This window comes from Sphingomonas sp. SDUR79 (assembly GCF_056821745.1).
In genome coordinates, this window is record NZ_JBPDIN010000001.1 from 1,244,709 (window position 1) to 1,300,145 (window position 55,437).

The 55,437-nt window shown below is 65.3% G+C and carries 60 protein-coding genes and 1 tRNA gene (2 of these 61 running past the window's edge); 28 read left to right on the forward strand and 33 right to left on the reverse strand.

Annotated elements, in window-relative coordinates:
* Together clpX and clpP are read right to left on the reverse strand one after the other, a co-directional pair.
* Positions 1-374: the beginning of an ATP-dependent Clp protease ATP-binding subunit ClpX gene (clpX, locus tag ACRYLO_RS05980; protein WP_482659323.1), read on the reverse strand. 895 nt of this gene lie to the left of the window's left edge; only the first 374 of its 1,269 coding nucleotides appear in the window; its start codon is at positions 372-374; the stop codon falls past the left edge of the window.
* 107 nt (positions 375-481) lie between these two features.
* Positions 482-1,153: an ATP-dependent Clp endopeptidase proteolytic subunit ClpP gene (gene clpP, locus ACRYLO_RS05985; RefSeq protein ID WP_482659324.1), complete on the reverse strand. Its 672-nt coding sequence runs from the start codon at positions 1,151-1,153 to the stop codon at positions 482-484.
* A 195-nt stretch (positions 1,154-1,348) separates the two neighbouring features.
* Between clpP and ACRYLO_RS05990 the strand changes: the two genes are divergently transcribed.
* On the forward strand, positions 1,349-1,897 hold the full coding sequence (locus ACRYLO_RS05990; protein WP_482659325.1) for a hypothetical protein: 549 nt from the start codon (positions 1,349-1,351) through the stop codon (positions 1,895-1,897).
* A gap of 20 nt (positions 1,898-1,917) precedes the next feature.
* On the opposite strand, the gene ACRYLO_RS05995 is transcribed toward ACRYLO_RS05990, so the two are convergent.
* The 6 genes from ACRYLO_RS05995 to ACRYLO_RS06020 form a co-directional block, all read right to left on the reverse strand.
* Positions 1,918-2,847 carry a glycosyltransferase family 2 protein gene (locus ACRYLO_RS05995; protein WP_482659326.1) on the reverse strand — a complete coding sequence of 310 codons (930 nt, stop codon included), beginning with the start codon at positions 2,845-2,847 and terminating at the stop codon, positions 1,918-1,920.
* Between the two features lie 151 nt (positions 2,848-2,998).
* A complete protein-coding gene (tig, locus tag ACRYLO_RS06000; RefSeq protein WP_482659327.1) occupies positions 2,999-4,612 on the reverse strand; it encodes a trigger factor in 1,614 nt (537 codons plus the stop codon).
* A 68-nt stretch (positions 4,613-4,680) separates the two neighbouring features.
* A tRNA-Leu gene (locus tag ACRYLO_RS06005) sits at positions 4,681-4,765 on the reverse strand.
* Positions 4,766-4,887: 122 nt separating this feature from the next.
* The gene (locus ACRYLO_RS06010) at positions 4,888-5,280 is read right to left on the reverse strand and encodes a response regulator transcription factor (protein ID WP_294016649.1); all 393 of its coding nucleotides are present in this window, start codon (positions 5,278-5,280) and stop codon (positions 4,888-4,890) included.
* Between the two features lie 50 nt (positions 5,281-5,330).
* Complete coding sequence (gene fixJ, locus ACRYLO_RS06015; protein ID WP_482659328.1) at positions 5,331-5,951, reverse strand: response regulator FixJ; 621 nt, start codon at positions 5,949-5,951, stop codon at positions 5,331-5,333.
* Complete coding sequence (locus tag ACRYLO_RS06020) at positions 5,948-7,444, reverse strand: PAS domain-containing sensor histidine kinase (protein ID WP_482659329.1); 1,497 nt, start codon at positions 7,442-7,444, stop codon at positions 5,948-5,950. The genes fixJ and ACRYLO_RS06020 overlap by 4 nt, the downstream gene beginning before the upstream one ends.
* Positions 7,445-7,574: 130 nt before the next feature.
* Here ACRYLO_RS06020 and ACRYLO_RS06025 point away from each other — a divergent pair, with 130 nt between their 5' ends.
* Positions 7,575-8,228 (forward strand): OmpW/AlkL family protein, encoded by a 654-nt coding sequence (locus ACRYLO_RS06025; protein ID WP_482659330.1) that lies wholly within the window; start codon positions 7,575-7,577, stop codon positions 8,226-8,228.
* Positions 8,229-8,288: 60 nt separating this feature from the next.
* Here the strand turns inward: ACRYLO_RS06025 and ACRYLO_RS06030 are convergent, their stop codons facing one another.
* From ACRYLO_RS06030 to ACRYLO_RS06055, 6 genes are all read right to left on the reverse strand, one after another.
* A complete protein-coding gene (locus ACRYLO_RS06030) occupies positions 8,289-8,954 on the reverse strand; it encodes an NAD(P)H-dependent oxidoreductase (RefSeq protein WP_482659331.1) in 666 nt (221 codons plus the stop codon).
* Positions 8,955-8,967: 13 nt separating this feature from the next.
* Complete coding sequence (locus ACRYLO_RS06035) at positions 8,968-9,771, reverse strand: universal stress protein (protein WP_482659332.1); 804 nt, start codon at positions 9,769-9,771, stop codon at positions 8,968-8,970.
* A gap of 76 nt (positions 9,772-9,847) precedes the next feature.
* Positions 9,848-11,194: an oxygen-independent coproporphyrinogen III oxidase gene (hemN, locus tag ACRYLO_RS06040; protein WP_482659333.1), complete on the reverse strand. Its 1,347-nt coding sequence runs from the start codon at positions 11,192-11,194 to the stop codon at positions 9,848-9,850.
* Positions 11,195-11,200: 6 nt separating this feature from the next.
* Positions 11,201-11,317 carry a cytochrome bd-I oxidase subunit CydX gene (gene cydX / locus ACRYLO_RS06045; RefSeq protein ID WP_224920034.1) on the reverse strand — a complete coding sequence of 39 codons (117 nt, stop codon included), beginning with the start codon at positions 11,315-11,317 and terminating at the stop codon, positions 11,201-11,203.
* Positions 11,318-11,333: 16 nt separating this feature from the next.
* A complete protein-coding gene (cydB, locus tag ACRYLO_RS06050) occupies positions 11,334-12,482 on the reverse strand; it encodes a cytochrome d ubiquinol oxidase subunit II (protein ID WP_482659334.1) in 1,149 nt (382 codons plus the stop codon).
* 25 nt (positions 12,483-12,507) lie between these two features.
* Positions 12,508-14,088 (reverse strand): cytochrome ubiquinol oxidase subunit I, encoded by a 1,581-nt coding sequence (locus ACRYLO_RS06055; protein WP_482661687.1) that lies wholly within the window; start codon positions 14,086-14,088, stop codon positions 12,508-12,510.
* A 120-nt stretch (positions 14,089-14,208) separates the two neighbouring features.
* Between ACRYLO_RS06055 and ACRYLO_RS06060 the strand changes: the two genes are divergently transcribed.
* From ACRYLO_RS06060 to ACRYLO_RS06070, 3 genes are all read left to right on the forward strand, one after another.
* A complete protein-coding gene (locus tag ACRYLO_RS06060; protein ID WP_482659335.1) occupies positions 14,209-15,741 on the forward strand; it encodes an ABC transporter ATP-binding protein/permease in 1,533 nt (510 codons plus the stop codon).
* A 5-nt stretch (positions 15,742-15,746) separates the two neighbouring features.
* Positions 15,747-17,318, forward strand: coding sequence for an ATP-binding cassette domain-containing protein (locus tag ACRYLO_RS06065; RefSeq protein ID WP_482659336.1), 1,572 nt, complete (start codon positions 15,747-15,749; stop codon positions 17,316-17,318).
* Positions 17,319-17,425: 107 nt separating this feature from the next.
* Positions 17,426-17,605 carry a hypothetical protein gene (locus ACRYLO_RS06070; RefSeq protein ID WP_482659337.1) on the forward strand — a complete coding sequence of 60 codons (180 nt, stop codon included), beginning with the start codon at positions 17,426-17,428 and terminating at the stop codon, positions 17,603-17,605.
* Between the two features lie 89 nt (positions 17,606-17,694).
* Here the strand turns inward: ACRYLO_RS06070 and ACRYLO_RS06075 are convergent, their stop codons facing one another.
* The 3 genes from ACRYLO_RS06075 to ACRYLO_RS06085 all read right to left on the reverse strand — a co-directional run bounded on the left by ACRYLO_RS06075 (position 17,695) and on the right by ACRYLO_RS06085 (position 19,898).
* The gene (locus ACRYLO_RS06075) at positions 17,695-19,047 is read right to left on the reverse strand and encodes a DNA recombination protein RmuC (RefSeq protein WP_482661688.1); all 1,353 of its coding nucleotides are present in this window, start codon (positions 19,045-19,047) and stop codon (positions 17,695-17,697) included.
* 92 nt (positions 19,048-19,139) lie between these two features.
* Positions 19,140-19,628 carry a DUF1465 family protein gene (locus ACRYLO_RS06080; RefSeq protein ID WP_482659338.1) on the reverse strand — a complete coding sequence of 163 codons (489 nt, stop codon included), beginning with the start codon at positions 19,626-19,628 and terminating at the stop codon, positions 19,140-19,142.
* 72 nt (positions 19,629-19,700) lie between these two features.
* Positions 19,701-19,898 carry a YdcH family protein gene (locus ACRYLO_RS06085; protein WP_294016956.1) on the reverse strand — a complete coding sequence of 66 codons (198 nt, stop codon included), beginning with the start codon at positions 19,896-19,898 and terminating at the stop codon, positions 19,701-19,703.
* Between the two features lie 134 nt (positions 19,899-20,032).
* On the opposite strand from ACRYLO_RS06085, the gene ACRYLO_RS06090 reads away from it, so the two are divergent.
* A complete protein-coding gene (locus ACRYLO_RS06090; RefSeq protein WP_294016630.1) occupies positions 20,033-20,188 on the forward strand; it encodes a YdcH family protein in 156 nt (51 codons plus the stop codon).
* Positions 20,189-20,308: 120 nt separating this feature from the next.
* Here ACRYLO_RS06090 and ACRYLO_RS06095 read toward each other — a convergent pair whose 3' ends face one another.
* From ACRYLO_RS06095 to ACRYLO_RS06115, 5 genes are all read right to left on the reverse strand, one after another.
* Entirely contained in the window at positions 20,309-20,680 is a 372-nt protein-coding gene (locus tag ACRYLO_RS06095; RefSeq protein WP_482659339.1) for a PilZ domain-containing protein, read from the reverse strand.
* An 85-nt stretch (positions 20,681-20,765) separates the two neighbouring features.
* Positions 20,766-21,227, reverse strand: a complete 462-nt coding sequence (dksA, locus tag ACRYLO_RS06100) for an RNA polymerase-binding protein DksA (protein WP_294016626.1) — start codon at positions 21,225-21,227, stop codon at positions 20,766-20,768.
* A gap of 516 nt (positions 21,228-21,743) precedes the next feature.
* Positions 21,744-21,875, reverse strand: coding sequence for a hypothetical protein (locus ACRYLO_RS06105; protein ID WP_294016625.1), 132 nt, complete (start codon positions 21,873-21,875; stop codon positions 21,744-21,746).
* A gap of 36 nt (positions 21,876-21,911) precedes the next feature.
* Positions 21,912-22,778 (reverse strand): hypothetical protein, encoded by an 867-nt coding sequence (locus ACRYLO_RS06110; RefSeq protein WP_482659340.1) that lies wholly within the window; start codon positions 22,776-22,778, stop codon positions 21,912-21,914.
* Between the two features lie 68 nt (positions 22,779-22,846).
* Positions 22,847-23,290 carry a host attachment family protein gene (locus ACRYLO_RS06115; RefSeq protein ID WP_482659341.1) on the reverse strand — a complete coding sequence of 148 codons (444 nt, stop codon included), beginning with the start codon at positions 23,288-23,290 and terminating at the stop codon, positions 22,847-22,849.
* Positions 23,291-23,381: 91 nt separating this feature from the next.
* Here ACRYLO_RS06115 and serS point away from each other — a divergent pair, with 91 nt between their 5' ends.
* The 4 genes from serS to ACRYLO_RS06135 are packed head-to-tail and all read left to right on the forward strand — an operon-like array spanning position 23,382 to position 27,525.
* A complete protein-coding gene (gene serS, locus ACRYLO_RS06120; protein ID WP_482659342.1) occupies positions 23,382-24,659 on the forward strand; it encodes a serine--tRNA ligase in 1,278 nt (425 codons plus the stop codon).
* On the forward strand, positions 24,656-25,420 hold the full coding sequence (surE, locus tag ACRYLO_RS06125; protein WP_482659343.1) for a 5'/3'-nucleotidase SurE: 765 nt from the start codon (positions 24,656-24,658) through the stop codon (positions 25,418-25,420). The genes serS and surE overlap by 4 nt, the downstream gene beginning before the upstream one ends.
* 12 nt (positions 25,421-25,432) lie before the next feature.
* Positions 25,433-26,497, forward strand: a complete 1,065-nt coding sequence (locus ACRYLO_RS06130; RefSeq protein ID WP_482659344.1) for a peptidoglycan DD-metalloendopeptidase family protein — start codon at positions 25,433-25,435, stop codon at positions 26,495-26,497.
* Positions 26,494-27,525 (forward strand): potassium channel family protein, encoded by a 1,032-nt coding sequence (locus tag ACRYLO_RS06135; RefSeq protein ID WP_482659345.1) that lies wholly within the window; start codon positions 26,494-26,496, stop codon positions 27,523-27,525. The genes ACRYLO_RS06130 and ACRYLO_RS06135 overlap by 4 nt, the downstream gene beginning before the upstream one ends.
* Before the next feature lie 8 nt (positions 27,526-27,533).
* Here ACRYLO_RS06135 and ACRYLO_RS06140 read toward each other — a convergent pair whose 3' ends face one another.
* Complete coding sequence (locus ACRYLO_RS06140) at positions 27,534-29,045, reverse strand: ATP-binding protein (RefSeq protein ID WP_482659346.1); 1,512 nt, start codon at positions 29,043-29,045, stop codon at positions 27,534-27,536.
* A 261-nt stretch (positions 29,046-29,306) separates the two neighbouring features.
* Positions 29,307-30,707 carry a tetratricopeptide repeat protein gene (locus ACRYLO_RS06145; protein WP_482659347.1) on the reverse strand — a complete coding sequence of 467 codons (1,401 nt, stop codon included), beginning with the start codon at positions 30,705-30,707 and terminating at the stop codon, positions 29,307-29,309.
* Between the two features lie 182 nt (positions 30,708-30,889).
* Between ACRYLO_RS06145 and rimO the strand changes: the two genes are divergently transcribed.
* Positions 30,890-32,218, forward strand: a complete 1,329-nt coding sequence (gene rimO / locus ACRYLO_RS06150; protein WP_482659348.1) for a 30S ribosomal protein S12 methylthiotransferase RimO — start codon at positions 30,890-30,892, stop codon at positions 32,216-32,218.
* Here the strand turns inward: rimO and ACRYLO_RS06155 are convergent.
* Positions 32,197-33,255 (reverse strand): hypothetical protein, encoded by a 1,059-nt coding sequence (locus ACRYLO_RS06155; protein WP_482659349.1) that lies wholly within the window; start codon positions 33,253-33,255, stop codon positions 32,197-32,199. The two genes, rimO and ACRYLO_RS06155, sit on opposite strands and share 22 nt — an antisense overlap.
* A gap of 59 nt (positions 33,256-33,314) precedes the next feature.
* Here ACRYLO_RS06155 and ACRYLO_RS06160 point away from each other — a divergent pair, with 59 nt between their 5' ends.
* Genes ACRYLO_RS06160 through ACRYLO_RS06170 form a run of 3 tightly spaced genes read left to right on the forward strand, consistent with a single transcriptional unit; the run spans position 33,315 to position 37,312 of the window.
* Positions 33,315-34,241: a hypothetical protein gene (locus tag ACRYLO_RS06160; protein ID WP_482659350.1), complete on the forward strand. Its 927-nt coding sequence runs from the start codon at positions 33,315-33,317 to the stop codon at positions 34,239-34,241.
* A 36-nt stretch (positions 34,242-34,277) separates the two neighbouring features.
* Positions 34,278-35,663, forward strand: coding sequence for a leucyl aminopeptidase family protein (locus ACRYLO_RS06165; protein ID WP_482659351.1), 1,386 nt, complete (start codon positions 34,278-34,280; stop codon positions 35,661-35,663).
* On the forward strand, positions 35,660-37,312 hold the full coding sequence (locus tag ACRYLO_RS06170; protein WP_482659352.1) for a thiamine pyrophosphate-binding protein: 1,653 nt from the start codon (positions 35,660-35,662) through the stop codon (positions 37,310-37,312). Before ACRYLO_RS06165 ends, ACRYLO_RS06170 begins: the two co-directional genes overlap by 4 nt.
* A gap of 3 nt (positions 37,313-37,315) precedes the next feature.
* On the opposite strand, the gene ACRYLO_RS06175 is transcribed toward ACRYLO_RS06170, so the two are convergent.
* Together ACRYLO_RS06175 and ACRYLO_RS06180 are read right to left on the reverse strand one after the other, a co-directional pair.
* Positions 37,316-37,624, reverse strand: a complete 309-nt coding sequence (locus ACRYLO_RS06175) for a helix-turn-helix domain-containing protein (RefSeq protein ID WP_482659353.1) — start codon at positions 37,622-37,624, stop codon at positions 37,316-37,318.
* A 171-nt stretch (positions 37,625-37,795) separates the two neighbouring features.
* Positions 37,796-37,966: a CsbD family protein gene (locus tag ACRYLO_RS06180; protein ID WP_482659354.1), complete on the reverse strand. Its 171-nt coding sequence runs from the start codon at positions 37,964-37,966 to the stop codon at positions 37,796-37,798.
* Between the two features lie 92 nt (positions 37,967-38,058).
* Between ACRYLO_RS06180 and ACRYLO_RS06185 the strand changes: the two genes are divergently transcribed.
* Positions 38,059-38,655 (forward strand): class I SAM-dependent DNA methyltransferase, encoded by a 597-nt coding sequence (locus ACRYLO_RS06185; RefSeq protein WP_482659355.1) that lies wholly within the window; start codon positions 38,059-38,061, stop codon positions 38,653-38,655.
* Positions 38,655-39,263 carry a hypothetical protein gene (locus ACRYLO_RS06190; protein ID WP_482659356.1) on the forward strand — a complete coding sequence of 203 codons (609 nt, stop codon included), beginning with the start codon at positions 38,655-38,657 and terminating at the stop codon, positions 39,261-39,263. Before ACRYLO_RS06185 ends, ACRYLO_RS06190 begins: the two co-directional genes overlap by 1 nt.
* Here ACRYLO_RS06190 and thiS read toward each other — a convergent pair.
* Positions 39,260-40,261: a sulfur carrier protein ThiS gene (gene thiS, locus ACRYLO_RS06195; RefSeq protein ID WP_482659357.1), complete on the reverse strand. Its 1,002-nt coding sequence runs from the start codon at positions 40,259-40,261 to the stop codon at positions 39,260-39,262. The genes ACRYLO_RS06190 and thiS overlap by 4 nt on opposite strands.
* Positions 40,262-40,349: 88 nt before the next feature.
* On the opposite strand from thiS, the gene ACRYLO_RS06200 reads away from it, so the two are divergent.
* The 5 genes from ACRYLO_RS06200 (at position 40,350) to arsC (ending at position 44,585) form a co-directional block, all read left to right on the forward strand.
* On the forward strand, positions 40,350-41,717 hold the full coding sequence (locus ACRYLO_RS06200) for a CHAT domain-containing protein (protein WP_482659358.1): 1,368 nt from the start codon (positions 40,350-40,352) through the stop codon (positions 41,715-41,717).
* Positions 41,718-41,779: 62 nt separating this feature from the next.
* A complete protein-coding gene (gene aroQ / locus ACRYLO_RS06205) occupies positions 41,780-42,214 on the forward strand; it encodes a type II 3-dehydroquinate dehydratase (protein WP_482659359.1) in 435 nt (144 codons plus the stop codon).
* Between the two features lie 101 nt (positions 42,215-42,315).
* Positions 42,316-42,789, forward strand: coding sequence for an acetyl-CoA carboxylase biotin carboxyl carrier protein (gene accB / locus ACRYLO_RS06210; RefSeq protein ID WP_294016588.1), 474 nt, complete (start codon positions 42,316-42,318; stop codon positions 42,787-42,789).
* Positions 42,790-42,793: 4 nt separating this feature from the next.
* On the forward strand, positions 42,794-44,161 hold the full coding sequence (gene accC, locus ACRYLO_RS06215) for an acetyl-CoA carboxylase biotin carboxylase subunit (protein WP_482659360.1): 1,368 nt from the start codon (positions 42,794-42,796) through the stop codon (positions 44,159-44,161).
* 88 nt (positions 44,162-44,249) lie between these two features.
* Positions 44,250-44,585, forward strand: a complete 336-nt coding sequence (gene arsC, locus ACRYLO_RS06220; protein WP_482659361.1) for an arsenate reductase (glutaredoxin) — start codon at positions 44,250-44,252, stop codon at positions 44,583-44,585.
* A 55-nt stretch (positions 44,586-44,640) separates the two neighbouring features.
* Here the strand turns inward: arsC and ACRYLO_RS06225 are convergent, their stop codons facing one another.
* Positions 44,641-45,015 carry a PAS domain-containing protein gene (locus ACRYLO_RS06225; RefSeq protein ID WP_482659362.1) on the reverse strand — a complete coding sequence of 125 codons (375 nt, stop codon included), beginning with the start codon at positions 45,013-45,015 and terminating at the stop codon, positions 44,641-44,643.
* Between the two features lie 77 nt (positions 45,016-45,092).
* Here ACRYLO_RS06225 and ACRYLO_RS06230 point away from each other — a divergent pair, with 77 nt between their 5' ends.
* Positions 45,093-46,553, forward strand: a complete 1,461-nt coding sequence (locus tag ACRYLO_RS06230) for a phospholipase D-like domain-containing protein (protein WP_482659363.1) — start codon at positions 45,093-45,095, stop codon at positions 46,551-46,553.
* Here the strand turns inward: ACRYLO_RS06230 and ACRYLO_RS06235 are convergent.
* On the reverse strand, positions 46,536-47,054 hold the full coding sequence (locus ACRYLO_RS06235) for a hypothetical protein (protein ID WP_482659364.1): 519 nt from the start codon (positions 47,052-47,054) through the stop codon (positions 46,536-46,538). The genes ACRYLO_RS06230 and ACRYLO_RS06235 overlap by 18 nt on opposite strands.
* 129 nt (positions 47,055-47,183) lie before the next feature.
* Here ACRYLO_RS06235 and purL point away from each other — a divergent pair, with 129 nt between their 5' ends.
* The 6 genes from purL to bfr all read left to right on the forward strand — a co-directional run bounded on the left by purL (position 47,184) and on the right by bfr (position 52,778).
* Positions 47,184-49,388 carry a phosphoribosylformylglycinamidine synthase subunit PurL gene (purL, locus tag ACRYLO_RS06240; RefSeq protein WP_482661689.1) on the forward strand — a complete coding sequence of 735 codons (2,205 nt, stop codon included), beginning with the start codon at positions 47,184-47,186 and terminating at the stop codon, positions 49,386-49,388.
* A gap of 167 nt (positions 49,389-49,555) precedes the next feature.
* Positions 49,556-49,972 (forward strand): hypothetical protein, encoded by a 417-nt coding sequence (locus ACRYLO_RS06245; RefSeq protein WP_482659365.1) that lies wholly within the window; start codon positions 49,556-49,558, stop codon positions 49,970-49,972.
* Complete coding sequence (locus ACRYLO_RS06250; protein WP_482659366.1) at positions 49,965-50,639, forward strand: nitroreductase family protein; 675 nt, start codon at positions 49,965-49,967, stop codon at positions 50,637-50,639. Before ACRYLO_RS06245 ends, ACRYLO_RS06250 begins: the two co-directional genes overlap by 8 nt.
* A 62-nt stretch (positions 50,640-50,701) precedes the next feature.
* Entirely contained in the window at positions 50,702-51,943 is a 1,242-nt protein-coding gene (locus ACRYLO_RS06255) for a DUF418 domain-containing protein (protein WP_482659367.1), read from the forward strand.
* A 76-nt stretch (positions 51,944-52,019) separates the two neighbouring features.
* Positions 52,020-52,190, forward strand: coding sequence for a (2Fe-2S)-binding protein (locus ACRYLO_RS06260; RefSeq protein WP_224919999.1), 171 nt, complete (start codon positions 52,020-52,022; stop codon positions 52,188-52,190).
* 105 nt (positions 52,191-52,295) lie between these two features.
* Entirely contained in the window at positions 52,296-52,778 is a 483-nt protein-coding gene (gene bfr / locus ACRYLO_RS06265) for a bacterioferritin (protein WP_294016568.1), read from the forward strand.
* Positions 52,779-52,881: 103 nt separating this feature from the next.
* Here bfr and ACRYLO_RS06270 read toward each other — a convergent pair whose 3' ends face one another.
* The 3 genes from ACRYLO_RS06270 to ACRYLO_RS06280 all read right to left on the reverse strand — a co-directional run.
* Complete coding sequence (locus tag ACRYLO_RS06270; protein ID WP_482659368.1) at positions 52,882-53,295, reverse strand: Hpt domain-containing protein; 414 nt, start codon at positions 53,293-53,295, stop codon at positions 52,882-52,884.
* Between the two features lie 134 nt (positions 53,296-53,429).
* Positions 53,430-54,794: a ribosome biogenesis GTPase Der gene (der, locus tag ACRYLO_RS06275; RefSeq protein WP_482659369.1), complete on the reverse strand. Its 1,365-nt coding sequence runs from the start codon at positions 54,792-54,794 to the stop codon at positions 53,430-53,432.
* Positions 54,795-55,089: 295 nt separating this feature from the next.
* On the reverse strand, positions 55,090-55,437 hold the final stretch of the coding sequence (locus tag ACRYLO_RS06280) for a PQQ-like beta-propeller repeat protein (RefSeq protein WP_482659370.1). It continues 975 nt past the right edge of the window; the window shows 348 of its 1,323 coding nt (coding positions 976-1,323); its start codon lies off the right edge, out of view; the stop codon is at positions 55,090-55,092.

A 55,437-nucleotide genomic window follows, 5' to 3' on the forward strand; every position in this document is an offset into this window, starting at 1 on the left:
TTGCCGCAGCCGGTAGGGCCGACCAGCAGGATGTTCGACTTGCTCAGTTCGACATCGGCACCCTTCGCACCGTGGTTCAGGCGCTTGTAATGGTTGTGCACCGCCACCGACAGCACGCGCTTCGCCCGATTCTGTCCGATGACATAATCGTCGAGAACGTCGCAGATTTCCTGTGGCGTCGGGACGCCACCGTCCTTCTTGCTGACCAGCGCCGATTTCGTCTCTTCGCGAATGATGTCATTGCAGAGTTCGACGCATTCGTCGCAGATGAACACGGTGGGGCCGGCGATCAGCTTGCGCACCTCGTGCTGCGACTTGCCGCAGAACGAGCAATAGAGCGTGCTTTTCGAATCGCCGCCGCTTAACTTCGTCATTCAGTCTTCCTTTGCGTGCCGGGCCGCATCGCAGCCCGGCATCCTACAGCCGGAACAACGCCCGGCAACTCAAATTCGCCCAATAGCAGGGGAAGGTGAGCGTCAGATTAAGACGCCGTCCCCTCGCTGTCAGCGGGCTGAGGGCGCTTTTCATACACTTCGTCGACCAGGCCGAACGCCTTGGCTTCATCGGCCTCGAGGAAGGTGTCGCGGTCCATCGCGCGCTCGATCTGCTCGAGCGGCTTGCCCGTATATTTGACGTAGAGTTCGTTCATCCGGCGCTTGATACGCAGGATTTCCTTAGCCTGGATCTCGATGTCCGACGCCATGCCCTGCGCCCCGCCCGACGGCTGGTGGATCATGATGCGCGCGTTGGTCAGCGCGACGCGCAGGCCCGGCTCACCGGCGGCGAGCAGGAAGCTGCCCATCGACGCCGCCTGGCCGATGCACACCGTACCGACGCGGGGACGAATATACTGCATGGTATCGTGGATCGCCATGCCGGCGGTCACCACGCCACCCGGCGAGTTGATGTACATCCAGATGTCCTTCTTCGGATTTTCCGATTCGAGGAAGAGCAGCTGGGCGGTGATCACCGACGCCATGTGATCCTCGACCGGCCCGGTCAGGAAAATGATCCGCTCACGCAGCAGGCGCGAATAGATGTCGAAGCTGCGCTCACCGCGGCTCGACTGTTCGATGACGATGGGAACCAGCGCGTTGGTGATCGGATCGCGCGTAAAGCCTTCGGGGGTCAGGAGACCGGCAAGGGGATGCATGTGGGATGTTCTCGTCAAATCTGTTTTTGCCCACCGCTACATCGGCGCTCGCATCGCGCGGCGCAAGGGGGGAAGAAGGTGAATGCCATCCCCCGATCGCCCCCGCACACGGACCAGCGCAGGATCATCCGCGGCAACCATTTCTGAACCCTTGTGTGCGATACCGGTGCGGTCGGGGAGCTGAAAGGGGCGCCAATGCGCCAGGATAAACGGACCATCATCGTCTTCACCCTGCTGTACACCGCCTTTGCGGGCGTCGCGCTCGGGCCGTTATTCGGCGCGGGCGGGCTCAACGATGCGACCTTCGGCATCGGGATGGTCATCGCCATCGCGTTGATCCCCGTGACCGCGATCGTGCTGACGATGTTCGCCCATCTGCTGCTGCCCCAGCGGACCCCCGCAGCAACCATGCCCCGGCCAGCGCGCCGCGCGGCCGAACCCGCGCCAGAGCGCGAGCATTTCGACTTCGCCTTTGCTGCCTGGAACGGGATCGAGTCGGCGGAAGCGGTGGCGCGCCTGTCGCGTCGCCTTCACGCCCTCGATATCGCGCATCGATTCGTCGATGGCGAGATCAGCGTCGTCGAAGACGATGTCCGGTGGATGGTGACCCCGGTCGTCGGGGCGTTACGCATCGCAGGCTGGGTCGAGGCGCCAGAGCGCGAAACGCGCGCGATGATCGAGGCGGCGGTCGAGGAATTTCTGATCGACGAACTGGGCATCAACCTCGAAAAGATCGCGGCCTGACGGTGATCTGATCCTGCCGGTCAGAGGTTGGCTGGCGCCGGTTGGGCCAGATAGGCCAGCCGCTTCATCTCCCGCCGCCCGCGCACCACGGTGTCGAGGATCAGTCCCGCAAAGCTGCTGAGCGCCGCCAGAATCACGAGCCCGGTGGCGAGAATGGCGGTCGGGAAGCGCGGAACCAGGCCGGTTTCCATATAGGTCGCCACCAGCGGCACGGCGAGCAGCACGGCCAGTGCCGCCAGCGCCAGCGCGACAATGCCGAAGAACAGGATCGGCTTTTCGATCCGGTAGAGCGTCAGGATCGTGCGCGCGATTCGCGCACCGTCGCGATAGGTGGATAGCTTCGACGCCGATCCCTCGGGCCGGGCGAGATAGCGGGTCTCCACCTCCCCCACCGGCATTTTGAGCTCGAGCGCATGGACGCTGATCTCGGTCTCGATCTCGAACCCGGCCGACAGCACGGGAAAGCTCTTCACGAAGCGCCGCGAGAACACGCGATAGCCCGAGAAAATGTCGGTGAAGCTGCGCCCGAACAGCTGCGCGAGCAGCCCGGTCATCGCGCGATTGCCGAGCACATGGCCGCGACGATAGGCATCGGCGGCCTCATGCACGCGGGTACCGACCACCATGTCGAGACCCTCGTCGAGCATCTTCGCGATCATCGCGGGCGCGGCGGCCGCGTCATAGGTCGCGTCGCCATCCGCCATCACGTAAATGTCGGCATCGACATCGGCGAACATGCGGCGGACGACATTGCCCTTGCCCTGCATCCGCTCGGTGCGGACGATCGCCCCCACGGCACGCGCGACTTCGACGGTCCGGTCGGCGCTGTTATTGTCGTAGACGTAGATGGTCGCATCCGGGAGCGCCGCGCGGAAACCCGCGACCGTCTGCGCGACCGCGGCTTCCTCGTTATAGCAGGGCAGGATCACTGCGATGCGCGGTTCGGTCACGCCATCCCCCACTACGTCACCCCGGACTTGTTCCGGGGTCCACCGGGAGGCTGAGCGCATCGCAATAGCCTCAAGCACTCAATCTGCGGCACCGTGCACCCCGGCACAACCCTTTGAGGCTGGGCCGGGGAGACGATGGATATAAAAGGTCTCAGTCAGCCTTCTTCTTGGCTGGAGCCTTCTTCTTGGGTGCTTCAGCTGCGGCTTCAGCGTCGTCGGCCTTGGCGGCCTTCTTCGCAGGTGCCTTCTTGGCCGGGGCTTCGTCGGCGGGAGCCTCTTCGGCCTTGGCCTTCGCCTTCTTCGCCGGCTTCACCTCTTCGGCGGCAGCGTCGGCCGCAGGCTCTTCGGCCTTCTTTGCCTTGGCTTTCTTGGCGGGCTCGTGGTCGTGGTCATGGTCGTGGTTGCAGTCCGGACCATGAACGTGCGGCACCGCGCCTTCCTCGCTCTCGATCGCAGCTTCCAGCTCTTCGCGCGTCACTTCGCGCTCGCTGATCTCGGCCGTGCCGAACAGGAAGTCGACCACCTTGTCCTCATAAAGCGGGGCGCGCAGCTGGGCGGCGGCCATCGGCTCCTGACGGATATATTCGAAGAAACGCTGCTGATCTTCCGGGCGATACTGCTGCGCAGCCTGGGCGATCAGTCGGTTCATTTCCGCTTGAGTCACCTCAACGCCGTTCGCCTGGCCGATTTCCGAGAGCAGCAGGCCAAGGCGCACGCGACGCTCGGCAATCGCACGGTAATCGCCGACTTCCTTCTCCAGCTCCGCCATGGCGGCTTCGGGATCTTCCTCATGGCCTGCCTCGTGCTGAAGCTGGGCCCAGATCTGCTGGAACTCGGCTTCGACCATCGACGGCGGGACCGGGAAGTCATGGCCGGCAGCGAGCTGATCGAGCAGCTTGCGCTTCATGTACGTGCGCGTGAGGCCGCCCGTCTCATTCTCCATCTGGCCGCGCAGGATGCCACGCAGCTGATCGAGGCTCTCAAGGCCCAGATTCTTGGCGAGCTCTTCATCGACCTTCACGTCGCCGGCGATCTTCACCGCGGTGATCTTGAGGTCGAAGGTCGCGGGCTTGCCGGCCAGCGTGTCGACGCCATAATCCTCGGGGAAGGTCACTTCGATCTGCTTTTCATCGCCGGCCTTCACGCCGACGATCTGGTCCTCAAAGCCGGGGATAAGGCGGCCCGAGCCGATCTCGATGGCCATGCCCTCACCGGTGCCGCCGTCAAAGGCGACGCCGTCGACTTTGCCGACGAAGTCCATCGTGACCTGATCGCCCTGCTTGGCCTTGTAGCTGGCCTTGGCGTCTTCCCACGACTTTTGCTGGCCGGCGATCTGCATGATCTGCGCATCGACCGCCTCGTCGCTGACCGGAACGATCAGGCGCTCAAGCTTCAGGCCGTCGATCGACGGGGTCGGGACGTCGGGCAGGACTTCCAGCTCGACCTTCACCTCGGCGTCGCTGCCGGGAGCGAACTCGCCCTCAAGGCTCACCGAAGGCTGCATCGCGGGACGCAGCTTGTGGTCGGCGATCAGCTTCTGCACGCCTTCCTGAATCGTCGTGTTGAGCGCGTCCTGGGTCAGCGCTTCGCCGTGCATCTTGCGCACCAGATTGGCCGGCACCTTGCCGGGGCGGAAGCCGGGCATGCGGATCTGCGGGGCAACGCGCTTCACTTCGGCGTCGACACGGCTGTCGATGTCCTTGGCGGTGATCTTCAGGGTGTAGGCGCGCTTGAGGCCTTCGTTCAACGTCTCGACGGTCTGCATTTCAATCGGGCTTCCTGCTCTGGAAGTGGAATCGGAGTCGCGGCGTCCCCCTTGCGCCGGGCGGAAACTGGTGCGGGCGAAGGGACTCGAACCCCCACATCTTGCGATACTGGTACCTAAAACCAGCGCGTCTACCAGTTCCGCCACGCCCGCATTCAGGACACCGCAGGTCGGGCGCGTCTATAGCAATGCGGGTGCCGGGGGCAAGGGCGATGCCGATTATGGTGCAGAATCGCGGAAAAGTGGCGCGAACGCCCCCGCTTTTCAGGCGCTTTTCAGGCCGTCAACCCGATCCGCCAGGCGTGCGGGGCCACGGGATGCGCGAAAATCAGGTCGCGCGCGCCGATCATCGCCCCGTCCCGTTCGGGCAGCGCGCCGGGTTCGGCGATCACCGCCAACCGGCCGCACCAGCCGCGCGCGCGCAGGCGTTCGACCGCGGCGAGGCTGTCGCCTTCGGTGCGGACCGAAATGACCAGCCAGTCGGCCTCGATCGCCTTTGCATCGCTGGCGAGTGCATGCGTGCTGTCATAGGATCGGACGCGATGCCGCTGCCCCGACAGCACCATATGCAACGCGCGCCGCGACCCATCGTCCGGATCGACCAGCGCGATGGACAGCGCCGGCTCGTGCGCGTCGATCTCAGGGGGAATGGTGGTACGCTGATCCATCGCGTGCCATCGTGCCGAAAACCGCCGGCCCCCGCGTTACGGAAATATCCTTAGTCGTCGGCGTCGAGGCCCGCCGCAAAGGCGATGCGCAGCGCTTCGGACAGGCTGCGCACCTCCAGCTTAGTCATCACATTGGCACGGTGCACTTCGACCGTGCGGGGCGAGATGCCGAGGTCATAGGCGATCGTCTTGTTGGGATTGCCCGCGACCAGCCCCCGCAGCACGTCCCGTTCCCGCGCCGTCAGTGCGGCGATGCGCACCGCCGCTTCCTGCCCCTCCACCTCGGCATTGCCCGCCCGATCCAGCCGCTCGAAACCACGATCAAGCGCGGCAAGCAGCAAAGCCTTTTCGAACGGCTTTTCAAGGAAATCGAGCGCACCCTGCTTCATCGCGGTCACGGCGGTGGCGACGTCGCCATGGCCGGTCAGCACGATGACCGGCAGCGCGACGCCGCGGGCATTCAGCTCCCGCTGCACCTCCAGCCCGTCCATCTCCGGCATGCGGATGTCGAGCAGAATGCACCCGGGGTCGGGATGTCGCGCTTCCTTGAGAAACGCCACGCCCGAAGCATAGGCGCGCACGTCATAGCCCGACGTCTTGAGCAGGAAGCTGGCCGAGCGGCGCACTGCGTCCTCATCGTCGATCAGGTGGATCAGCGGCTTTTCGCTCATTCTTGGGTCTCCGCACTGGGAATAGTGAACCACAGGGTCGTGCCGCCGCCGGGGCGGGAATCGGCGTCGATCCGTCCGCCATGCGCTTCGATGATCGTGCGGCAGATCGACAGTCCTAGGCCCAGGCCATCGGGCTTGCTGGTGTTGAACGCGTCGAACAGGCGGGGACGGATCGCGGGGTCGATGCCCGGGCCAGTGTCGCTGACCTCCACCCGGATCATCCCGTCCCCCTGCACGCGCGTCGCGATGGTGACATCGCGCACCGGCATGCCTTCCAGCGCTTCGACCGCGTTGCGGATGAGGTTGACCAGCACCTGCTGGATCTGAACCCGGTCGACCAGCGCGAGCCGCGCGTCGGGGTCGAGGTCCTTGAGGCCCCTCACCCCGCGCTCGCGTGCGCCGGTCATCGCGAGGCGCGTCGCTTCCTCGACCATCTGCGGCAGCGATTCGACCCGTTTCTCTACCTCGCCGCGGGCGACGAATTCGCGCAGCCGCCGGACGATGTTGCCCGCGCGCAGCGCTTCGGTCGCCGATTCCGTCACCGCCTCGTCCAGCATTTCGAGGTCCGGGTCGCCCGCCGCGATCAGGTCGCGCGCCGCCTCCATGTAATTTGCGATCGCGGTCAGCGGCTGGTTCAGCTCGTGTGCCAGCGTCGATGCCATCGTCCCCATCGCCGATACGCGCGACACATGCACCAGTTCGGACTGCAACTCCTTCATGCGCAGCTCTGCGCGCTGGCGATCGGAAAGGTCACGGATGAAGCCGGTGAAGATGCGGTGCCCGGCACTGCGTGCCTCTCCGACCGCCAGCTCCATCGGAAACTCGCTGCCGTCGCGCCGCTTGCCCACGACGATGCGCCCGATGCCGATGATCCGCCGCTCTCCCGTGCGACAATAATGCTCGATATAGTCGTCGTGCCGCAGCCGGTCCCCATCGGGCATCATCATCGCGATATTCTTGCCCACAACTTCGGATTCCGAATAGCCAAAGAGGCGCTCCGCCGCCGCGCTGAACGACAGGATCTGGCCGCGATCGTCGATCACGATCATCGCATCGGGAACGGTGGCAAGGATCGAGCGCAGATGCAGTTCGCTGCGCGCCACCGCGCCCGCCGCCGCCTTGCGATCGGTAATATCCTCGATCGTTCCGCCAAAGCCGAGCAGCGCCCCGCTCTCGTTGCGCAAAGCGATAATGCGCGCGTCGGCGGCAAATTCGGTCGAATCCTGGCGTTGCCGCCACCCTTCCTCGGCATAGCGGCCATAGGTGACGGCGCGGTCCAGATCGTCGCGTGGCTTGCCCGCCGCCGCATCGGCCGCAGAATAGAGCATCGCCATCGGCTGCCCGACCGCCGCGTCGGCCTCATAGCCGAGCAAAATCTGTGCTCCGGGGTTCCAGCTGCGGATCGTACCGTCGGGATCGACCAGGAACTGTGCCCGATCGAGGTCGCTGGCGATGAACCGCGCGGCAAGTTTTTCAACGATATCGCCGCTCATGATCATTTCCTGCCTATGCCCGCAGCATCCGGGCAAAACCCATTGGGAAAACTACCAATGCAGTCGCGCGCCGCAATATCCGATGCCGCCGCCGCGCATCCTTCGCGCAGAACGTAGCGGGGAACTACCCATGAAAACCACCCATGTCGTCATCGGCGCGCTGGCCTGTGCGGTCGGCGTCCAACCTGCCATCGCCAAGGAAGGCGACTTCCTGGTCCGCGGCCGCGCCATTCTGGTCGCCCCGACCGAAAGCTCCGGCCCGGTCACCCCCGGCTTTCCGGGAAGCGAGGTCGGCGTCAGCAACAGCGTGATGCCGGAAGTCGATTTCACCTATATGTTCACCGACCATATCGGTGCCGAATTGATCCTGGCAACGACCAAGCATGACGCACAGGGCCGTGGCACGCTGTCGGGCTTTGATGAGCTGGCGAGCACCTGGGTGCTGCCGCCGACGCTGACGCTGCAATATCATTTCGCGCCCGAGGCGAAGGTTCGCCCCTATGTCGGCGCTGGCGTCAACTACACGATCTTCTACTCGACCAAGGCGAGCGACGCGCTCGTGGGTGCCATCGGTGCGACGACGGTCGAGATGGATGACAGCTTCGGCTATGCCTTGCAGGCCGGCGTGGACATCGACCTCAACGAGAAGATGTTCCTGAATCTCGACGTCAAATATATCGACATGGACACGACGGCGCGGCTGCGCACCGGTGCGGCGATCAATACCGCGCAGGTCAGTATCGATCCGATCGTCGCGGGCGTCGGGATCGGCTTCCGCTTCTGAACGAAAACGGGCGGCGATCCGGTTGGACCGCCGCCCTTTTTCTGTGTGCGCTTGTCGAATTCACACGTTCGGCTCGAGCAGCAATTTCGGCGGCAAATCGCCATAACGCAGCACCGTCGCCCGTTCGCGCGCGGTCTGTCGGACGATCTCAAGATGCTCCGCGACGAACCGCGCATCCATCCCCGGCACCACCGCATCGAAATGGACATGATGGCAGCCAGCCAGGCCGAAGGCGCGGGTCAGGTAGATATCGAACGCCTGTTTGAGTGCGAGCCACTGTCCGCGCTCCTCCAACCAAGGCCGCGTCGCGGCAGAGGTCGAGAAGATGATCAGCCGCTTGCCCCGCAGCGCCGGGCTCGGCAGATGCGCCTTCAGCTCCTCGGGCGAAAAATCAGCGCCGAGCACGCGATCGACATAGCCCTTGATCATCGCCGGCGGCATGCCGAACCAGATCGGATAGACCAGCACGATCGCACTCGCCGCCTCGATCTGGGCGAGCGAGGTCGCGACGTCTGGGCGTGGCTTGAATCCCGGCCCGGGTAGCTCGTCGCGCCGCAGCAACGGGTCGAAGTTGCGCGCATAAAGATCGTCGACCTCGACGATCTGATGCAGCCGCTCGACCTCTTCACGATAGGCGCGGACGATTGCGTGGTTGAAGCTGTCGAGGCCGGGATGCCCCAGCACCACCAGATGGCGCAAGGACGCTGGGTCGCGCGGCTGGGTCATCGGTTAACCTCCGTCATTGCGCGAGGAACACGGGATAGGGGCTGTGATGCAGCAAGTCGCGCGTGACCCCGCCGAACAGCGTTTCAATCAGGCGCGAATGACCAAATCCGCCCATCACGATCATCGCCGGTTCGATCTTGAGCGCCTGCGCCAGGATCTGCTGTCCGATGCGGCCGGGTTCGGCCGGGACAACCATGATCTCGGGCCGGATGCCGTGGCGCGAGAGATAGCTTGCGGCGAGTTCGGGCGGATGTTTGAGCGACCCGCCGTCGATGCTGAGGATCCGCACTTCCCGCGCCAGGCCGAGCAGCGGCACGGCTGCCCGCAGCGCGGCGTCGGATTCATCGGATCCGTCCCATGCAACAAGCGCGGTCCCGCTCAACGTGATGCCGCGCGTTGCGCAGGGCACTGCGAGCACCGGACGGCTCAGTCGAAGCATCGCCGCCACGACTCCATCCATCTCGCCGCCGGGGAATCCGTCGAATACGGTGTTGATGACGACGAGATCGGTCAGCGCGGTGTGTGAGGCGAGGCAGGATGCGACGTCGCCCATGCACTCGGCGAGCGTCCAGGGCGCATCTTCCATCGTCAGACGTGCCGTCATCCGTGCACGGTTGTCATCCTGAACGTCCAGCTCCACGGCGATATGCGCGGCAAGGTTGCCCGGCCCGATCATCGGGTCATCCGCGATCGGCGGCATTGCCGTTACGTCCACCGCGATCAGATGGCCATGGAGCCCGCGCACCACATCCAGCGCGGCCTGCAGCCGCGATTCTTGTCCAGGATCGGCGTGGATCAATACGGCGACATTCTTCACGGCCCGTCTCCCAAATCATGAGAGCAGGGTAAGGCCCGCCGGGCAGCGCCCATATGCGGAGTGATACGTAGTCGGATCAGACCGCCGCGCTGAACTGCCCCCGACTGACCGCGCGATAACGGTCGAACGCGGCGGCGGCGAGCCGGGCATAGGGCGCACCGAGCGGTGTGATGGCGAGTGACCAGCCGTCGCGCGTGATCACCCCCTGCCCCGCCAGATCGTCGAGAAGTGCCGGATCGTGACAGAGCTGCTCTGCCGTCATCGCGTGCGCAGCGGCAATTGCCGCGACGTCGACCTGGCCATCGCACAACAGCCGTTCAATGACGTTGCCAGCGGCGACATCATGGGCGTCACGCCGGACACCGCGCGTGCCGGCGAGCTCGCCGCCGAGCACCGTCATGCGATAGCGTCCGACATGCTTTTCATTCTGCACGATCACGCCATCGAACTGGCTGATCGCCGAGGCGCCAAGCCCGATCAGCGTCGTGGCGCGGTCATCGGTGAAGCCCTGAAAATTGCGGCGCAGCGACCCCGCCCGTGCGGCGACGGCCAGGCTGTCATCGGGCTGTGCGAAATGATCGAAGCCGATCGCCGCAAAGCCCGCCTCGACCCACAGATCATGGGCAAGCGCGCGCTGCCAGAAGCGCGCCTCTGCCCCCGGCAGCTTCGAAGCATCGATCCGCCGCTGGCGCGGAAGCATGGCGGGCAGATGGGCATAGCCGAACATTGCGACCCGATCGGGGCCGAGCCGCCGTGCGGCGGCGACGGTCGCGGCGATGTCGTCGAGGGTCTGACCCGGAAGGCCATACATCAGGTCGAGGTTGATTCGGCCGATCCCGGCGCTGCGTGCTTCCGCAATCGCAGCGGCGACCTTGGCAAAGGGCTGGATCCGCCCGATCGCCGCCTGCACCAGCGGCGCAAAGGTCTGCGCACCGACGCTGATCCGCCCGATCCCTGCCCGCGCGAACGCATAGGCATCTGCGCGACCGAAGAAGCGCGGGTCGATTTCTGCTGCCCAGTCCGCATCCGGTGCGATGTCGAACCGCTGACGCAGCGTGCAGCAAAGTTCCGCGAACGCCTCTGGGCTGAGCGCATTGGGGCTACCGCCCCCGAAATGCACCGCCGTCACCCGCCCGCGCATCCGTGCCGAGACGGTGGCGATCTCCGCCTCGATCGCGGCGCGATACACGTCGAGCCGCTGCGGTCGCCCCACCGCCCCCGTGTTGCACCCGCAATACCAGCAGATCTGCTCGCAATAGGGGATGTGGAGGTAGAGCGATACCGGAGCGCCCGGCGCAATCGCTTCGAGCGCGGCGGCCTGATCCCCGGCCCCCACCGCCGGTCCGAACTCGGCGGCGGTGGGGTAGCTGGTGTAACGCGGCACCGCACGGGCGGCGAGTTCGGGGAGGTAGCGGTGGATCACCGGACGTCAGCCCTCAACAATCTGGTCTTCCGATGGCGGCGAGTGGAACTCGTGCCAGATGCCGTTGAGCACGGCGACGGCGACGGCAAGCGTCACGCCGAGGATCCAGGCGAAATACCACATGGCGGCTTCCTTTCGATCAGTAGAAATCGGGGTTGGTGCGGACCTGCTCGGTGGTCACCCGCCCGAACAGCACGCGATAGACCCATGCGGTGTAGAGCAGCACGATCGGCAGGAAGACGAGCGTGACGCCCAGCATGATGAACAGCGTCGTGTGGCTGGACGATGCGTTCCACACCGTCAGGCTCGAGGTCGGGTCGATCGCGCTCGGCAGGATGAACGGGAACATCGACAGGCCGACCGTTCCGATGATGCCGATATTGGCGAGCGAGGAGCCGGTGAATACCAGCACGTCGCGCCGCGCACGGATCCCCGCCAGCGCCACCAGCGGACCGACGAGGCCGATCAGCGGCGCGGCGATCATCCACGGATAGGCCGCATAATTGTCGAACCAGGCACCCGGTGCCGCGACCGCACCGGCAAGGCGCGGGTTGGACGGACCAGCGGTGTCGATCACGCCTTCGACGCGGAAGCCAAGGCCGCCCCAGGCGACGTAGAGGCCGCCAGCGACGAACAGCACCACTGCGGCAATCGCGGCAAACTGACCAATCGTGCGCGCCCGGTCGAGCACCGGCCCCTGCTCCGCTTTCAGCGACAGCCAGCCCGCACCGTGGAGCACCAGCATCGCGACCGAGAGCAGCCCGGCAAGCAGGCTGAACGGCGTGAACAGGCCGAGCAGCGTGCCATCGTAGAAGGAGCGCAGGTCGCTATCGAGGCGGAAGGGCAGCCCGAGGAGCACATTGCCGACCGCGACGCCGAACACCAGAGCCGGCACGAACCCGCCGACGAACAGCGCCCAGTCCCAGCGTGAGCGCCACTTCGGGTCCGGCCGCTTCGAGCGGTACTTGAACCCGACCGGCCGCAGGATCAGCGCGGCGAGGACCAGGAACATCGCAAGGTAGAAGCCGGAAAAGCTGACCGCATAGACGAACGGCCATGCGGCAAAGATCGCGCCGCCGCCGAGGATGAACCACACCTGGTTCCCCTCCCAGGTTGCGCCCACGGTGTTGATCACCATGCGGCGCTCTTCGTCAGTCTTGGCGACCCATGGAAGGAGTGAGGCCACGCCGAGATCGAACCCGTCGGTCAGGGCAAATCCGATCAGCAGCACGCCCATAAGCAGCCACCAGATGACGCGGAGCGTCTCGTAATCGAGCGGTAGGGTCATGATTGGTCTCCTTGTCCCGCGCGGCTCATTCGGCCGCGACGGTCTGGAAGGGATTGGGGGCGCCGGCGGGGGCGATCGGCTCGGCTTCGGGAGCGCCATGCTCAGGGCCGTGCTTGATCGCGCCGAGCATCAGCCGCACCTCGATCACTGCGAGCACACCATAGATCAGGGTGAAGCCGATGATCGTCGTCCACACCTGCGCCACGGTCAGGCTGGATGCGGCGAGGAAGGTCGGCAGCACGCCTTCGACCGCCCAGGGCTGACGCCCGATCTCGGCGATCAACCAACCCGCCTGGATCGCGACCCAAGGCAGCGGGATCACCCACAACGCCGTGCGCAGGAACCATTTGCGGTCGAACTTGCGCGTATTGGCATAGTAGAGCGCGACCCCGAAAAAGGCGATGAAGAAGAAGCCTAGCCCCGCCATGCCGCGGAACAGCCAGAACAGCACCGGCACGTTCGGAACGGTCGACCATGCAGCCTTGTCGATCGCGGCGGCATCGGCCTGACGCGGATCGGCGACATAGCGCTTGAGCAGCATCGCATAGCCAAGATCGGCCTTGTTCCGCTCGAACTGCTCGCGCGCAGCAAGGTTGGTGCGGTCGACCTTGAGCTTTTCGACCGCATCATAGGCGTCGATGCCGCGGATGATCCGGACGCGCGCCTGTTCGACCAGTGGCGTAATGCCGGCGACCTCGCCGGTCAGGCTGCGGGTGGAGATGAGGCCGAGAACATAGGGGATCTTGACCTCGTACTTGGTCTCGCGCCCCTCGTTCGACGGGATGCCGAAGATCGACAGGCCGGCCGGCGCGGGATCGGTGTGCCAAGCACCCTCGATCGCGGCGAGCTTCATCTTCTGGTTGTCGGTGAGCGCGTAGCCGCTCTCGTCGCCGAGCACGACGACCGACAGCGAGGAGGCAAGGCCGAACGCCGCCGCCACCGCAAAGCTGCGCTTGGCGAATTCGACGTGGCGACCCTTGAGCAGATACCAGGACGAGATGCCGAGCACGAAGACCGAGGCAAGGACATAGCCGGCGCTGACGGTATGGACGAACTTGGCCTGCGCGACGGGGTTGAACACCACCGCCATGAAGTCGACGACCTCCATCCGCATCGTTTCGGGGTTGAACGCCGAACCCGTCGGGTTCTGCATCCAGCCATTGGCGACAAGGATCCAGACGGCGGACAGGTTCGTGCCGAGCGCGACCATGAAGGTGGTCAGCAGATGCTGGCGCTTGGACAATTTGTCCCAGCCGAACACCATCAGGCCGATAAAGGTCGCTTCGAGGAAAAAGGCCATCAGCCCTTCGATCGCGAGCGGCGCGCCGAACACGTCGCCGACATAGTGCGAATAATAGGCCCAGTTGGTGCCGAATTCGAACTCCATCGTGATGCCGGTGGCGACACCGAGCACGAAGTTGATTCCGAACAATTTCCCCCAAAAGCGCGTGATATCGCGCCAGATCGGCCGGTCGGTGATCACATAGACCGTCTCCATGATCACAAGCATGAAGGCGAGCCCGAGCGTCAGCGGCACGAACAGGAAGTGATACATTGCCGTAAGCGCGAACTGAAGCCGCGACAATTCGACAACTGCCATGTCTATCGTCATTGTTTCCCCCATTTCCGGGACGTGTACCGGGCCGCCCTAGGATGCGGGGTGGCGTGCCGACATCGGGAATAGTACGGACTCGACCCGGCCCCCGATTGGACAGAAGGTCCACCCATGCGAAAGAACAGTCGCGCCGGAGCGTTCTGGCTGCTCGACATTGGTGGCGCGGCGGTTTTTGCCTGGGGACTTGCGGCGGCGGTGGCGGCGCTGATCGACGGACTGACGCCGCTTGTCGGCATCGCCGCGATGGTTGGCGGCGGTGCGATCCGCGCGCTGTCGGGCCTTGCCGCCCAGGCACTCGCGATCCGGGAGGCGCAGCGCAGCGTCGCACCGGTGCGTGCGCAGCTGCATCGGCGCCTGCTCGGCGAACCGCTGCCCCGAACGATCCCGATCGGCGAGAGCGCGGCGATCGCCATCGACCATGTCGACCGGATCGAGGCGCATGCCGCGCGGTTCCTGCCCGTGCGACAGGCGGCGGCCCTGGGACCGCTGCTGGTCGCGGGCTGCGTCGCGTTGGCCAGTCCGGTCGCTGCGGCAATCCTGATTGGAACGCTGCTCCCGTTCATCCTCGGCATGATCCTGGCGGGCACGATGGCGCGCCGCGCCGCCGATGCGCAGCTGCGTGCGCTGGAGCAGCTGTCCGACCTGTTCGTCGAACGGCTGCGCAGCCTGGCGATGATCCGCCATTTCGGCGCGGGCGAGCGCATCACGCGGCAGATCGGCGCGGCGACGCAAGGCGTTGCGACGCGCACGCTGGCGGTGCTGCGGATCGCGTTCCTGTCCAGCGCGGTGCTTGAGTTCTTTGCCGCGCTGTCGGTTGCACTAGTAGCGGTCTATTGCGGGTTCAGCTTGCTCGGCATCCTCCCTTTTCCGGTTCCGGAAACGCTGACCTTTCGCGAGGCATTGTTCGCGCTGGCGCTGGCCCCGGAATTCTATCTTCCGATGCGCCGCCTGGCAGCCGCGTATCATGAAAAGCAGCTTGGGGAGGCAGCACATGCGGTGGTCGATCCGCTCTGCGCCGCGCCGCCAGCACCACCTGCTGCGCATTCAGCCTTTGCGGGGCTTGAGGTCACGGACCTGGTCATCGCATGGCCCGGGGCGCGGATCGGGCCGGTGTCGTTCCGCCTTGGCGCCACCGGCATGGTCGCGCTCACCGGTCCGACCGGCAGTGGCAAGACCAGCGTGCTCGCCGCCTGTGCGGGACAGGTCGCCGCGTCGGAAGGCGATGTGTCTGCCATCGTCGCGACCGACATCGCCTGGGCGGCGCAGCGCCCGTTGGTGGTGCCTGGTACCCTCCGCGACAATCTCGCGCTTGCGCGCCCCTATACGCGCGACGACGACATTCTGGAAGTTTGCGCCCAGGTGGGGCTCGGCCCGTTGTTGGCCGCACGTGGCGGTCTCGACCTCCCGCTCGACCATCGCGCGGCAGGACTGTCGGGCGGGGAGTTGCGGCGTATCGGCCTGGCGCGGGCGTTGCTCTCCCGCCGACCATTGCTGCTCTGCGACGAACCGACCGCCGATCTGGACGCGACCAGCGCCCAGCAGATCGCGGCACTGCTTGCTGAGCTGGCAAAGACCCATGCGATCATTGTCGCGACGCATGACATGGCGTTGGCTGGCGGCGCGCAGGCGGAGGTGCGGCTGTGAGCGCGATGGACCGTCTCGCCGCACAACTGGGCATCGGGCGTCGCGTCGGCTTGGGCTGGCCGTTGCTGTTGTCGGGCATCGCGGCGGCGGCATCGGTCGCACTGCTCGCCATTTCGGGTTGGTTTCTGACCGGGGCAGCGATTGCCGGAGCAGGCGGCATGGCGGCCGTCACCGCCTTCAACTATCTGCTGCCCAGCGCCGCGATCCGCGCCCTCGCCATTGCCCGCACCGCCGCGCGTTATGGCGAACGACTGACCAGCCATGGTGCGGCGCTGACCGCGATGGCGGGGCTGCGCACGCGGTTGTTCGGCACGCTCGCCGCCGCCGATCCCCGCAAGGTGCCGGACCTTGCCAGCGGGGAAGCCAGCACGCGCCTCATCGACGATATCACGGCGATCGAGGATCTGGTCGTCCGCCGCTCGGCGCTACCCGGTGCGCTCTTCGGTGGAGTGGTTGCCACCGTTTGTATCGCGCTGTCGGGGTGGCGCGCGGCGGTAGCGTTTGTTGTGCTGGCGGGGATCGGCCTGTTGGGCGGCGCAACTCTGGCACGACGGGTGAGCACAGGCCCCGCCCGCGCTGCAGCGCAAGCGCGCGGGCGGGTACGCGACCGCTATGTCGAGCTGGCGGCCGCCCGACCGGAGATCATTGCGTATGGCTTGGCGGATCGGGTGGAGACCGCGCTGGCCGGGGATCTCGCGGCGCTCGACGCGGCACAGCGCGCGCTCGCGCGGGGCGAGGCGGCGCTGAACGGTGCCGTCGCGCTGTGGAGCACGGTGCTGGCGGTCGTCGTCCTGTTGCTCGCGGAGCACGGACCGGCGCTCGCCGCGCTGGCGACGCTCGCAGCATTTTCGGGGAGCGAGGCGCTGGCGGTCCGGGTGCGCAGCGCCCTGCGTGAGGCGGTGGTGGCCGAGGGGCTGGAGCGCGTCGCAACCCTCGCCGACATTGCGCCCGAGCCAGCCCCACGGCCCGGTGCCGTCGCCCTGTCGCTACGCATCGGAGCGGTCGCGGTCGCACCCGGCGCGCGGCTGGTCATCACGGGACCGTCGGGGAGTGGCAAGACCACGCTGATCGAGACGCTGGCCGGGCTGCGTTCCGCGGCCCTCCCGCTCGCCGTTGGCGGAACCCCGGTATCAGAGGTTGCCGCCGCGAACCTGGCGTCCCAGTTCGCACTCGCCCCGCAATCGCCGCAGCTGATCGCCGGGACCATCGGCGACAATCTCCGCCTCGCCCGCCCGGGGGTCGATGATACCGCGATGTGGGGCGCGCTCGAAACGGTGTGCCTCGCCGATCGCGTGCGCGCGATGCCGCAGGGCGTGAACACCCCGATCGGCGAAGCGGGCGGAACGCTGTCGGGCGGCGAGCAGAAGCGCCTGTCGCTCGCCCGCGCGCTGCTGGCGAACCGGCCCTGGCTCGTCGCGGACGAGCCCAGCGAAGGTCTCGACCCGGCGACCGAGGCGGAACTGGTCGCGCGCCTGGATGCGTGGCTGGCGGCAACCGGCACCGGCCTGATCCTCGTCTCCCACCGCCCTGCCCCGCGTGCCTTGTGCGCGCAGGCGCTGGCGTTGCCGCTCGGCTAACCCTTGATTTCACAAATCGAACTGGGTGCTAACCATCCTATTGCGGACTTGGACCGCGGCGTCATACCGGGGCCTTACTCTCGCAATAGCCGTAGGAGGTGCAACGCATGACCGAGCGATCAGCACTTATGCTGAGCCTAATAGCGCTCTACCTGGGATCGATCATTCCGGCGAAAACGGGAGAAGGAGCATTCTTCGCTATCCTAGCCCTCGGCTGGACGATCTATCTCATTTGGACAATTGTTGCTTGGCGTCGCGGTGAGAAGATTTTCATTTGGCAGCGATGAGGTGAGTGCGAGCACCCACCCGCGTGCCCTTTAGTTCAAGCCATCCCGCCATCGCCACGAATGCGGTCGCTCATGGCTTTACCACCCGATCACTCCGCCGCCTTCACCTCGTCCGCACCGTCGGGCTCGACGACAGTCGCATGGCTCGCGAGCAGCTCGACCGGGGGCACGCTCTCGATCTCGCGCGCGCCGGTTTCGATGTTCAGCTCCTTGAGCTTGCGCGCCGACACCAAGGCGCGACTTTCGAGCGAGCTGGCAAAGGCGTTGAAATTCTTGACCGCCGTGTTGAGCCCACTGCCGACCGTACGCAGGTCGCCCAGCGCCTTGGCCAGCCGGTCATACAGCTCCTTGCCCAGCGCACCGATCTGGCGCGCTTCCTTGGCCAGCATTTCCTGCCGCCACACCGCCGCCACCGTGCGCGCGATCGCGATCAGATTGGTCGGTGTCGCGAGCAGCACACGCTTCTCGAACGCGAAGTCCCACAAGGTCGGGTCATGCTCCAGCGCGGCCGAGAGGAAATGCTCGCCTGGGACGAACATGATGACATAATCGGGCGCGTCGTCGAACTGGGTCCAATAAGCCTTGTTGCCCAGCGCGTTGACGTGCGCCTTCATCGCCGCGGCATGTTGCCCGAGGCCGATATGGCGCTCGCTTTCGTCCACCGCGCCAAATGCGTCCTGATAGGCGTTGAGCGACACCTTGGCGTCGATGACCAGCGCCTTGCCGCCGGGCACGCGCACGATCGCGTCGGGGCGCAGCCGCCCGCCATCCTCATGCGCGACGCTCACTTCGGTCATGAAATCGGTGTGTTCGGACAGGCCGCAGGTTTCGAGCACGTTGCGGAGCTGCTGCTCGCCCCAGCGGCCGCGCGACTTGGGGGCGTTGCGCAGCGAATTGACCAGCTTCGCCGCCTCGGTGCTCACCCGCTCCTGCCCGATCCGCATCTGTTCGATCTGGCCCTTAAGCTCCCCGAACGCGTCGCGCCGTTCGGCCTCGACCTTGGCGACGCCTTCCTCATAGCGCTGCAGCCGCTCGGTCACCGGCTGGAGCAGCGCCTTGAGGTTCTGGCCCGCGACGCTTTCGGATTCCTTGAACCGGTCCTCGGCGCGCTTGAGGAACGCGGCCTGGGTCTCGGCCAGCATCGTTCCCGCCACCTCGCGGAACTGGCCGGTCAGCCGCTCCTCCAGCCCCTCCGCTTTGACCCGCAGCTCCGCCAGCTCGATCCGCGCCGCGTCGCGCTGGTCACGGATCGCGTTGAGCTGGTCGCGCAGCTCGGGGATTTCCCGCGCGCGTTCCTCGGCGGCTGCAAGATCGGTGATCGCGGCCTTGAAGTCTGCCTCCCGCCGATCGCGATCGGCCCGCAGCGCGGCATTCGCACGGCTTCCCGCAAACCAGCCGAACAGCGCCCCGACCGCCAGCGTCACCAGCAAAGCCACTGTCATTTCGATCGACACGCCACTTCCCTTCTGTTCCGTCGGCGACGGAACATAGACCGAACGTGCGCCGGGTTACAGGGTTAATCGCAGGCCGAAGATCAGAAGGCGTGGGCGAGCCGATCGAGCATCGTTCGCGCGGGGCTGACGGGGGCACCCACATCCTCGTCCTGCGCCGCGTCGAGCCGGGCGATGCGGCGATGCAGATCGATGCTGGCGGCGATCAGATGCTGCGCACCGACCGGCATCGCGTCGAGCGCGGCGCTATCGGTCACCGGCGCCTCACCCAGGCGACGCGATGGGTGCCGGGCTTCCCCCGGGCCAAGCTCCCCCGCCGCTACCGCGCGCTGGGTCAGCAGCCAGGCGATGCTGTGCATCAGACGGGTCGTGACCTTCAACGATTCGCAGGAGAAGATCACCCGATCCATTGCACCTAGCATGTCGCGCTGTTCGCGCCCCACCACGTCGAAATAGGCGCGCGCCTCGTCAGCGAGCAGCATCGACTCGGTATAAAGCGAGTCGATCAGCGCGCGATGGACGCGCAAGGTTTCCACTTCCCCGGTCATGGCGATGAACGCTGACAGAAACATTTCATTAACGAAATAGGGTTCTGCACACCCCGCATGTCCCAAAGCGGCGCGATGGCGGGCTTAGGGGCGGGGTCAGGCGATGATGTCGGGGATCAGCTGATCCTCGAGCATCGCGATCTCGTCGCGCAACAGCAGCTTGCGCTTCTTGAGCCGGGCGATCTGGAGCTGATCCGGCATGGCCGTTTTGGCGAGCGCGTCAATCGCAGCGTCCAGATCGCGGTGATCGACGCGAAGCAGCTCGAGCCGCCGCAGAATCTCGCTTTCGTCCATCAACCGCCCATCCCCGCACTCGACCCGTCGCATGTCGCCGTTGCCCTGTCGATGGGTAGTTATGCAAGGGGCGACATCGCCCGCGAATCATGTTCTATTTGCGATCCCCCAACCAGAGCAGGAGGATTGCTTCCATGCAAAACGCGCATCTCTCGGCACTTGCGGCCAAGCATGCATCACTGGACCGGCGGATCGTCGCCGAGTCGCAGCGGCCCGCGCCCGACCAGATGATCCTCGCCGACTTGAAGCGGCGCAAGCTCAAGCTCAAGGAAGAAATCGCGTTTAGCTGACGCGGTTCACCGGGTTGCCCCGCTGTTGCGGGGCGGCCCCTCCGCGCCGCAACACTGGCGCGATCAACCCACTGCAACTCCGATCCCCGCCCGCGCAAGAATCGCGCGCAGCGGCGCGGTTCAGCCCCGGAAGATATGCGGTTTCGCGAAGTGCGGCGTGCTTGCCCCACTGCCGACCGGCTTGCGCGCCAGCAGCGGGTCGATCGGACGGTCGAACGCGATGCCGATCCGGCCCTCCGCGCTCCACGCGACGTGGCCGCGAGTCCAGCCCACGCCGCGCACGTTGATTTCGACCGGCATGCCCGAATCGACCCGGTCCCCATATTCCGCCATCAGCCCACCGGCCGAAATGTTGCGAACGCGAACCGAAACCTCGGTCCCTTCGATGCGCAGCGTTGCAGCCAGAAACAGGCTGTCGCGCACGGCATTGCGCTGGCTGGCGGGATCGTCGCTGAAGCGCCCGCTGAAGGGGTCGGAAGAGAACTGGTCCATCTGCCGCTCGTGTCCACGTGTTACGCGCGGAGTTTAGAGCAGCAATGGCTATCGAAACCGTTAACTCGGCCCCGAAAACGGCCGCTTATTCTTCGCGCGAAACCTTTTCGTTACGCTCGTGACGCTCCTGCGCCTCCACCGTCATCGTCGCGATCGGACGGGCTTCCAGCCGGGCGAGGCTGATCGGCTCGCCGGTCACCTCGCAATAGCCATATTCGCCCTCTTCGATCCGGCGCAGCGCGGCGTCGATCTTGGAGATCAGCTTGCGCTGGCGGTCGCGCGTACGCAGTTCGATCGACCAGTCGGTTTCGCTCGAGGCGCGGTCGGTCAAGTCCGCTTCGCGCAGCGAATCGATCTGAAGCTGGTTGAGCGTTCCTGCGGCTTCGCGGTGAATTGCGTCCTTCCAGGCAAGGAGCTTCTCGCGAAAATATTGCTGCTGGCGCGCGTTCATGAACGGCTCGTCGGCGGTCGGACGATAGCCATCGGGCAAATCGTTCGCAGCGACAGGTTTCTCAGGATCGTCGCGGTGATCGAAAACGGTCGCCATCCCACACTCCACAACGGGATCGGATGGCTGAGCCGATCACAATCCCCTTATCCCCGGCGCGCCCTATATCGGGGCAAATTGGGTATCACAAGCTACCGAATCCACAGATTTGTGCGCCAAGCCGTTCTTGGCATGCGGGAAATTACAGCGCGCTGAACCAACATGCAGTTTTATCACGCTAAACCAGCCAAAGCGGTTAAGCATAAATTAACTGCGGCCGGCCATTCCGTCCCTTTAAGGCACATTAACCATAGATGATCCCAAGCAGCGGTAAATAATGGCTCAGATTATCGTGAAACCATGGTTAATGACATTGAACTTAATACTTTCTTCTGCACTTCTACGGCAATGACCCGCCAAACGGGTGCGATGCGCACCGCGCGGCGGCCGAGGACAAGAGAGAAGCAGAATGTCGGTTCGGATGGCCTTGGCAAAACTGTGCGCCTGCGCATGCGGCGGAGCCGTAGTCGGCGGCGGCGCAGTGCATGTCGCCGAAACCCGCGCCGAGCGCGGCTATCAGCAGCAGCGCCAGTCGGTGAAGCAGGGCGTGGTCCAGCGCCGCGTCGTCAAGCGCCCGCTGCGCAAGCGCGTCGTCCGCCGCACGGTCACCACGACCGCACAATGCCAGCCCCAGGTGCTGACCGTCACGACCCAGGGTAGTGCGATCCCCCTGCCCCCGCCAACCTATGGATCGAGCGGCGAGATGCCGGTCGTCGGTGGTGGCGGCGGTGGCGGCGGTGGGGCCGCAGCGGCGGTCACCGGGGGCAGCAGCGGCGGCTTTGTCGGCGGCTTCTTCGCCGGCGGGTTCTTCGGCGGATCGAGCGGCGGCAGCGGCGCATCGGGCAGCGGCGGCATTGTCATTTCCTCGACCAGCAGCACTAGCGGCGGGTCGACCTCCACCTCGGGCGGTTCGACTTCAACTTCCGCGGGCGGGTCCTCGGGCGATGTGTCGTCGTCCAGCGGCAGCGTCAGTTCGACGTCGTCGACCGGCGGTTCGTCATCGTCCACGGGCGGTCTGTCGAGCACCAGCACCTCGTCCACCGGCGGATCTTCGACCAGTTCGGCATCGGGCGGGTCTTCGGGCAATGTCTCGTCGGCCTCCGGCGGCTCGTCGGGCGATGTGTCGTCTTCGTCTGCGTCGGGTGGCTCTTCCGGCAATGTATCCTCGTCGTCCAGCGGCGACGTATCGTCGGCCTCAGGCGGCTCGTCGGGTAACGTGTCGTCGGCATCGAGCGGTGACGTGTCCTCGTCGGCGTCGTCGTCGGGCGACGTGTCGTCGTCGACCTCGGCCAGCTCGTCGGGCGACGTCTCTACCTCATCGTCCAACTCCTCGGCGTCGTCGACCTCGGCCTCGTCCTCGGGCGATGTCTCTTCCTCGACCTCAAGCGGGTGGAGCACGTCGAGCGGCTGGAGCACCTCGACGTCGAGCAGCACATCGACCTCGTCGGGTACGTCGAGCGGGGCGAGCAGTTCGGGTGGCCCCGATCCGGTTCCCGCGCCGCCGATGGTGCTGCTGTTCGGCGCGGCCGCAGCGGCGCTGGTGGTGCGCAAGCGGTTCCAGAACCGCAAGGCAAAGGACGCCGCGGCAGCCGAATAAGCGCCGCGGCGACCCATGCGGGTTATTCTGCGTTGATCAGCGCCTGTTCGATGTCCGGGATCGGATGACCGGTCAGCGTCTTGTCGATCTCGCCGGTCAGCCGCTCGCTTACTTCCTTGTGATAATGTTTGCGCAGTTCGCCCAGCGTCCGCGGCGGCGCGATGATGATCAGCGATTCGAAGTCGTTGTTCAGCGCGCGCTTCTTCAGCAATTCCGCAGTTTCCGCGGCGAACCGATCTTCCTCAAGCTGGTGGAAGTCGGTCTCCTCATAGGCGCTGCGGCCCGGTCCAACGCTTGAGAAGCTGCGGCCCGGCGTGTCGGTCCCCTGTTCGCGATCGGGCGGATTGTCCTGCACTCGCTTGCGCTCGACCTGTAGATTGAGATGCACCGCATCGCCCTCGTTCCTGAGGAAAAGCATCTTGCGGCCATCGGCGACCACGACCATTGCGTTGTGGGGAACCTGCATCGGTGTTTCTCCTCGTTATGTTGTGAAGGATGAACGCACGCCGCGCGCACCGGGTTGCCTAGCCCCGCGCGGCTCGCCATAGCCTGCGCCCATGCACGACATCCGCGCCATCCGAGAAAACCCCGAGGCGTTCGACGCCGCCCTTACCCGCCGCGGTGCCGAGCCGCAGGCCGAAATGCTGGTCGCGCTCGACGAAGCCCGCCGCGCGCTGACCACGCAGCAGCAGGAGGCGCAGACCCGCCGCAACGACCTGTCGAAGCAGGTCGGGCAGGCAAAGGCCGCGAAGGACGAGGCGCGTGCGCAGGCGTTGATGGCGGAGGTCGCGGGCCTCAAGCAGACGCTGGAAGATCTGAACCTTGCCCAGGGCGCGGCGGATGAGGCGTTGCGGACTGCGCTTGCCGCGATCCCGAACCTGCCCGCCACCGATGTCCCGGATGGCGCGAGCGAAGACGATAACCAGCTCGTTCACACGATCGGCACCCAGCCCGCCTTTGCCTTCACCCCGCGCGAGCATCACGACTTCGGCCCCGCGCTGGGCCTCGATTTCGACACGGGCGCGATGCTCGGCGGATCGCGCTTCACGCTGCTGCGCGGCCCTGCGGCAAAGCTGCACCGCGCGCTGGGGCAGTTCATGCTCGACACGCTGACCGGCGATCATGGCTATGACGAATGCGTGCCGCCGGTGCTGGTGCGCGACGAGATCATGTTCGGCACGGGTCAGCTGCCCAAATTCGCCGAGGATTCGTTCCGCACCACCGATGGCCGCTGGCTGATCCCGACATCGGAAGTCAGCCTGACCAACAGCGTGCGCGAGCAGATTTTGAGCGGTGAGGAACTGCCCCTGCGCCTCACTGCGCTCACCCCCTGCTTCCGCTCCGAAGCGGGTGCGGCGGGGCGCGACACGCGCGGATTTATCCGTCAGCACCAGTTCGAAAAGGTCGAGATGGTGTCGATCACCACCCCCGATCAGTCGGAGGCGGAGCATGAGCGGATGACCGCCTGCGCCGAGGATATCCTGACGCGGCTCGGCCTGTCCTTTCGCCGCATGCTGCTGTGTGCGGGGGATATGGGGTTCAGCGCGACTCGGACCTATGACCTTGAGGTGTGGCTGCCCGGCCAGGCGCGCTATCGCGAGATTTCGTCCTGTTCGACCTGTGGCGACTTCCAGGCGCGGCGGATGAATGCGCGCTATCGCGGCACGGATGGCAAGCCCGGCTTCGTCCACACGCTGAACGGATCGGGCCTCGCGGTCGGACGTACGTTGGTCGCCGTGCTGGAGAATTACCAGCAGGAGGACGGCGCAGTGGCGGTGCCTGAGGCGCTCCAGCCCTATCTGCGCGGCGTGAACCGGCTTGAGCCGCGCGAGTGAGGATCCTCCTTACCAACGATGACGGCATCCATGCGCGTGGCCTTGAGGTGCTGGAACGCCTCGCCCGAACCCTGTCCGACGACATCACCATCGTCGCGCCGCTTGAGGAACAATCGGGTAAGGGGCGATCGCTCAGCCTGACCGAACCCGTACGGCTACGCAAATTCGGCGAGCAACGCTTTGCCGTCACCGGCACGCCGACCGACGCGGTGATGATGGCGCTGGCAGAGATCATGAAGGACAGCCCGCCCGACCTGATCCTGTCCGGCGTCAATCGCGGAGCGAACCTTGGCGAGGATGTGAGCTATTCCGGGACCGTCTCGGCGGCGATGGAGGGCGCGCTGGCCGGCATCCCCTCGATCGCGCTCAGCCAGCGTTACGCGCTCAGCGCGCCCGGCGAGCGCGTGAGCTTCGAGGCAGCGGAGCAATGGGGCGAACGCGTGCTGCGGCCGCTGATCGCCGCCGATTGGGCGCCGCGCACGCTGATGAACGTCAATTTCCCACCGCTTCCTGCCGGGGAGGTCGCCGGGATCAAGGCCGTCGGACAGGGCCTGCGCGACTATGGCCGGCTGAAGCTCGACAAGCGCACCGACCCGCGCGGGTTCGACTATTACTGGTTTGGCCTCGGGCGCGTGCCGCACTCGCCGGTCGCCGATACCGACCTTGAGGCGATCGAGCAGGGCTGGATTACCGTGACGCCGCTGCATCTTGACCTGACGCATCGTGAATCTCTCGTTATGCTTGATCGGACATTTGGCTGAACCGGGCGGAGCATGCGGGGGATTGAGAACAAGACCGGGCTGATCGCCGTGCTGGTGCTGGCACCGCTGGCGAGTGCGTGTATTCCTCCTGCAACCGGGCCAGGGCCCCGCACGACACAGGGCTATGCCCCCAGCGACCCTACCACCGCGCCACGCCGCGAGGACGTGCCCGCGCTGCCTGCACCAGTATCGGCATGGGAAGCGCGCCGCGTTACCGCCGATGCACGCACGATCCCCGCTTCGGAATATGTCGTCGCGCCGGGCGACACGCTGCGCCGGATTGCCGACAAGACCGGCGCGGGGTCGGAAGCGATTGCCCGCGCGAACAATATCCCCCCGCCCTACACGATCCGCGTCGGACAGCGGCTGTCGATTCCCGGCGGGCGCTATCACCTCGTTCGTGCCGGAGAGACGGGTATCGCCATCGCCCGGGCCTATGGCGTGAACTGGAGCCGCATTGTTACCGAGAACGATCTGGCCGAACCCTATATCCTGCGCACGGGCATGCGGCTGTTGGTCCCGGGCGATCCACGGACGATGACGATCGAGGAACGCGCCGCCGCCTTCAGGCTGAACATCGACGATATCGTCACGGGCGGTCAGCCTGCGATTGCAGAAACTGCGCGCCCGACCCGGCCGACCGCCTCATCGGCGCGCATTCTGCCCCCCGACGCCGCGGTGGCCGCCCCCACCACGCTGCGTGGCGGCTTTGCCTGGCCGGTTAAGGGCACGATCGTACGCCGCTTCGGCCCGATCGCGAGCGGTGAGCGCAGCGACGGGCTCAAGATTGCCGTCCCGCTCGACACGCCGGTCCTCGCCGCCGCCGACGGCACCGTCGCCTATGTCGGGAGCGAAATCCCGTCGCTCGGCGGCCTCGTGATCCTGCAGCACGGCAGCGGCTGGACCAGCGTTTATGGCCATGCCGGACAGTTGCTTGTCCAGCGCGGCCAGTCGGTCAAGCGCGGGCAGATGATCGCCCTGTCCGGCGACAGCGGAACGAACCGCGCGCAGCTGCATTTCGAGCTGCGTCAGGGTCGCACTCCCGTCGATCCGCTGCCGAGATTGCCCGCCCGTTGAGCCGCCCGCGCATCCCGCACCACGCCGCGCTGCGCCGCAAGTCCAGCATCTCTCCCTGGGTGTCGATTGCCTGGCGGATCGCCGCCGTGCTCGGCCTCTACGCTTTTGCGGTTGCCTTCCACTGGTTTGACCGGGAAGGGCTGCGCGACAATTTCGATGATCACATCAGCTTCCTCGACATCATCTATTTCACGATGATCTCGATCACCACGACCGGCTATGGCGACATCGTGCCGATCTCGCCCGGCGCGCGGATGTTCGATGCGCTGGTGGTGACACCGATCCGGATCTTCGTGATCCTGATCTTCATCGGCACGACCTATCAGTTCATCCTCAAACGCACATGGGACAGGTGGCGCATGGCTCAAATCCAGAAGATGCTCACCAATCACATCGTCGTCGCAGGGTTCGGCAAGACCGGGTCGGACGCGGTCAACGAACTGATCGCGCGTGGCACTGACCCCGCCTGCATCGTGGTCGTTGACGGCGACGAACACGCGCTGACGCGCGCCGAAGAGGCGGGGTGCAATGTGCTGGTCGGCGATGCGACCCGCGATCAGACGTTGCACGACGTCCGGATCGATCGCGCCAAGACGCTGATCGTCGCGACCGGCCGCGACGATACCTCGATTCTTGTCACGCTGACCGCGCGGCATCTCGCGCCCGCGGTGCCGATCTCGATCATCATCAAGGCGGACGATAACGAGCTGCCCGCCCGCGCCGCCGGGGCAAATACCGTGATCAATCCGGTCAGCTTTGCCGGCCTGCTGCTCGCCGGATCGGTCGAAGGGACGCATGTCGCCGACTATATGCTCGATCTCGCCTCGGTCGACGGGCGGGTGCATTTGTCGGAACGCTGCGTCACGATGACGGAGGTTGGCAAGCCGTTGTCGGCAATTACCACGGGCCTTGGCGTGCGTATCTATCGCAACGGGACGCCGCACGGATTCTTCGAGCCGGAAGCGCAGGCGTTGTGCGAACACGATGTAATCGTCGAGATCGTTCCGACGGAGGCCGCTGCCAGCTAACAGGTCCGTCAATCCAGCGTGGGCAGCGCGCTTTCACGTTTCACGGTGATGCTGATTGTCGCGCCCTGGCTGCGGTTCCACGCTTTCAGTTCTCCGCCATGCACCTCGATAATGCGGCGGCAGATCGACAGGCCGATGCCCAGCCCATGCTCGGCCTTGGTCGAGATGAACGGCAGGTTGAACTGCTCGAGCACGCTGTAGGGAAAGCCCGGGCCGTCATCTTCCACGCGGATTTCGACCATATCAGTGGGAAGAACGTCGCACGATATCCGGATCTCCCGCCGTTCGGCCGGCAGCGGGGCCAGCGCCTCTTCGGCATTTCGGATCAGATTGACCAGCACCTGCTGGATCTGGACCCGGTCGATCAGCACGCGCGTCTGCCCATATCCTCCGGAATAGAGGATGCGCGCGCGCGGCCCGACATTCCCGCCACGGGCCAGCTCAATCGCGTCGTAGATGACGGGGTCGAGCAGTTCGACGCGCAGTTCCGCGTTTCCCTTCGAGAGGTAATCGCGAATGCGGCGGATGATGTCGCCCGCGCGGGCGATCTGCCCACGTACCTGGTGGAGCTGCGATGCCACCGCCTCTCGCGTACCGTCGCCCCGGATCATCAGTTCGCCCACCGCCAGATAGTTCGACGCTGCGGTCAGTGGCTGGTTGAGCTCGTGCGCCAGCCCCGCTGCCATCTCGCTCAGCGACGAGACGCGCGCCGAATGGGCGAATTCGTTGCGCATCATGTCGATCCGGCGCTGCGCCTGTTCCTGATTGCCGATGTGACGGAAGTAGAGCACGAGCAGCGCACCGACCACCAAGGTCAAGGCGGTCGCGAAGCTCAGGAACCACCCCGCCCGGCGGGCAGCCGGAGCCAGCACATCGGCCTCGCCTACGCCAGACGTGACGAAAATGGGGTAGTTGGCAAGCCGTTGGTGGCTGAACAGCCTGCGTTGGTCGTCGAGCACGCTCGGCCCCCAATAGTCCCCCATCGGGTTCGCGAGCTGGCGCTGCATGACCAGGGTAAACTGTACGTCCTGCCCCCAGGTCACCCTGCTGCCCTCGCGCCGCGCCAGCGTCATGCCACTCAGCGAGATGATCGAGATCAGGTCCGCCTCCCGATAATCGAGCCCGACGTTGAAATCGACGAAGCGGTACGCCGGAATCTCCACCGCCACCATGCCACGGAACGTGCCGCGTTCATCGCGAAGCGACCGGGCGACCAGCAGCACGGTCTCCCCCGTTTTGGGTCGCCGGATGGGATCGGAGATGGCGCGCACGCGGAGAGGTGCGTCGCGCAGCTCGCGAAAAACGCGAAGCCTTCGCAAATCCAGGGGCTCGCCCTCCCCGGCGCTGAAGCGGGCATTGCCATCCGCGTCGGCAATTTGGGCGCCGACGATCGCCGGATCAAAGTAACGCGGCAGGACAATCTGGCGCGGGGTGGCGGCGTCCTCTGCGCGGGCTGGTGCGCCATAGCGTTGTTCAAGATAGACCGTGGCTAGTTCCGCGGCCTCCAGCGTCTTGCGCACATATTGGCCGAACGCAACGACCCGCCCCCGATTTTCGCGGACTGCCGCCTCAGCTGCAGCGGCCCGGTCTTCCGTGATCTGCCAAATCACCGTGACCCAGGCGACGATGATGAACAGCGTGCCCGTGATCATCACGAGCCGCGCGGCTGGCTGACGAAGGATCGTCAGAAAGATATTCGGCGCCTGCACCCCACCACCAGCCCGTTCGAGCCGTATTTGACCCTCACGTTACTGTGCGCGCGAACCGAAAACCAGTCCCCCTTATCGTCGCTGCGCCAGAGTCCATGCGCTCGCCACCTGAAACTTGAAGATCGGCGAATATTGGCGCGTCTCGCGCTGGGCGGCCGCATCGAAGTCGCGGTAGCTTGCAAGTCGTTCCAGCAGCAGCGCCCCGGCATCGGAAAGCAAGGGGTAAGCGCGCGCTGGCTCACCGATCAGCAACAGGCTGGTCCCGGCATACATCTGGAAATCGATCAGCAGCTTGTTGCTTCCCGCGCCGGAGCGCTTGGCCAGCGCAACCAATTGCTCGATCACCGGCACCACCCGATCCAGTCGCCCCTGATCCTGTTTCATCGTCAGCCCGACCTGCCCGATCAGCAGTTTGATCCGTATCGCTGCGGGGACAGCCTCATCATTGGCGGCCGCCGTCAACCGATCCATATAGGGCGCGGCCTCACCAAAGCGCCCGGCATCGATCAGTGCGAGGCCAAGCATCGCCGCCGCCGCCGTGGCGACGGGCGAATTGGCACCATGTTGCTTCTCGGTGCTCGCAAGGTCCGCCCGGGCTGCCTCGATCGGGTCGGTCGGCGCCGCCAGAGCCCAGTCGATCCGCTTGAGCACTGCAGCGTCGGGCTTGGCCAGGCTGATGATCCGCGCGGCGACAGTCCGTGCTTCGCTCTCGCGGTCCAGACGGCGCAAGGTGCTGGCGAGGCTCGCCAGGGCGTCGAGGGTCAGGTCACTCCCTCCGCCCCCGGCACGCTCGTACAGCGCCGCCGCCTTCCGGAACGCCCCTTCGGCCTCACGATAGCGGTCGAGCGAATAATAGGCCGTGCCCGTGCATTGATGCACACGGCCCGACAACACCAGCTCGTCCGGCGTGTTTTCCGGAAGCTTGCCCGCCAAGGGGGTCAGCAGCGCGATTGCGTCCTCGCCACGTCCGAGATTCCACTGGGCGACGCACAGCGAAACCGCGGCGATTACCGAGACCCGCGCAGTCGGGCCATTCAGCTTGCGCGCCACGGCCAGGCGACGTTCGGCCGCCGGCAGATATTTCTGCAGGTTCATCAGCCGGTCGTAATAGGTCGTCAGCGCACCGAGTATCCCCAGCGCCTCCGGACTGTCCCGACCAACCCGCGTATCGATATAGGTCTGGGCGTCCAGAATGGTCGGTTCAACCTTGGCATTACCCGCGGTCGCCACCAGTACCGCTACCGCCATCGCCAGATCGGCACAGGCATTGCCCTGTGGCCGCGTCGCCTTGCACGTCTCGAATGCGGGAACGATCGCGTCCGCTGCCTTGCCATATTCGCCCCGCTCGAACGCAGCGATCCCTTCCGGCGGCACGGGTACGCGCACTGTTTCCTGCGCCGCTGCGGGTGCGGCGACCGCCATGCCGACCGCGATCAGCCCCGCCCCGATCCAGTATCGCCCGTGTTCGATCATCGCCCTGCGTCCATCTGCCCTGAGCCACCGCCCCTCAGGTGAAAGGCCAAGCACTTAACACCGCGCTGGCAGTCTGATCGCGCGATTTGTGGTCCGCAACTGACAAGTTCGGCCCGCCTGAGGGTCGCGCATTGCCCCGCCCCTATCTTTTTTCACAGAATTGCCTATGTGCGCGGCCAATCATGGCAACGCGACTCCCCGAAGCCCCCAAGGTGGGCATGGTGTCGCTCGGCTGTCCCAAGAATCTGGTCGACAGCGAGCGTATCCTGACAAAACTCCGTTCCGACGGCTACGCCATGTCGGCGGACTATGCCGGCGCCGATGTGGTGCTGGTCAACACCTGCGGGTTCCTCGACAGCGCCAAGGAGGAATCGCTCGAAGCGATCGGTGAGGCGATTGCGGAGAATGGTCGCGTCATCGTCACCGGCTGCATGGGCAAGGAAGCGGAGGTCATCCGCGCGCGCTTTCCCAATGTGTTGGCGGTCACTGGTGCGCACCAATATGAGGAAGTGGTCGGCGCCGTGCACGACGCCGCGCCGATGCCGCCCAACGCGTTTCTCAACCTCGTCCCCGAAGGTGGGCTCAAGCTCACTCCGCGCCATTACAGCTATCTGAAGATCAGCGAGGGCTGCAATCACCGCTGTTCCTTCTGTATCATCCCGGCGCTGCGTGGCGACCTGGTCAGCCGCCGCCCCGACGCGATCCTGCGGGAGGCGGAGAAGCTGGTCGAGGCGGGGACCAAGGAACTGCTGGTGATCAGCCAGGACACCAGCGCCTATGGCGTCGACATCCGCAAGGAGCCGCGCATGTGGAAGGGCGCGGAAGTCGTGCCGCACATGACCGACCTTGCCCGCGAACTGGGCAAGATCGCCCCGTGGGTGCGGCTGCACTATGTCTACCCCTACCCGCATGTCGATCAGGTCATCCCGCTGATGGCAGAGGGGCTGATCCTCCCCTATCTCGACATCCCGTTCCAGCACGCCGCGCCCAGCGTGCTGCGTACGATGCGCCGCCCGGCGAACGAGGCCAAGGTGCTGGAGCGCATCCACAAATGGCGTGAGATCGCCCCGGAAATCACGATCCGCTCGACCTTCGTCGTCGGCTTCCCCGGGGAGACGGAGGCAGATTTCCAGTATCTGCTCGACTGGCTCGACGAGGCCCAACTCGACCGTGTCGGCGCATTCCGCTTCGAGCCCGTTGAGGGCGCTGCCGCCAACGACCTGCCCGGCGCGGTGCCGGAAGCGGTCAAGGAAGAGCGCTACGCCCGTATCATGGAGAAAACTGCCACGATCAGCGCCGCCAAGCTTCAGGCCAAGATCGGCCGGACGCTGGAAGTGATCATCGACGAGGTCGATGGCGACGGGGCAAATGCGCGGTCGCAGGCCGATGCGCCCGAGATCGACGGCACCGTGTTCCTGCGCGACGCCGGGCATCTGAAACAGGGCGACATCGTCCGTGTCGAGATCGAGGACGCGGACGAGCACGACCTCTATGGCGCGCCCTTCGCCTGAGCTTCCGCCGCTTCCATCTCGCGGACTGCCGCCAACGCCCCTTCGAGCGCCGCTAGCGCAGCCGGGTGCGTCGGGTGCGTCCCCCCGGCAAAATGTACGGCAGCCATGCGGTAGACCGCCTCGGCCAGGGCACGCGCCGAGTGGCACACTGCATCGAGATCGACGGTCCCGTCCGCTCCGTTGAAGTGATCGACCTCCTGCACCAGGATGCGGCAGCCATAGACGGCGCGTGCGGACGTGCGCGAACCGCCGATCACCCGTAGCTGCACCTGTTCGAACGTGACGCGGGTCAGCCCCGGCTCAGCGTGGCACATGAACTCAAAACGGCGCGCGCCCGAGAGAATCGCGAGCGCGCCGCGCAACATGTCGCCCATCGCATCGGTCAGATACCCGCCGCCGAACGCGCCGGACTGATCGCCGACATGCACGTCGACCCCATACCAGCCATAGCCGTCGATCTCATACCGGAACGCCACGTCGCCCGTCTCGATCCCGGATTCCCAATCGTCGATCCGGTCGGAAGTTTCGGGTAGCGGCACCGGGATCGGCACCGGCGCCGCAGGTCCGCTGCGCTCCAGCAATTCGAGCAAGCGCGGGCGCCACCCCCGATTTTCGCTTTCCAGCCGTTGCAGCGTGGTGCGCGCGCCGGCGACGGCCTCGTCCAGCGCTTCCTGCCATAGGCGGAAGGTGAAGTTATGCTCGATATGGCCCCAGCGCACCCATGTACGCAACCGCATCCACCCCGGTTCCGACCGCGACAATGCGATCCGGAGTGAACCGCCCTGCGAAGCAAGCGTCACCTCATCGACCGACCCCGCCGCAAACGCTTCGAGTTCAGCGACGAAAGGTCGAAAATCGGGCAGCTGGATCTTCGGGCCTTTGAAGGCAAGCACGTCGAAGCTGCTTTCCCGCACTTCCGCCACGACATCCAGCCAGGTTCGCCCTGCGCTGTCTCCGATCCAAAGCGACAGCCAACCGAGCTTGATGTCGGGTGGGAGCGCGTCGCGTCGCTCCGCTGCCGTTTCGATCGCCGCCAATCCGTCCTCCCTGCCCGCTTTTGCTTGAACTGCCATGTTCGGCGCTTAGGGTCCAATGCATGACGCCGCGCTTCCTCACCATCGCCACCATGCCGCTTGCCGGCCTGATGCTATCCGGCGTGCAGGCAGACCATGGTATTCGCGGCGCACCGGTCGATCCGCTGACGATTCCGGACGACGATTTTGCCCGCCACCGCGATCCCGCGACGTGGCGCGGGCTGTCGGTCACCCGGCTCGAGTTTCGTGAAGAAAGAGGGAGTTGGCGGCTGTTCCGCATCGCGAATGTTAAGAACCCGCGCGGCCCGCTATGGTTCGTCCCGCACGACAATGAAAATGCGGGGTTCGAAGCAGGGCTGGCCGGCGTGCGCGCCTATGGCGGGGTGATGATCGTCGTCGATTCCGGGATCGCCGAGGATGGTCGGCGTCGCAACGCTGCGGTCGATCGCGGCGGACCGATCGACCCCAATCGCAACTTCCGTGACGGAACGCCGCTTTACGCCAATACCATCCTAGCCGATGTGCGCCGCGGCGCGCTGCCGATCATTGCGCTGCACACCAATTCGCCGGGGTTCGACACGCGCAATTCCCGGTGCAACCAGTCCGACCCGCCGGGGCGCGGCGAGGTGTCGATCCGCTTCTGCGATGACGTCATGCAGCCATCGCCGTCACAGGGCCGCGCCTGGCCGTTCGATGACGACGACAGCCTCGCCTATGTCGCATATCGCGCGGGTGCCTCCCCCTATTCCGCCTGGTGCGGCAAGGCGCTGGCGCTGGCCGATTTCAACGTCGTGTTCGAGCGGGTGAGTGTCAGCGACGGGTCGCTGTCCAACTATGCGCTGCTGCGCGGTCTGCCCTATGTGAATTTCGAGACGCAGGAGCGCGGGCTGGACCCCACCCGGCTGGCGGAGAGCCGCAACCGGCTGGTGGCGATGATCGACCGCGCGATGGAGCGCTGCACCGCTCCGACGACGAAGCTCGCACGCTAGTTGCCGTTGCCGAGCGCGCAGCTTAGATCATCCGCAATGACGGACCTTTCCTTGCTGCTTCAGCCCGATCGCGGCCAGCCCGCGCGCACCATTCATGTCGTCCACCCCGATCAGTGGCAGGACTGGCTCAAGGCCCAGCCGCCGCGCATCCGCACCGCGATCGCCGCGCACAAGCTAACCGGCAAGGCGGGCAACCGCGCCGTGCTGCCCGGCGAGGGGCCGGAGGATTGGGCGATGCTGCTGGTGTGCGACGAGGCCGAAACCTCGCCGTTCCGCATCGCGTCGTTGGGGGAGCAGCTGCCCGAAGGCACCTATCGCCTCGCGACCGGAGAACCCGGTGCCGCGATGCTTGGCTGGGTGCTCGCGCAATATCGCTTCGATCGCTACCGCGAGGATGAAAGCGCGCACGGCCCGCGCGTCCTGCTGACCGGTGAGCCCGGTCGGATCGAGGAGACACTGCGCCTTGCCGCAGCGACCTTCAAAGTTCGCGATCTGGTCAACACCCCCGCCTCCGACATGGGGCCGGCCGATCTGGAGGCCGAGGTCGAGGCGCTCGCGAAGAGCCACGGCGCGACGCTCACCGTTACCCGTGGCGATGCGCTGGAGCAGGGCTATCCGATGATCCATACCGTCGGCATGGCGGCGGCGCGCGGACGTGAGCCGCGCCTGATCGAGCTCGAATGGGGCAATCCCGACCATCCCCGGCTGGCACTGGTCGGCAAGGGCGTGTGTTTCGACACCGGCGGGCTGGACATCAAGCCGAGCGTCGGCATGCGCCTGATGAAGAAGGACATGGGCGGCGCGGCGCATGCGATCGCGCTGGCCGGGCTGGTGATGGGGCAGCGGCTGCCGGTGCGGCTGCATCTGCTCGTCGCGGCGGTCGAAAATTCGGTGGCGGGCAATGCCTTCCGCCCCGGCGATGTGCTCAAGACGCGCAAGGGCCTGACGGTCGAAAACACCAATACCGATGCAGAAGGGCGTCTGATCCTCGGCGATGCGCTGACCAGGGCGGTCGAAGGCAAGCCGGGCCTGATCCTCGACTTCGCAACGCTGACCGGCGCGGCGCGGGTCGCGCTCGGCCCCGATCTCCCTGCCCTGTTCGCCAATGACGACACGCTGGCCGGCGCGATGCTCGATGCCGGGGACAGTGTGAAAGATCCCCTGTGGCGATTACCCTTGTGGGACGGCTATGACGAGATGCTGAAGTCGGACATCGCCGACATGGTCAACGCCCCCGACGGCCCGTTTGCAGGGCCGATCACCGCCGCGCTGTTCCTGCGCCGCTTCGTGCCCAAGGGTATCGCCTGGGCGCATCTCGACCTGTTTGCCTGGCGACCTGCCGCCAAGCCGGGGCGCCCCAAGGGGGGTGACGCAATGGGGCTGCGTGCGACATGGGCGATGCTGAAGGGACTCTATTCATGACCGAGCTACGCAATGGCGGCCGCATCTTGGTCGACAACCTCGTGGCGCAGGGCTGCGACCGCATCTTCCATGTGCCGGGCGAGAGCTTCCTCGCGGTGCTCGACGCGCTGCACGATGTGCCGCAGGTCGATCTGGTTACCTGTCGGCAGGAGGGCGGCGCGGCGTTCATGGCGTGCGCCGATGGGGCGATGACCGGCAAGCCGGGGATATGCTTCGTCACGCGCGGTCCCGGCGCGACCAATGCCAGTATCGGCGTGCATGTCGCGATGCAGGATTCGATCCCGATGATCCTGTTCATCGGCGATGTCGACCGGTCAATGCGCGATCGCGAGGGCTTTCAGGAAGTCGATTTCCCCGCCTTTTTCGGCCCACTCGCCAAATGGGCGACGCGGATCGAGGATGCGGCGCGCATTCCCGAATATGTCGCGCGTGCATGGAATGTCGCGATTAGCGGCCGCCCCGGCCCGGTCGTTGTCGCGCTGCCCGAAGACATGCTGCTCGATGTGGTCGAGACGCTCGACCGCCCGCGCCTGACCCGCCACAGCGCAGGTCTGGACCCGGAGGATTTCACCGACGTCCTCGACCTGCTCCGCACTGCCGAGCGTCCGGTGGCGGTTGTCGGCGGCGCGGGTTGGGATATCGCGACCGGCGCGGCATTCGACAGCTTCGCACGTAGCTGGGGCATTCCCGTTGCCGGCGCGTTCCGGCGGCAGGACGCGATTCCGAACAGTTCACCGGCATGGGCCGGCAACCTCGGCTATGGCCCCAATCCGAAGCTGGTTGCGCGGATCAAGGCTGCCGACCTGCTGCTGGTCGTGGGTGCGCGACTGGGTGAGGCGACAACAGATGGCTATACGCTGGTCACGCCCGACCATCCCGGTCAGACGCTGATCCACGTCCATCCCGATGCGGGCGAACTCAACCGCGTCTATCGCGCTGATCTCGGCATCGCCGCGCCGGTATTCGAATTCGCCGCCATGCTCGCCGCCGCCGATGCTCCCGCAACACCCCGCCCCGCCTGCGCCGAGGCACATGCCGAGTGGCAGGACTGGTCCACGCCAAAGCCGCGCGACGGCGTGACACTGGACCTGGGCCAGTGCGTCGCGGCGATGCGTGAGCGGATCGCCGCCGACCACGCGATCATCTGCAACGGCGCGGGCAATTTTTCCGGCTGGTGGCACCGCTACTGGCGCTATGGCGCGCAGCCGTCGCAGCTGGCCCCGACCGCCGGCGCGATGGGTTACGGCACTCCCGCCGCCGTCGCCGCAGCATTACGCCGCAAGGACAAGCTGGCGGTCGCGCTCGCGGGCGACGGCGATTTCCTGATGAACGGACAGGAGCTGGCGACCGCCGTGCAGCATGGTGCGGACATGCTGGTGCTGGTGATCGACAATGGCGCCTATGGCACGATCCGCATGCATCAGGAGCGCGAGTTTCCCGCGCGCCTGTCGGGCACCACGCTGCACAATCCCGATTTCGCGGCGCTGGCGCGCGCCTATGGCTGCTGGGCGGAGACGGTCGAACGCACCGAAGACTTCGCTCCCGCACTCGACCGCGCGCTGGCGGAGCGCGGCGTCCGCCTGCTGCATCTGAAGACCGATGTCGAGTTCATTACCCCCGCGACCACGATCGCAGCGATCCGCGGGTGAGGGTCAGGCGATCATCAGGCGGCGGCGGTCCAGCAACGCCGCCTCGACCGCTTCCAACGCCCAGCGCTCGCACAGGCCAACGGCGCGCGCAAAGGCTTTGACGAACCCCTTGAGGTAGATCACGCCCGGAAAAACGTCGAACCGTTCCGCTTCGATCGCCGCAAGGTAGCGGATCGGCACACGGGTCTCGGCTGCGATGTCTTCGATCGACAATGCCCGGCGACGGCGCGCGTCCGCCAGTGCGGCCCCCACGCTTCCGCGCGGCTCAACCCGCCAGTCACCTCTGGCAAAGGGCAGAATTGACTGTTCCATCGCGGCGTTCATCGTCGTCAAGCCCCCCGGCTGGCTGACAATACCGGACTGTCCCGGTGCGGAACGCCTTAATGACTCGAATCGCGCGACGAGTCGATTCGATTCACCCACGAAAAAGGGCCGTTTCCCGCAGAAAACGGCCCTCTCCGATTTCAAATCAGGCGGTGCGCGTCAGATGTCGTCGCCCAGCGCGCCCTTGATCTTGCCGCCGAGCTGCTGGGCCTTGCCCTTGCCTTCCTGTGCAGCGCCCTCGGCGCGCGTGTCAGGGTTGCTGCTCTGCTGCTTGGCCTTGCCAATCGCTTCGTTGACGTTGCCTTTGATCTTGTCGACGAGTTCGCCCATGATGGTCTCCATTGGTTCGGGGGTTTCCATATCAACCACCGTTCCCGGTATGAGTTCCGACATATCCGCCCCTGTTTCCGGAGGTTCGGACGATGCCCCACCGGATTATCGACCTGTATCAGCGCCATGCCGCCGCCTTTGACGCGGCGCGGCGCGACAGCTTTCCGGAACGGACCTGGCTCGAACGGTTCGAGCGGATGCTCCCGGCCCGGGCAAAGCTGCTGGACCTTGGCTGCGGCGGGGGGGAGCCGATCGCGCGTTTTCTGATCGATCATGGCCACCAGCTGACCGGGGTCGACAGCTCGACAACGCTGATAAACCTCGCCCGCACCCGGTTCGGAACTCATAGCTGGATCGAGGCCGACATGATGCGCTTTGGCGGGGACAGCGGTGTCTATGACGGCATCCTCGCCTGGTGCAGCCTGTTCCATCTGGAGGTGGAGCGGCAGGAAAAGCTGATCCGCCGGATGGGCGTTTGGCTACGCAAGGGCGGGGTCGCGCTGTTCAACACCGGCCCCGCCCATGGCGTCGCGATCGGCGACTTCGAGGGGGAGGAACTGTACCACGCCAGCCTGTCCCAAATCGAATATCGCACGGTGCTTGCCGAAAGCGGGCTGACCGTGGTCAATCATGTCAGCGAGGACGCAAGCTGCGGGGGTTTCACCGTGTGGCTGGTGGGGAAGATGTGATGCGGTTCTTTCTATGGCTGTTGAGCGTGGTGGCGCTGGTTCTGGCCGGCTGGATCGGTGGGCCGGTCGCAATGCAAAGCTATCGCGTGGCGACCGCTGCCCATCCCGAACGCGCCCGACAGGCGGTCGCCTATGCGCTGCTCGACGCCTACCGAGATGCACCCGATGGCGCCATCGCGCCCCCGTCGACCGGTCCGGACACCGCTTCGGTGCGCGAATGCGGCTATGACCCTGCCACGCTGCTGCGGGAAGACGGCGTGCCATTTTCCAAATCGATCGATTGGGACATCACCTCGCTCAACCTGCGCGCGGGGCAGAGCGACGCACGCGGCGTGCGCGATATCCGCGCGGAGTCGCTCGCGAAAACGCAATCGACGGTCCTGATGTCGGCATTGATCGCGTGCCACGATACGCCCTTGGAGTCCGTATGCCGTGGACGCGTGGCGGAGATGACCGCAGCCATTGACGGCCAGGAAGGACAGGCGTTGGCGGATATCCGCGCCATGGCCCGCGATTCCGACCGCCGCATCCTGTGCGCCTATCTTGACGGCGCGGCGGCGCGACGCGGGATTGCCAAGGCCGCGCCCGCCCCCACGGCTGCCCCCTAGATCAGCCCCGCCAGCGGGCTCGACGGATCGGCATAGCGCCGCTGCCCCATCCGCCCGCTGCGATAGGCCATTCGTCCGCTCTCGACCGCAAGGCGCATAGCGCGTGCCATCAGGATCGGGTCCTTAGCCTCGGCGATCGCGGTGTTCATCAGCACGCCGTCGCACCCCAGCTCCATCGCCACCGCCGCGTCGCTCGCCGTACCGACCCCGGCATCGACCAGCACCGGCACCTTTGCGCCCTCGACGATCAGGCGGATCGTCACGCGGTTCTGAATGCCGAGGCCCGAACCGATCGGTGCGCCCAGCGGCATGATCGCGACCGCGCCGACATCCTCCAGCCGCTTCGCCGCGATCGGATCATCGACGCAATAGACCATCGGCAGAAAGCCTTCCTTGGCCAGCACCTCGGTCGCGCGCAGCGTTTCGTGCATGTCGGGATACAGCGTCTTCGCCTCGCCCAGCACCTCCAGCTTGACCAGATCCCATCCGCCAGCTTCCCGCGCCAGCCGCAGCGTGCGGATCGCGCTTTCGGCGTCGAAGCAGCCGGCGGTGTTGGGCAGATAGGTGATCTTCTTCGGGTCAATGAAGTCGGTCAGCATCGGCGCCTTGGGGTCGCTGACGTTGACGCGGCGCACCGCGACCGTGACGATTTCCGCGCCCGATGCCTCGACCGCCGCCGCGTTCTGCGCGAAATCCTTGTACTTGCCGGTCCCGACGATCAGCCGCGACCGAAAGGTCCGGCCTGCGACGGTCCAGCTGTCATCCGCCGTCGCGACGTGATCGCCACCGCCGACGAAGTGAACGATCTCGAGCTCGTCGCCATCCTCGACCATCACCTGCGCCAGCGTCGACCGCGGCACGACCTCCAGATTGCGCTCCACGGCAACCTTTTCCGGTACCAGCCCCAGCTCGCTGGCCAGATCGGCCAGCGACAGACCCGCGTTGACCCGGCGATGTTCGCCATTGACGATGATCGAAACGGTGCCGTCGGCGTGCATCTGTTATCCTGTCCGGTTGCAAACTCGTCGGGCATATAGGTATGTTGAACGGTAGCCGACAACTGCCCCGCTACGGAAAGGCATCGCGATGGATCGTTTTTCGCGGCGAGCGCTTCTGGCGGCGAGCGGGTGTGGGCTGCTCGCAAGAAAGGCATGGGCGCAAACCGCCGCGGGCGAAAATGGACGCAGGACTAAAGATATTCCCGTGGGCTTGCTGGACGCTATTTCCACAATTTCATCCTATGATCTGGGTTTCAAAGGGAAACTGGAAACCGGTCAGTATTCCCGAAAGCCGGGAATAAGTCGGCTCGAAGCCGAAGCAGCTTTCGTCGATATTGTCGAGAACCTGGCCCGCTTGTCCAAGTCGATCGATACCCTTTTGCTGGTCCAGCGCCGCGTTTCGAGCAGCTCATTTGCATGGTTGATCGACTCGGACGGAGTCATCGCTACTGGAACCACGTCTGATCCATATGATTTCGCCAGACTAACCACAGCGCTTCGGGTCGATGCCCGTGCAAACGTGCGCGCGCCGAAACCACGTGGCGTACCCCGCACCCCTCCGCCACTCCCGCCGGACCCCTCCGCCCTGTCACCCCAGGCAGCGTTGCAAATGACTGCGGCCCATTTTTTCCCGGGAGAGGTTGGGGTTATGCTCGCCGAACGGCGCGGACGACTGCTCGTTCTTCCCGTGGATGCCGGGGGCCGTGTGCCATATGCGGCGCTGCCACTGGGCGACAGCCTGCTCGCCGAACGATGGCAAGTGGTGGTACTGCCCGGCCTCGACGCCGCCCGGCAGGGGCTTTTCCATCGCGCGGACCTGCAAGTTGAAACTGCCTTCGTGGTTGGTAATCCCGACCTTTCCGGCGATCCGGACTATGAATGGGTCGATCTTCCCGGCGCGGCGGCCGAGGCACAAGCGATCGCCGCGATGATGGGCCTTCCCGACGAGCAAATCCTGTTGGGCGCGCAGGCAAGCCACAAACAGGTCAGGGCGAAGCTGCTGGGCTATCCTAGCCCTGACATCGCCTATTTCGCGACCCATGCCGTCGCGGATGCGACAAACCCGATGGACCAAAGCTTCATCGCCCTGGCCGGACAACATCTGCGGGGGGCTGAATTGCGAGACAGCTCGGTGCTCAACAACTGGAACATGGGGACCAATCTGATCATCCTGAGTGCCTGCCAGTCGGCGCTTGGAAAGCAGTTCGACGGGGGCACCTATGGCATCACACGCGTCCTTAATCTGATCGGCGCCGGCGTGGTCGTCTCCAGCCTTTGGAACGTGGATGACCGGGCCACCGGAATGCTGATGACAGAGTTCATGCGAGTATTTCTGACGGGTCAAACGCCCGAGGCAGCGATGCAACATGCGCAACTGGCGATGCACGCAAATTATTCGAGCGACCCGGCTGCATGGGCAAGCTTTGTCGTGTTTGGGTCTCCCAGCATCAGCTAAGTGGCGCTCGACCTCATCACTTTGCGGCGCTAGGTGGGGCGCAAAGGTTCGTAGGTGTAACGATGACCGAAATAATTTATGTTCTGAACGGCCCGAACCTCAACCTGCTCGGCACGCGCGAGCCGGAAATCTATGGCTCCGACACGCTCGACGACATTGCCGGAATGCTGGAGGACCGCGCCCGCGATCTCGACCTGACGGTCGATTTGCGCCACTCGAATCATGAGGGGCATCTGGTCGATTGGATGCATGAGGCGCAGGCGCGCGGGGCGAAGGCGGTGCTGCTGAATGCCGGCGCCTTCACCCATAGCAGCATCGCGCTGCACGACTGCATCAAGAGCATTCGTACCCCGGTGATCGAGGTGCATCTGTCAAACCCGCACAGCCGTGAGGAATTCCGGCATCTGAGCTATGTCGGACGCGCTGCAAAGGGCACGATCGCGGGCTTTGGCGCGCAGTCCTATCTGCTCGCGCTCGAAGCTGCAGCGCGACTTTGATGCGGCGAGCGGTTTGCAAGCCGGGTCATCTTGACTAATAGCCGCCTTTTCCTGCGCGCCGGTCCGGGTTCCGGCGCGAACCGAACATCATTTGAGGTCGCATGAGCGAAGATCACAAAAAGAGCATGCATGTGGATATCGAGCTGGTGCGCCAGCTGGCGGCGGTGCTCGACGAGACCAACCTGACCGAGATCGAGGTCGAGGACGCCGATCGCAAGGTTCGCGTCGCGCGCAAGATCAACGCTGCGCCGGTCGCCTATGCTGCGCCAGCTCCGGTGGCGGCTCCGGCTCCGGTGCCGGCTGCAATGCCGTCAGACCCCGCGTCGATCACCCCGGCGCATGACAATGCCGTCAAGTCGCCGATGGTCGGCACCGCCTATCTCTCCGCCGAACCGGGCGCCAAGCCGTTCGTCGCCATCGGCCAGCAGGTCAAGGCAGGCGACACGCTGTTGATCGTTGAGGCGATGAAGGTGATGAACCCGATCGCCGCGCCGCATGGCGGCACCGTCAAGGCGATCCTGGTCGATAACGGCCAGCCGGTCGAGTTCGACCAGCCACTCGTCGTCGTCGAGTAAGCCCGTGCCGGAGATCAAAAAGCTCCTGATCGCCAATCGCGGCGAGATCGCATTGCGCATCCATCGCGCATGCCATGAAATGGGCATCAAGACGGTTGCAGTGCACTCCACCGCCGATTCCGACGCGATGCATGTCCGCCTGGCGGATGAGGCGATCTGCATCGGCCCGCCCGCTGCGGCGGAAAGCTATCTCAACATCCCGAACATCATCTCGGCCGCAGAGATCAGTGGTGCCGACGCGATCCACCCCGGCTATGGCTTCCTCAGCGAAAACGCCAAGTTCGCCGAGATCGTTGAGCTGCATAACCTGATCTTCGTCGGGCCGAAGCCCGAACATATCCGCACCATGGGCGACAAGATCGAGGCGAAGCGCACCGCTGGCGCGCTCGGCCTGCCGCTCGTCCCCGGATCGGACGGCGCGATCAGTGACCTTGAAGAGGCAAAGGCGATCGCGGCCAAGGCGGGCTATCCCGTCATCATCAAGGCCGCATCGGGCGGCGGCGGACGCGGCATGAAGGTCTGCACGTCCGAGGATGAGCTTGAGACGCTGATGCAGCAGGCCGGCCGCGAGGCAAAGGCCGCGTTCGGCGATGCCACCGTCTATCTCGAAAAATATCTCGGCAATCCGCGCCACATCGAAATTCAGGTGTTCGGCGACGGCAATGGCAACGCCATCCATCTGGGCGAGCGCGACTGCTCGCTCCAGCGCCGCCACCAGAAGGTGCTGGAAGAAGCCCCCTCCCCCGTGCTCGGTCAGGCCGACCGCGAGCGGATCGGCAACATCTGCGCCAAGGCGATGGCCGATATGGGCTATCGCGGCGCGGGGACGATCGAGTTCCTGTGGGAGAATGGCGAGTTCTACTTCATCGAAATGAACACCCGCCTGCAGGTGGAGCACCCGGTGACCGAAGCGATCACCGGCCTTGACCTGGTCCGTGAACAGATCCGAATCGCCGAGGGCCATCCGCTGACGCTGCGCCAAGATGATGTCCAGTTCCGCGGCCATGCGATCGAATGCCGCATCAATGCCGAGGATCCGCGCACCTTTGCCCCCTCGCCGGGCAAGGTGACGCAATATCACGCGCCGGGGGGCATGAATGTCCGCGTCGATAGCGGCCTCTATTCGGGCTACAAAATCCCGCCTTATTACGACAGCATGATCGCCAAGCTGATCGTGTACGGCACGACGCGCCAGGGCGCGCTCCGCCGCCTGCGCCGCGCGCTCGAAGAGTTCGTGATCGAAGGTCAGGGGATGAAGACCACGATCCCCTTGCACCAGGCGCTGCTCGACGTGCCGGAATTCCAGCAGGGCGACTATACGATCAAGTGGCTGGAAGAGTGGCTGGCGAAACAGGACGCCAGCGAGCCCTGACATCCGTTTGCCCTGAGCCTGTCGAAGGGCTGTTCCCACGCTATCAGCATGCAGTGCTTCGACAAGCTCAGCACGAACGGAGGTTCGGATGAACGCCACGATCTACCACAACCCGCGCTGCTCCAAGTCGCGTGAGGCGCTGGCGATCCTTCAGGACGCCGGCGCCGACGTGACGGTGATCGAATATCTCAAGACCCCGCCGCAGCGCGACGAACTGGCGCGGCTCTATGCCAAGGGCGGAATGTCGCCGAGTGACGGGCTGCGCAAGGCCGAGGCCGGGGCCAAGGCGCTCAAGGATGCATCGGATGACGCGATCCTTGACGCGATGGCCGCCGACCCGATTTTGATCGAACGCCCGCTGGTCGAAACCGACAAGGGCGTGCGGCTGGGTCGACCGCCGGAGCGGGTGCGCGAAATCCTGTAAAGCCCCGCCCTGCCCTGATCCATCTCGCGCCCCACGGTCGGCGCGACCAGCGGCCTCAGGCGTACTGACGCGACATCGCGACGATCTCGTCGGTTACGTCGATCTTGGTCCCGTAGAGATAGCGCGCGACACCATCTTCCGCTTCGACATCGGCGGTCACCCGGATCCAGCGCAGTTGGCCGTCCGGGCGGCGAATCTTGGCTTCAAAGGTGAAGCTGCCGCACTCGGCGATCGCGGTCGCCCGCAGCTGGCGGAGTTCCTCGCGCGATTCGGCGGAATACATGGCGACAATGGCTTCGCGCGTGACCGGAGTACCGCGTTCGATCCCGAACAGGTCGTACACTCCGTCCGTCCATGTGAGCGAATCGTCGCTGAGATCGCACTCCCAGCGGGCCTGGAGCGGAAGCATGTGGCGCGTCATCATATCCATGGCGACTGGTTACCAATCGTTTTGCTAAAGTCTAGTGAACGCGTGACCTTTCGTGCGCCGACGGCTATCATTTTGCCATGCCCGCAGGTTCTGAAGACTCGCTGCTCCTTGAGCCCGGCCGCAACTGCTGGCGCACGGCCGACGCCACACGGCTGTCCGTCATCGTCGATGCCGAGGATTATTTCCGAATCGCCCGCAACGCGATGCTCCGCGCGAAGAAACAGATCCTGTTGATCGGATGGGACTTCGATGCGCGCATCCTGCTGACCCATGACGACCCCCCCGACCACCCCGAGGCGCCACGCGAAGTGGGGGCGTTCATCAGCTGGATCACGCAGCGCAATCCGGAGCTTGAAGTGCATATCCTGCGCTGGGACATCGGGGCGCTGACCGCGCTGCTGCGGGGGCGCACGCTCCAGACGCTGGTCGAATGGAAGCTGGCGAAGCGCATCCACCTGAAGCTCGATTCGACCCATCCGCCCGGTGCGTCGCATCACCAGAAGATCGTGGTGATCGACGATTGCCTGGCTTTTTGCGGCGGCATCGACATGACCCTGGGTCGATGGGACACGCGCGGCCATGCCGATGGTGACCCGGGGCGGATCAACCCGGGCGGTGAGGCCTATATGCCGTGGCATGATGCGACGACGGCGATCCAGGGCCCTGCCGCAGCGATGCTGGGCGATCTGTGCCGCGAGCGCTGGCACCGCGCCGGCGGCCATCGGATCGAGCGCCCTGCCGTGGATCAGGAGTGCTGGCCGGAGGGCCTCGCGCCGGACTTCACCGATATTCGCGTCGCGGTTGCACGGACCCAGCCCGAGTTGAATGACGAACCGCCGGTGCAGGAAATCGAGCGCCTCTATCTCGACCTGATCGCAACCGCACGCCGCTTCGTCTATGCCGAGAGCCAGTATTTCGCGTCGCGCGCCATTGCCGAGGCGATCGCCAAGCGGCTGGCCGAACCGGACGGCCCGGAATTTGTGATCGTCAATCCCCGCCACGCCGATGGCTGGCTGGAGCAGACGGCGATGGACACGGCGCGCGCGCGGCTGTTCCAGGCGCTGAAGCAACGCGATCCGCATGACCGGCTGCGCCTCTACCACCCCTATACCGCCGCCGGCGACCCGATCTATGTCCATGCCAAGGTGCTGGTGATCGACGACCGGTTCCTGCGCATCGGGTCGTCCAACTTCAACAACCGCTCGCTCGGGCTCGATACCGAATGCGATGTTGCGCTGTCGGCGGGATCGGCGGACGAAGCGGCCCGTATCGCCGCGATCCGCGACGGTCTGCTGGCCGAACATCTTGGCACCGATTCGATCACCGTGGCGACGGCAATTGCCGACAAAGGCGCACTGATCGCTGCGGTGGATGCCCTGCGTCGATCAGGTCGAACCCTGCGCCCGTATGAAGTGCCCGATCTCGGCTCGGTAGAAGAATGGCTGGCGGAGAACCAGATCCTCGATGCGGGCGACGAATCACCGTTCGAGGCGATGACGAATGGTGGATTGCTGCGGAAACTAGGGTATCGGCGCTGAACGCGCGCGCCACCAGCGCCATAGCGAAACCAGAATGAAAGACGCGTGGAGAATGGCGACCACCAGCCAGCCGACCGCCCACCAGTCCTTCGATTGCCAAAACATCACCGACGCCAGCACGAGAAACGGCACGGATTCGAGAGCCGTGAGTTTCCTCTTTTGTTTCTTTTGCATCTCGGCAATCGACACCCGCTGCTGCGCGCGGTCGTTAACGCGGAAATGGGTGTGCGCGAGCGTCACGACCAGCATCAGGCCAAGCACACCTGCCAGGGCGATCGCCCCTGCGACATGGCCTCGCAAGTAGAGCTGGATCGGAACGGCCACGCCAAGGGTCAGCCAGCCACCCCAGAGCCACGGACTCACCCAGAGGCGCCGCCATTCGGCGCGCAGTTCCGCCACTTCCGCTTCGCTGAAATGAACGTCACAGCCCCATTGCTCGAAGAGGTAACCATCGTCGACGGGCCTGAATCGGCTCAGATAGCAACGCTCCAGCAGGTTCACCGTGCTCCGCCCTCCAGTGTCCCGACTAGCCTATCAACTGTTTCCGTTCGGAACCACCCAGCAATGCCCTGAACGATCGCTTGCCCTAAGGGGATGACGAACCGCGCACGTCCCGCTATGCGCGCGACCATGACTCAGATCACGCCCGAAATCGTCGCCGAACACGGCCTGTCGCCCGAGGAATATGATCGCGTCCTGCACGCGATGGGGCGTGAGCCGAACCTGACCGAACTCGGCATCTTTTCGGTGATGTGGTCGGAGCATTGCAGCTACAAGTCGAGCCGCATCCATCTGAAGAAGCTGCCGACGACCGCCCCCTGGGTGATCTGCGGCCCCGGCGAGAATGCCGGCGTGATCGACATTGGTGACGGGCAAGCGGCGATCTTCAAGATGGAGAGCCACAACCACCCGAGCTACATCGAACCCTATCAGGGCGCGGCGACCGGTGTCGGCGGCATTTTGCGCGACGTGTTCACCATGGGCGCGCGTCCGATCGCCAACATGAACGCGCTGCGCTTCGGCCGCCCCGATCATCCGAAGATGAAGCACCTCATCTCCGGCGTGGTGCATGGCATCGGCGGCTATGGCAATTGCGTCGGCGTCCCCACGGTCGGCGGCGAAGTCAATTTCCACAAGGCCTATGACGGCAACATTCTGGTCAATGCGATGACCGTGGGCGTCGCCGCGACCGACAAGATTTTCTACAGCGCCGCCGCCGGCATCGGCAATCCGGTCGTCTATGTCGGCTCCAAAACCGGCCGCGACGGCATCCATGGCGCGACCATGGCGAGTGCTGATTTCGACGAGCATAGCGACGAGAAGCGCCCCACCGTGCAGGTCGGCGACCCCTTCACCGAAAAGCTGCTGATCGAGGCGTGCCTTGAGCTGATGGCGTCGGACGCGATCGTCGCGATCCAGGATATGGGCGCGGCGGGCCTCACCTCGTCCAGCGTCGAGATGGCGTCGAAGGGCGGCGTTGGCATCGAACTGGTGATGGACAATGTCCCCCAGCGCGAAACCGGCATGACGCCGTATGAAATGATGCTGTCGGAGAGCCAGGAGCGGATGCTCATGGTGCTCAAGCCCGGCCGCGAGGATTTCGCCGAGGCGATCTTCCGGAAATGGGAACTCGACTTCGCGGTCATCGGTACCGTCACCGATACCGGCCGCATGGTGCTGAAGTGGAAGGGCGATGTCGTCGCCGACATCCCGCTCGCCCCGCTCGCCGACGAAGCGCCGCTCTATGACCGCCCGCACGTCGCGACGCCCAAGCCCGCTGACCTGTCGGACGAACCGGAATCGACCGACATCGCCGCTGACCTGATCAAGCTGATGGGTTCGCCCGACATCGCCTCGCGCCGCTGGATCTGGGAGCAGTATGACCACATGGTCGGTGCCGACACCGTCCAGCGCCCCGGCGGCGACGCTGCGGTGGTCCGCGTGCATGGCACCGACAAGGCGCTGGCGATGACCACAGACTGCACCCCGCGCTATTGCTTCGCCGACCCGTTCGAGGGCGGGAAGCAGGCGATTGCCGAAGCATGGCGCAACCTGACCAGCGTTGGCGCGACCCCGCTCGCGGTCACCAACTGCCTCAACTTCGCCAACCCGCAGCGGCCCGAGATCATGGGCCAGATCGTCGGCTGCCTCGAGGGGATGGGCGACGCCTGCCGCGCGCTCGACTTCCCGATCGTGTCGGGCAACGTCTCGCTCTACAATGAATCCAAGGCGACCGGCGGCGGCTCCGCCATCCTTCCCACCCCGGCAATCGGCGGCGTCGGCATTCTCGCCGACTGGTCCAAGTCGATGACGATCGCCTTCAAGGAAACCGGCGACGCAATCATCGCGGTTGGTGAGCGCATGGGCCATCTCGGCCAGTCGATCTGGCTGCGCGAAATCCACGGCCGCGAAGAAGGCCCGCCCCCGCCGGTGGATCTGAAGGCTGAAAAGCGCACCGGCGACTTCGTCCGCGACATGATCGGCCGCGGTCTCGTCAACGCCGTGCATGACGTGTCCGACGGCGGCGTTGCCGTGACGCTAGCGGAAATGGCGCTTGCCAGCGGCATCGGCGCACATGTCGATCAGGCGCAGCCCTTTGGCATCGCCGGCAGCTTTTTTGGCGAGGATCAGGGCCTGTACATCGTCACCGTACCGGACGAAGCGCTGACCGAATTCCTCACCGCCGCAGCTGAGGCCGATGTCCCCGCCGACCCGATGGGCCGCACGATCCGCGACCGGATCATCTTCGAACTCGACGAAGGCGACTGGTGCGTGACGATCGCAGACCTGCGCACCGCGCATGAGGGCTTTTTCCCGGCACTGATGGGGGCCTGACGCCCACCACCAACTTGACCGTCGCCCTGGGCTTGCCCCGGGGACGGTCTCATGGCCCGCCAGCCCCGCATTCCCTCAACGCCACGAATCTGTCACCTTCCCGCACGACTCGTCGCCCGCGCCCATTTATGCGGACCACGCGACGTTCCGACCCGCAGGAGGGACCGATGACCGCCGGCTATTCGACCACCCCGCTCGCCGAAAAGCTTGGCTTCAAGCCCGGTATGCGGCTGTTCATCGCTGACATGCCCGACAGCGTGCGCGCGGAGGCGCAGATCGATGACCTTGGCCTCGAACTGCTCGCCGCGCCCTGCACCGGGATCGACGCCGCGCATATCTTCGTCACCAAGCGCGCAACGCTCGCGCGCGAAGTCGCCGCTTTGCGTCAGTTGATCGCACCCAGCGGGTTCATCTGGGTATCCTGGCCCAAGAAAGCCGCGAAGCTCGATACCGACATCACCGAAGACACGATCCGCGAGATCGCCCTCCCCGTCGGGCTGGTCGATGTAAAGGTGTGCGCCGTGGACGCCATCTGGTCGGGGCTGAAACTGATGATCCGCAAGGAATTGCGCGCAAATGGCTGATGTGCCCGCGGTCGCGTGGCGCCCCTATCCCGATATGGACGATGCGCAGCGCATCGCCGCCGCGCGCGCCTTCCATGATGCCATGGCCACCCGCCGCTCATGTCGCGCCTTTGCCGCCACCCCGGTCCCGCGCGCAGCGATCGAATGGGCGATCCGCGCCGCCGGCACCGCGCCCAGTGGTGCCAACCACCAGCCATGGCATTTCGCCGTGGTTGAAAGCGCGGCAGCCAAAGCGGCGATCCGGTCGGGCGCCGAGGCGGAGGAGCGCGAATTCTACGCCGGCAAGGCGGGCGCGGAATGGCTGCGCGCGCTTGCCCCGCTCGGTACCGATGCGGACAAACCCTATCTGGAAATTGCGCCCTGGCTGATCGTCATCTTTGGCCAGCGGCGCGGCGGGCTGAAGCCGGGCGATGACTTCCAGAATTACTATGTCACCGAAAGCGTCGGCATCGCCACCGGCCTGCTGCTGAGCGCGCTCCACGCAGCCGCGCTGGCGACGCTTACGCACACGCCCAATCCGATGAAGTTCCTCAACACCGTCTGCGCGCGTCCCGACACCGAAAAGCCAGTGATGATCGTTGCCATTGGCCATCCCGCCCCCGACGCGACGATTCCGCTCCACGCACTGAACCGGAAGCCGCTTGAGGCGATCTCCAGCTGGCTGTGACGGGGGCTAGCGCAGGCGGACAGACAGGTGTATTCCTTCGGTAACACGGGGGAGACGAAAACATGGCGACGACCATGGCGGGTGACCGCCATCTGACGCTCGACACCGTTCGCGGGGTCGCGGTGCTCGGCATCCTACTGCTCAACATCATCGGCTTTTCGATGCCGATGGCGGCCTATTTCAATCCTGCGGCCTATGGCGGTGCGGAGGGTATCGACCTGGACGTGTGGTTCGGCAATTTCGTACTGTTCGATGGCAAGATGCGCGGCCTGTTTTCCTTCCTGTTCGGTGCGTCGACGCTGCTGGTGATCGAGCGCGCGACCGCGAAGGGTGAGAGCGCGGCCAAGGTCCATTATGCGCGGATGATCTGGTTGCTCCTCTTTGGCCTGATCCATCTCTGGGCGATCTGGTTCGGCGATATCCTCAGCCATTATGCGTTGATCGGCATGATCGCCTTCTTCTTCCGCAACGCGCGAGTAAAGACGCTGCTGATCGTCGGCTGCATCCTGCTCGTGATGCAGTTCCTCGTCTCCTCGTTCTTTCCGCTGGCGGCCGCAATGATCCAGGCGATGCCGGGCAAGCCGGGCATGGCAGAGGCGGCCTTGGGTTTCGAGCGTGGCTTTGGTCAGCCGTCGGCGGACTGGCTAACCGAACAGGTCGCGATCCATCGCGGGGGCTGGTGGCAGATCGCCGTTGAACGGTTCAAGGACGCCCGCTGGTTGCCGCTTGTCGGCCTGATCCAATATGGTTGGGAAACGCTCGCCTACATGCTGTTCGGCATGGCGGCGCTGCGCAACGGGATGCTGACCGGCGGGTGGGAGCGCAAGCGCTACTGGCGCTGGGTGGCGATCGGCTTTGGCATCGGCATCCCCTTCTACACGGCGCTTGCGCTATGGATGGTGCGATCGGATTTCTCGCTGCTGTCGGTTACGGCAGCGGTGCTGCCGGCGACCGTGCCAGTGCGCCCCCTGATGATCATGGGCTGGGCCAGCCTGATCGTGCTGCTGATGCGCCCGGGCGGCTTCCTCACCGACCGGCTGGCAGCGGCAGGGCGGATGGCGTTCACCAACTATCTGATGACCAGTGTGATCTGCACCACCGTCTTTTACGGCTATGGGTTCGGCTTCTACGGTGCCTTGTCGCGGGCCGAGGTCTATCTGGTGGTGTTCGCGGTGTGGGCGTTGATCCTGCTTTGGTCCAAGCCATGGCTCGAGCGATGCGCCTATGGCCCGCTCGAATGGCTATGGCGCAGCCTGGCGCGTGGGCGGCTCCAGACAATGGCGGGCGGAGCCCTGACGCGCTGATTTGCGAACGTCACGCAATAAGTGTTGCGAATCACTCTCACTCGCCTTAGCTTGGCTAGGCGATTGAGAGGGTTCCATGGTCGTCTGCGTTTGCAATGCCATTCGGGAAAAAGATGTCCGCGCCGCGGCGCGTGACGGAGCGATCAGCGCCTGTCAGGCCTATCGTGCGCTCGGTCGTCAGCCGAAATGCGGCCAGTGCGTCCCGTTTGCGCGAGCCATTATCGACGCCGAACGCGCTGCTGCGTAGCGTTCGCAGCTTCCCTAACCCGCAGAAAACCGCCATTTTTTGACTGTCTGACGCGCCCTGCCCGCGCTATAGTCGCCCGCGCAAACCGAACGCGAAAGGTGCGACATGAAGGGCGACCCCAAGGTCATCGATTATCTGAACGAGGTGCTCAAGGGCGAGCTGACCGCGATCAACCAATATTGGCTCCACTATCGCCTGTTCGACCATTGGGGCGTCAAGAAGCTCGCCGAGTTTGAGCGTCACGAGTCGATCGACGAGATGAAGCATGCCGACATGCTCGCCGAGCGCATCCTGTTCCTCGACGGTCTGCCCAATTTCCAGCTGCTCGGCCGGCTGCGCATTGGTGAAACGGTCGAAGAGGCGCTCAAGGCCGATCTTGAGCTCGAATATGAAGCCGTCGCGCTGCTCAAGGACGCGATCGAGCATTGCGAGAAGGTCCGCGATTATGGCAGCCGCGACCTGTTCCAGCGCATCCTCGACAGCGAGGAAGAGCATGTCGATACGCTCGAAACCCAGTTCGAGATGATCGAGCGGATGGGCATTCAGAACTACATCCAGCTCAACGCCAAGGCTGAAGAAGCGGAGTAAGGGGTCGCACCGGCCTGCTCCCCCACCCGGCCACCCTACGCCAGCATCCTATGGGTGGCCGGGTGGGGAGCGGGCCGGTGCCGGTCAGTGCAGCTGACACCAATCAGGCCGCCGGGCGGCGTCCGAACATCGGGCGCCGCTCGACCAGCGGGTTCGCCTCCCGCTCCAGCAGCGCCAACGTCGCCTGAAACAGCGGGCGCAGCTCAACCACCAGCTTGAGCGCTTCACTCGGCTCGTCGCGGCTTTCTACGCATTGACGGGCGATCTCCTCGATCGCGGCGGCGCATTCCGCCAGCGGCTCGGCGCCGAACTGGCGCGATTCACCCTTCAGCGTGTGCGCGGGCAAGACCATCGCGGCGGCATTGCCTGACCGCATCGCGTCTTCGATCCGCGCCACCGATTTGACGCCGTCCTCCTGGAAATAGCCAAGGATGCGGACGAAATTGGCACCAAGCTGTGCCCGGGCGTGCGCGAACGTCGCCCAGTCCACCAATCGGTTTCCATCGAGCGTCGACACATCAACCTCCAGCCCACTCAATCTGCCCGGATCACAGATATGGGTAAGCCGGTAAACGTCAGGTTGACAGGAAACCGTTTTCCTATGGGAAACGGGCCCGTGACGTGGCCGTTACAATCCCGCTGAAACCAGGGTTAGTCGCGGTCGAACGGGTTTTTCGACGGGCGCATCGTCAGCCGCACCGGCACCGCGCCAAAATCAAACTCCTTGCGCATGCTGTTGACCAGATAACGCTCATAGCTTTTGGGCAGCAGGTCGACGCGCGTGCCGAACAGGATGAAGCTGGGCGGTCGCGTCTTGGCCTGGGTGACGTAGCGTGGCTTGATCCGCTTTCCACCTGGGGCGGGCGGCGGATTGGCCTCGATCGCGCGCTCGAACCAACGGTTGAGCTGGCCGGTGGTGATGCGCCGCGACCATGCCTCCCGCGTTTCGAACGCGACTTTGATCAGCGTATCGAGCCCCTTGCCGGTCGCGCCGGACACGGTGAGCAGCGGCACGCCCTTGACCTGCGCCAGCCCCTCGTCGAGCGCGCCCTTCACGCCGTTGAACAGGCTCGACTGGTTCTCGGCCACGTCCCATTTGTTGAGCGCGATGACGAGCGCGCGGCCCTCTTGCAGCACCTTGTCGGCGATCTTGAGGTCCTGCACCTCCAGCCCCTTGGTCGCATCGAGCAGCAGCACGACGACTTCGGCGAAATCGACCGCGCGCAACGCGTCGGACACCGACAGCTTTTCCAGCTTTTCCTGCACCTTGGCGCGCTTGCGCATGCCCGCGGTGTCGATCAGCCGCACCGGACGCTCATTACCGTCCTCATCGGTCCACAGCCATTCGATCGCGATCGAATCGCGGGTGATCCCGGCCTCTGGCCCGGTGATCAGCCGGTCCTGCCCAAGGATCTTGTTGATCAGAGTGGATTTGCCCGCATTGGGGCGACCGACGACCGCCAGCTTCAGCGGGGCGTCGGGGGACTCATCGTCGTCTTCCGCGACCTCGTCCTCTTCGCGGTCGATAAAGGGCTGCAGCGCTTCGAACAGGTCGGCGATGCCCTCGCCATGTTCGGCGGAGAACGGCACCGGATCGCCCAGACCCAGCGCCATCGCTTCATGGATACCGGGTTCGGCCGCGCGCCCCTCCGCCTTATTGGCGAGCAGCACGATCGGCGTGCCGGAGCTGCGCAGCCAGCGCGCCACCTCTTCGTCGAGCGGGGTGATGCCCGCCCGCGCGTCGATCATGAACAGCGCGACATCGGCCTCGCGCACCGCCGCCTCGGTCTGGGCGCGCATGCGGCCCGGCAGGCTCGCGGGATCCTCATCCTCGAACCCAGCGGTGTCGATGATGCGGAACGGACAACCGAGCAGGTCGCCGTCGCCCTCCCGCCGGTCGCGGGTGACGCCGGGCTGATCGTCGACAAGCGCAAGGCGCTTGCCGACCAGCCGGTTGAACAGGGTCGATTTGCCGACATTAGGTCGACCGATGATCGCTACGGTAGGAAGACGCATCCGCGCCCCCTACCGCAACTAGGGTCTGTACTCAATCAGAGCGGGGTCGAGACGGAGCGGATTTTGGCGCAGGGCGAGGAGCGAGGAGGGAGCGATGCCGAAGCATCGTGACCGACAAGCGACGAAGCCATGCGCCAAAAGACGCCCGCCGCTGCGCGGTTGCTCAGGCAAGGCCGCCGGACGGCGTCGCTTGCTTGCGCGTAGCTTCAGCTACGCGACGGCGCTGCGCTCCTTGCCGGCGGCCTTGCCTGGGCAATCTCGATCCCCGTTCTGACTGAGTGCAGACCCTAGCGCCTCAGCGATAGGCGGTGATCTCACCCTTGTCGCTGAGGACATAGAGCATGTTGTTCGCGACGATCGGGGTCAGGCTGATCTTGTTGCCCACTTCGATTGTCGAACCAACGCTGCCATCGGACGGAGAAGCGGACACAAGTTCGCCGCGCGAATTGACCAGCCACAGCCGATCGCCGGCCAGCACGGGCCCGACCCAGGTGATCGGACCCTTCTTGTCCTTCTCGTCGCGCCACGCACGCATCTGGCTGATCCAGCGGACTTTGCCGCTGCCGCGCGCGATGCAGACCAGGCGCGCATCGTCGGTCATCACGAAAATCCACTCGCCCGCGATCCAGGGGGTCGAGATGCC

Coding starts and splice junctions, on each gene's coding strand:
- ACRYLO_RS06145 (WP_482659347.1), bottom strand. CDS start 30,707: ATGATCGAACACGGGCGATACTGGATCGGGGCGGGGCTGATCGCGGTC.
- ACRYLO_RS06065 (WP_482659336.1), top strand. CDS start 15,747: ATGGACCGTCTCGCCGCACAACTGGGCATCGGGCGTCGCGTCGGCTTG.
- ACRYLO_RS06260 (WP_224919999.1), top strand. CDS start 52,020: ATGGTCGTCTGCGTTTGCAATGCCATTCGGGAAAAAGATGTCCGCGCC.
- accB (WP_294016588.1), top strand. CDS start 42,316: ATGAGCGAAGATCACAAAAAGAGCATGCATGTGGATATCGAGCTGGTG.
- bfr (WP_294016568.1), top strand. CDS start 52,296: ATGAAGGGCGACCCCAAGGTCATCGATTATCTGAACGAGGTGCTCAAG.
- ACRYLO_RS06200 (WP_482659358.1), top strand. CDS start 40,350: ATGGATCGTTTTTCGCGGCGAGCGCTTCTGGCGGCGAGCGGGTGTGGG.
- tig (WP_482659327.1), bottom strand. CDS start 4,612: ATGCAGACCGTCGAGACGTTGAACGAAGGCCTCAAGCGCGCCTACACC.
- der (WP_482659369.1), bottom strand. CDS start 54,794: ATGCGTCTTCCTACCGTAGCGATCATCGGTCGACCTAATGTCGGCAAA.
- ACRYLO_RS06080 (WP_482659338.1), bottom strand. CDS start 19,628: ATGTTTCTGTCAGCGTTCATCGCCATGACCGGGGAAGTGGAAACCTTG.
- ACRYLO_RS06160 (WP_482659350.1), top strand. CDS start 33,315: ATGACGCCGCGCTTCCTCACCATCGCCACCATGCCGCTTGCCGGCCTG.
- fixJ (WP_482659328.1), bottom strand. CDS start 5,951: ATGAGCGAAAAGCCGCTGATCCACCTGATCGACGATGAGGACGCAGTG.
- ACRYLO_RS06020 (WP_482659329.1), bottom strand. CDS start 7,444: ATGAGCGGCGATATCGTTGAAAAACTTGCCGCGCGGTTCATCGCCAGC.
- arsC (WP_482659361.1), top strand. CDS start 44,250: ATGAACGCCACGATCTACCACAACCCGCGCTGCTCCAAGTCGCGTGAG.
- dksA (WP_294016626.1), bottom strand. CDS start 21,227: ATGGCGACCGTTTTCGATCACCGCGACGATCCTGAGAAACCTGTCGCT.
- ACRYLO_RS06115 (WP_482659341.1), bottom strand. CDS start 23,290: ATGCAGGTTCCCCACAACGCAATGGTCGTGGTCGCCGATGGCCGCAAG.
- aroQ (WP_482659359.1), top strand. CDS start 41,780: ATGACCGAAATAATTTATGTTCTGAACGGCCCGAACCTCAACCTGCTC.
- ACRYLO_RS06170 (WP_482659352.1), top strand. CDS start 35,660: ATGACCGAGCTACGCAATGGCGGCCGCATCTTGGTCGACAACCTCGTG.
- ACRYLO_RS06245 (WP_482659365.1), top strand. CDS start 49,556: ATGACCGCCGGCTATTCGACCACCCCGCTCGCCGAAAAGCTTGGCTTC.
- ACRYLO_RS05990 (WP_482659325.1), top strand. CDS start 1,349: ATGCGCCAGGATAAACGGACCATCATCGTCTTCACCCTGCTGTACACC.
- ACRYLO_RS06010 (WP_294016649.1), bottom strand. CDS start 5,280: ATGGATCAGCGTACCACCATTCCCCCTGAGATCGACGCGCACGAGCCG.
- ACRYLO_RS06255 (WP_482659367.1), top strand. CDS start 50,702: ATGGCGACGACCATGGCGGGTGACCGCCATCTGACGCTCGACACCGTT.
- cydB (WP_482659334.1), bottom strand. CDS start 12,482: ATGACCCTACCGCTCGATTACGAGACGCTCCGCGTCATCTGGTGGCTG.
- ACRYLO_RS06250 (WP_482659366.1), top strand. CDS start 49,965: ATGGCTGATGTGCCCGCGGTCGCGTGGCGCCCCTATCCCGATATGGAC.
- ACRYLO_RS06230 (WP_482659363.1), top strand. CDS start 45,093: ATGCCCGCAGGTTCTGAAGACTCGCTGCTCCTTGAGCCCGGCCGCAAC.
- ACRYLO_RS06060 (WP_482659335.1), top strand. CDS start 14,209: ATGCGAAAGAACAGTCGCGCCGGAGCGTTCTGGCTGCTCGACATTGGT.
- ACRYLO_RS06165 (WP_482659351.1), top strand. CDS start 34,278: ATGACGGACCTTTCCTTGCTGCTTCAGCCCGATCGCGGCCAGCCCGCG.
- ACRYLO_RS06130 (WP_482659344.1), top strand. CDS start 25,433: ATGCGGGGGATTGAGAACAAGACCGGGCTGATCGCCGTGCTGGTGCTG.
- ACRYLO_RS06185 (WP_482659355.1), top strand. CDS start 38,059: ATGCCCCACCGGATTATCGACCTGTATCAGCGCCATGCCGCCGCCTTT.
- ACRYLO_RS06090 (WP_294016630.1), top strand. CDS start 20,033: ATGCAAAACGCGCATCTCTCGGCACTTGCGGCCAAGCATGCATCACTG.
- serS (WP_482659342.1), top strand. CDS start 23,382: ATGCACGACATCCGCGCCATCCGAGAAAACCCCGAGGCGTTCGACGCC.
- purL (WP_482661689.1), top strand. CDS start 47,184: ATGACTCAGATCACGCCCGAAATCGTCGCCGAACACGGCCTGTCGCCC.
- ACRYLO_RS06085 (WP_294016956.1), bottom strand. CDS start 19,898: ATGGACGAAAGCGAGATTCTGCGGCGGCTCGAGCTGCTTCGCGTCGAT.
- ACRYLO_RS06025 (WP_482659330.1), top strand. CDS start 7,575: ATGAAAACCACCCATGTCGTCATCGGCGCGCTGGCCTGTGCGGTCGGC.
- ACRYLO_RS06095 (WP_482659339.1), bottom strand. CDS start 20,680: ATGGACCAGTTCTCTTCCGACCCCTTCAGCGGGCGCTTCAGCGACGAT.
- ACRYLO_RS06175 (WP_482659353.1), bottom strand. CDS start 37,624: ATGGAACAGTCAATTCTGCCCTTTGCCAGAGGTGACTGGCGGGTTGAG.
- ACRYLO_RS06225 (WP_482659362.1), bottom strand. CDS start 45,015: ATGGATATGATGACGCGCCACATGCTTCCGCTCCAGGCCCGCTGGGAG.
- thiS (WP_482659357.1), bottom strand. CDS start 40,261: ATGCACGCCGACGGCACCGTTTCGATCATCGTCAATGGCGAACATCGC.
- rimO (WP_482659348.1), top strand. CDS start 30,890: ATGGCAACGCGACTCCCCGAAGCCCCCAAGGTGGGCATGGTGTCGCTC.
- ACRYLO_RS06180 (WP_482659354.1), bottom strand. CDS start 37,966: ATGGGCGAACTCGTCGACAAGATCAAAGGCAACGTCAACGAAGCGATT.
- ACRYLO_RS06070 (WP_482659337.1), top strand. CDS start 17,426: ATGACCGAGCGATCAGCACTTATGCTGAGCCTAATAGCGCTCTACCTG.
- cydX (WP_224920034.1), bottom strand. CDS start 11,317: ATGTGGTATTTCGCCTGGATCCTCGGCGTGACGCTTGCCGTCGCCGTC.
- ACRYLO_RS06030 (WP_482659331.1), bottom strand. CDS start 8,954: ATGACCCAGCCGCGCGACCCAGCGTCCTTGCGCCATCTGGTGGTGCTG.
- clpP (WP_482659324.1), bottom strand. CDS start 1,153: ATGCATCCCCTTGCCGGTCTCCTGACCCCCGAAGGCTTTACGCGCGAT.
- ACRYLO_RS06075 (WP_482661688.1), bottom strand. CDS start 19,047: ATGACAGTGGCTTTGCTGGTGACGCTGGCGGTCGGGGCGCTGTTCGGC.
- ACRYLO_RS06190 (WP_482659356.1), top strand. CDS start 38,655: ATGCGGTTCTTTCTATGGCTGTTGAGCGTGGTGGCGCTGGTTCTGGCC.